The following is a 41,132-nucleotide window of genomic DNA, read 5'->3' as shown; positions in this document are numbered from 1 at the left end:
CCGCTCACTTCCGCCGAGGTCGCACGAAGTGTCGCTCCCGCGCCCTCGGAACGACGCTTTGTGACACCTCGGCGACCGGCACCCGGGGGTGTCGCGGCCGCGGGGCGGACGGGAGGCGCGGTGCCGGACGCAGGGCGTGCCTCCCGTCCGTCGGCTGCCGAGGTCGCTCGACGTGCCGCTCACTTCCGCCGAGGTCGCACGAAGTGTCGCTCCCGCGCCCTCGGAACGACACTTTGTGACACCTCGGCGACCGGCACCCGGGGGTGTCGGGGCCGCGGGGCGGACGGGAGGCGCGGTGCCGGACGCGGGGCGTGCCTCCCGTCCGTCGAGCGGTCACGACAACCCGCTCACCTCCGCCGAGCGGTCACGAAGCGTCGGTCCCGCGCGCTCAGAGCGACGGTTCGTGACCCCTCGGCGACTCGCACCCGGGGGTGTCGCGGCCGCGGGGCGGGCGGGAGGCTCGGTGCCGGACGCGGGGCGTGCCTCCCGTCCGTCGAGCGGTCGCGACACCCCGCTCACCTCCGCCGAGAGGTCACGAACTGTCGCTCCCGCGCGCGCGGAGCGACACTTCGTGACCACTCGGCACCGGACACCCGCGCGCGCCGGGACCCCCTGTCCGCATGCCGCGGCGCCCTCCGCAGCCACCGAGACCCCCGCGCGTAGCGTCCGCCCGGACGACCCACGAGGAGGAACCCCATGAAGGCAGTTGTCTGGCACGGCATCGGCGACATCCGGCTCGACGAGGTCCCGGAGCCCACCATCCAGGACCCGCACGACGCGATCGTGCACATCACCCGCTCGGCGATCTGCGGCACCGACCTCCACTTCGTCCGCGGCACGATGGCACCGATGGTCGAGGGCACGATCCTCGGCCACGAGGCGGTCGGCGTCGTCTCCCAGGTCGGCGACGCCGTCCGCGGGTTCAGCCCGGGCGACCGTGTCGTCATCAACTCGACCATCTCGTGCGGCGCCTGCCGGTACTGCCGCATGGGTCAGACCGCGCAGTGCGACGTGGCGAACCCGAACGGACCCCAGGCGGGCACGAGCTTCTTCGGCGGCCCGCAGTCGACCGGTCCCGTGGACGGCCTGCAGGCCGAGTACGTCCGGGTGCCGTGGGCGCAGAACACGATGCACCCGCTGCCCGAGAACGTCAGTGACGAGCAGGCGATCCTGCTCTCCGACATCTTCCCGACCGGCTGGTTCGGCGCCGAGCTCGCCGGGGTCCGCCGCGGTGACGTCGTCGTGGTGTTCGGCGCGGGGATCGTCGGCCAGTTCGCGGCCGCCTCGGCCTACAAGCAGGGCGCCGGACGCGTCATCGTCGTCGACGGGCACGAGACCCGGCTCGCCGCGGCCCTCGCGCAGCACTGCGAGGTCGTCGACTACAACGAGGAGGACCCGGTCCAGGCGATCCTGGACCTCACCAACGGCATCGGTGCGGACGCCGTCATCGACGCGGTCGGCGTGGACGCGGAGCGCCCGAAGCACGGCCCCGCGGCGGTGTCCGACGAACAGGCCGCCGCCTTCGACGCCGAGGTGCAGCAGGTCGCGCCCGACGCCTCGCCCGACGGGTTCGGCGAGCACCAGCAGTGGAAGCCGGGCGACGGGCCCTCCCAGGTCGCCCAGTGGGCAGTCGCCTCGGTCGCCAAGTACGGCCGGATCGGGATCATCGGCGTGTACGGGCCGACCGCGCAGTCGTACCCGATCGGCGAGGCGATGAACAAGAACCTCACGATCCGGATGGGCAACTGCGACCACCACTCGGTCACCCCGCCGCTCATCGACATGGTCGCGGCCGGGCAGTTCGACCCGACGGCGCTCATCACCGAACACGAGGGCATCGGCTCCGCCATCGAGGCCTACGAGGCCTTCGACCGCCGCGAACCCGGCTGGATCAAGGTCGAGCTGACGGAGCTGACCGCCTGACCGGGCCGCCTGACCGGGCCGGCGCTGCGCGTCACGCGGTGTCCGCCTGGAGGCCCGGTGCCGGTCCCACGGGCCGGCACCGGGCCTCCAGGCGGTCACGCCGCGACGGCCGGTGCGGCTTCTCCTGCACCGATGCGGTTCTCCGCGGAGTTCCCCACACGTCGGCCCCACGGTCGTCCGAGGCGGGGACGGTGGGCCAGGATGGGACGCATGACCGACCAGCGGATCGCCGTCGTCGTCCTCGCCGCCGGGCAGGGCACACGCATGAAGTCCTCGCTCCCCAAGGTGCTGCACCGGCTCGCCGGCCTGCCCTTGATCGCCCACGTGCTCCGGACCGCAGAGTCACTGTCCCCGGACCACGTCGTCGTGGTCGTCCGGCACGAACGTGACCGAGTCGCCGCCGAGATCACCGAGCGTGCGCCCGACGCCCTCGTCGTCGACCAGGACGACGTCCCGGGTACCGGACGTGCGGTGGAGGTCGCAGTGGACGCGCTGCCGGCCGACTTCGACGGTGTCGTCGTGGTGCTCTCCGGCGACGTGCCGCTGCTCGACGCGCCGAGCCTCCACACCCTCGTGACCGCGCACGGCGACGGCGGACACGGCGCCACGTTCGTCAGCGCCATCGCTCCCGACCCGACCGGGCTCGGGCGCATCGTGCGCGACGCCGACGGGGCGTTCGCCGGGGTCGTCGAGCACAAGGACGCCACACCGGAGCAGCTGCAGATCACCGAGGCCAACGCCGGCATCTACGCGTTCGACGTCACCCACCTCCGTGCGGTCCTGCCCTCGCTGACCACCGAGAACGCCCAGGGCGAGAAGTACATCACCGACGTCCCGGCCCTCGTCGCCGCCCGCGGTGGTCGGGTCGACGTCGTCACGCTGACCGATCCGTGGCTCGTCGTCGGCATCAACGACCGCGCGCAGCTGTCCGAAGCGGCCCGAGAGCTCAACGCCCGGATCGTCCGTCGTCACCAGCTGGCCGGCGTCACCGTGCAGGACCCTGCTTCGACCTGGATCGACCTCGACGTCACGATCGAACGCGACGCCGAACTGCTGCCCGACACGCAGCTGATCGGCGCGACGGCGATCGCCAGCGGTGCCGTCGTCGGGCCGGGCACGACCCTGCGCGACACCGAGGTCGGCGCCGGCGCCACCGTGAACCGCGTCGACGCGACCCTGGCGGTCATCGGCGACGGCGCCTCGGTCGGACCCTTCGCCTACCTGCGTCCGGGCACCATCCTGGGCGAGCGCGGCAAGATCGGCACCTTCGTCGAGACCAAGAACGCCGTGATCGGCCGCGGCAGCAAGGTCCCGCACCTGTCGTACATCGGCGACACCGAGGTCGGCGAGGACTCCAACATCGGTGCGAACACCATCACCGCGAACTACGACGGCGTCCACAAGCACCGCACCGTCATCGGCTCCGACGTCCGGACCGGATCGCACAACGTGTTCGTCGCCCCGGTTAGGATTGGCGACGGGGCGTACACCGGTGCAGGCACGACAGTCCGCAAGGACGTGCCGGCCGGGTCGCTCGCGATCAGCTACGCCCCACAGCGCAACTCCGAGGGATGGGTCGAGGAGAACCGACCCGGTACCCCGGCGGCCGAGGCAGCTCGGCGCGCGCGAGGCGAATGACACCTTCGACGGTCCCCGTGGCCGTCAGCGGTGGGCCCCGACCGGAGCCCAGGACATCGGCCCCGGCGGGTCAGATCGACCCCTTCACGGGGTCAGGGAGTGAGCACCACACGTGTCCGGAATCAAGACAACCGGCCAGAAGCGACTCGTCCTGGTCGCAGGGCGAGCGCACCCGGAACTGTCGAAGGCGATCGCGGAAGAGCTCGGTGTCGACCTCGTCCCGACCGACGCCCGGACCTTCGCCAACGGTGAGCTCTACGCCCGCTTCGACGAGTCGGTGCGCGGGTGCGACGCCTTCGTCATCCAGTCGCACACCGCCCCGATCAACGAGTGGCTCATGGAGCAGCTCATCATGGTCGACGCCCTGAAGCGCGCCTCGGCCAAGCGCATCACCGTCGTCGCCCCGTTCTACCCGTACGCCCGGCAGGACAAGAAGGGCCGCGGCCGCGAGCCGATCTCGGCCCGCCTGGTCGCCGACCTGTTCAAGGCCGCCGGCGCCCACCGCATCATGAGCGTCGACCTGCACGCCCCGCAGATCCAGGGCTTCTTCGACGGCCCGGTCGACCACCTGTTCGCGATGCCGGTGCTCCTCGAGCGCTTCCGCGAGATGCTCGACCCCGCGACCCTGACCGTCGTGTCGCCCGACATGGGCCGCGTGCGCGTGGCCGACATCTGGTCCGAGAAGCTCGGAGCGCCGCTGGCGATCATCCACAAGCGCCGCGACCCGCTCGTCCCGAACCAGGTCTCGGTGCACGAGATCGTCGGTGACGTCGCCGGCCGCTGGTGCCTGCTCGTCGACGACCTCATCGACACCGGTCGCACGATCGCCAAGGCAGCCGAAGCGCTCAAGGCCAGCGGCGCCAAGGGCGTCGTCGTCGCCGCCACCCACGCGGTGTTCTCCGACCCGGCGACCGAGCTGCTGCAGAGCGAGTTCATCGACCGCGTCGTCGTCACGGACACCCTGCCGGTACCGCACGAGAAGCGCTGGGACAAGCTCGAGGTCCTGCCGATCGCTCCGCTCATCGCCCGCGCCATCCACGAGGTGTTCGACGACGGTTCGGTGACGTCGATGTTCGACGGCGCCGCCTGAGTCCTCGGACGCCAGCGTGGCCCTGACTCCGCGAGACGCTCTCGCCGCCCGGCTCCGGGCGGGCGGGAGCGTCTTCGCCGAGGACGAAGCCGACCTGCTGCTCGCTGCCGGTGACGGCGACCCGACGCGCCTCCGCGGGCTGCTGCAGCGCCGTCTGGCGGGGGAACCACTCGAGTACGTCCTCGGCTGGGCGGCCTTCGACGGACACCGGGTGCGCGTGACCCCTGGTGTCTTCGTGCCGCGGGCACGGACCCGGGTCGTCGTCATCGAGGCCGCTCGACGCCTGCACCGCTACGACCGGGTCGTCGACCTGTGCTGCGGTGCCGGAGCGATCGGGATGGCGCTGCTCGAACGGATCGGCGCGCTCGACCTCGTCGCGGCCGACATCGACCCGGACGCCACCGAGGTCGCGGCCGAGAACCTCGGGGACCGGGGGATCGTCGTCACCGGCGACCTGTTCGCGCCGCTGCCGACCCGGTTCCGCGGGCAGGTCGACGTCCTCACCGTGAACGCCCCCTACGTGCCGACGGACGCCATCGGCTCGATGCCGACCGAGGCCCGCGACCACGAGCACCAGGTGGCCCTCGACGGCGGCGCGGACGGCCTGGACGTGCACCGGCGGATCGCTGCCGGAGCGGCCGAGTGGCTCCGGCCCGGCGGTGCCGTCGTCATCGAGGTCTCGGGCGTCCAGGCGCCGGTGTCGGCCGGGCTCTTCCGCGCTGCCGGGTTCACGGCGGATCTCGCTCGCGACGACGAGGTCGACGGCACCTGCGTCGTCGCCACGCTCCCCGCCTGACGCTTGCCCGCCGGACGCCGGACGCCGGACGCCGGACGCCGGACGCCTGACGCTTCCCCGCCGGACGCCTGCCCCCTGCCCGCCCGACCCCTGCGAGCCGAGACCCGGCCGCCGGAGCCCCGTCGTTCGCCCCAGACGCGGCGGAGTCGCCGAGACGCGGCGGAGTTGCCGAGACGCCGGGGAGTCGCTGAGACACCGCAGAACTCGGCGGCGTCCGACCACTTCGGCGGCGCCGAGTGCAGACGGGGGCGTCTCGCCGGTGGGACGGACCCGTGGGCGGTGACCCGCGCCTCCCGTCAGGACGCGGAGATGGTGACCCCGTGCCAGCCAGTCGCTCCGTTCGGTGCGGGCGGACGCTGCACGTTCGTCTGCACCTCGCCGTCGGCGCTGACCGCGCGGACCTGCACCTCGTGCTGCCCCGCGACGGCCGTCCACCGGTACACCCACTGCCGCCACGTGTCAGCCGAGACCGAGTCGGCGAGCTCGGCGTCCTGCCATCCGGCGGAGCCGACCTTCACCTGCACGGCCTTCACGCCGACGTGCGGCTGCCAGGCGACGCCCGCGATCGGGACACGGTCGCCGACCTTGACCGAGGTGCCGTCGCCGGGGGTGTCGATCCGCGACTCGAGTTTCACCGGGCCGCGCTCGGACCAGCCGCGCGGTGTCCAGTAGCCCTGCGCCTTCGCGAACCGGGTGACCTCGAGCTCGGTCACCCACTTCGTCGCGGAGACGTACCCGAACAGCCCCGGGACGACCAGCCGCGCCGGGAACCCGTGTTCGGCGGGCAACGGCGAGCCGTTCATGCCGACCGCCACGAGCGCCTGCGTGCCCTCGTCCTGCAGCACGTCGAGGGGGGTGCCGGCGGTGAACCCGTCGATGCTCCGCGAGAGGACCATGTCCGCGCCGGACTTCGGCCGGGCGCGGGCGAGGAGCGTCCGGATCGGGTAGCCGAGCCAGAGCGCGTTGCCGATGAGGTTGCCGCCGACCTCGTTCGAGACGCAGCTCAGCGTCGCCATGTGCTCTTCGAGGGGGAGGGCCAGCAGCTCCGCCCAGGTGATCTCGACGGTCTCCTCGACCTCGCCGTGGATCTTCAGCGACCAGTCGGCGGGGTCGATCGACGGCACGCGCAGAGCCGTGTCGATCCGGTAGAAGTCGGCGTTGGGGGTGACGTAGGGCGTGATGCCCGTCACGTCCAGGCTCGCACCGGCCGGCACCGGCGGCGCGGTGGTCGCCGGCGTCGGCAGTCGCACGGCCCGGCGGACCGCGGCTGCGGCCTGCAGGGACGCCGACCCCAGCCGGGAGGCACTGCCCACCACCGCCGCGACCGCTGCGGCGGTCACTGCCCACCCGATGAACGAGCGGCGCTGCACGCCGCCAGCGCGCTCGGCGTCGGCGGTGGGCACCGCGCGGGCGTCCTCCCACCGGCGGAGGCGCTGCAGCAGGAGCCGGAGCACGATGATCGACGCGGCCACACCGAGCACCGTCGGGGCGCCGTCGAAGGTGCCGCTGCCGGAACGGGTGGTGACGGCGAGCAGCGCGAGCACCCCACCGGCGGCGAACACCAGCGCGCCCCACGGCGGCCGGCGACGTTCGAGGATGCCGGCACCGGCTGTGATGACCACGAGCAGGACCGTCATGAGTGCGAACAGCGCGACCTTGTCGCCGGTGCCGAACAGCGACACCATGAGGTCCTTCGCGCCTCGGGGTGCGAGGTCGATGACCGCGGAGCCGACGGCCACGAGCGGACTGCCGGCGCCGCCGAGCAGCAGCGCACCGAGCTCCGCGACGGCGAGGAACGCGAGCATGGCGATCACCCCGACGAGCGCGGCGGCCCAGCGACGGTGCGGGAGGAGGCGCGGGTCAGGCTCGGTCACCCACGGATGGTAAGTCAGCGCCGCTGGGAACGGGCGGTCCGCTGCGCGGAACGGGTTGGGGGAGCGTTCATCCCCGGTCGTGCCGGTGGACGCCGTCGTCGTGGCAGGATCGTCACCGTGCCGAGGCGACCGATCCGTGTTCCGGGTCCTGGTCGTGCCCGCGGGGACCGGCAGCGCTGGTCGCCGTACCGCCGACTCCTCGCGCTGCGGTGGGCGATCGTCGGGCTCTGGGCCGCCCTGGTGACGGCACGGATCCTCGTCGTGAACGCCGATCCGGACGCCGACCTGACCGCGTTCGGCATCGCCGAAGTCGCCGCCGTCGTCATCGGGGTGACGGTCATCGTGATCGCCGTCCTCCGTGCCCGGTCCATCAGCCGACGACGAGCGGACGACCTGCTCGCCACGGCCGTCCGTCGGGTCGACCCGACCGTCTGGCTCGTCCCGGCCTCGGCGACTCCGGAGCTCCGCGGGACGCTGGAAGCGGTGCGCCCCGAGGTGCCGCTCGCACGGCACGTGACCTGGGCGTTCGGTGCGACCGAAGCGTCGCTGTGGGAACTCGACGAACGTCGGGCCACCCGGTTGCTCGTCATCCGGTGGAGCCGCGTGGTGCACGTGGGCGTCGAGGACGTCCTGGTGCCCGGGGCCGGACGACGGACCGCGCCCGCGATCGTCGTGCACTACGTGCGGCCTGACGACACCACCGCGGTCGCGACGTTCTTCGTGCGTGCGGCGCCCGGTTCGGACCGCCTGCTCGGCCGCGGCGACCGGCTGGACGAACTCCTGGCCCGGTTGGCCCGCGAGCGCATCGTCGCCTGAGACAGACGACCCGACCGCACGCCGCACGCGACCCCCGCCCCGCGATCCGCACCCCGCGGCCCGCACGCCGCACGCAACCCCCGCCCCGCGATCCGCACCCCGCGGCCGCAGTACGGACCGAGGGCCCCGTCGACGACGAGGCCCTCGGCTCGGAACGATCGGGATCAGTGCGTCGACGGCTCCTGCTCGACCTCGGGACGCCCCTCGTCGGACCACAGCGTGTGGAACGTGCCGTCCTTGTCCATGCGCTGGTAGGTGTGCGCTCCGAAGAAGTCGCGCTGCCCCTGGATCAGGGCGGCGGGCAGTCGCTCGGACGCCAGCGAGTCGAAGTACGACAGCGCCGACGAGAACCCGGGCGCCGGGATCCCCGACGCAGCAGCGATCCCGACGATGCGACGCCAGGCTGCTTCACCCTCGGCGACGGCGTTCGCGAAGTACGGGTCGACGAGCAGCGACGCGAGCTCCGGGTCCTTGTCGTACGCCTCGACGATGCGGTTGAGGAACTGGGCGCGGATGATGCAGCCACCGCGCCAGATCTTCGCCATGTCGCCGAGCGCGATGTCCCAGTCGTACTCCTTGGCCCCGGCGATGATGAGGTCGAAGCCCTGCGCGTACGCGACGACCTTCGAGGCGTAGAGCGCGGCCCGGACGTCGTCGGCGAAGGTGTCCGGCACCTCGGCGATGTCGGGGCGCTTCGTGACGGACTTCCGGACCGCTTCGCGCTGCGTCGGCTTCGACGACACCGCACGGGCGAACACCGCTTCGCCGATGCCGGAGACCGGGATGCCCAGGCCGACGGCGTTCTGCACGGTCCAGACGCCGGTGCCCTTCGAGCCCGCTTCGTCGCGGATCAGGTCGACGAGGGGCTTGCCGGTGTCGGCGTCCTGCTGCTTGAGGACCTCGCCGGTGATCTCGATCAGGTAGGACTCGAGGTCGCCCTTGTTCCACTCGTCGAACACCTGCACGAGCTGGTCGACGCTGTAGCCACCGACGCGGCGGAGCAGGTCGTACGACTCGGCGATGAGCTGCATGTCGGCGTACTCGATGCCGTTGTGGACCATCTTCACGAAGTGGCCGGCACCGTCGGTACCGACGTGCGTGACACAGGGCTCGCCCTCGGCCACGGCGGCGATCGACTTCAGGATCGGCCCGAGGGTCTCCCATGCCTCGTCCGAGCCACCGGGCATGATCGACGGCCCGTGCAGGGCGCCCTCTTCGCCACCGGAGATGCCGGTCCCGACGAAGTTGAGGCCCTTCTCCTTGAGGTCGTGCTCGCGACGGATGGTGTCGTGGAAGTTGGCGTTGCCGCCGTCGACGATGATGTCGCCTTCCTCGAACCGGTCGGCGAGCTGCGAGATCACCGCGTCGGTGCCCTTGCCGGCCTGGACCATGATGATCGCCGTCCGCGGCTTCGACAGGGACGCCACGAACCCGTCGATGTCCTCGGACGCGATGAAGCCCATGTCGCCGTGCTCGTTCATGAGCTCTTCAGTGCGGGCGTAGGTGCGGTTGTAGACCGCGACGGTGTTGCCCTCACGCGACGCGAGGTTCCGCGCCAGGTTCGAGCCCATCACCGCGAGGCCGATGACCCCGATGTTCGCCTTGTCGTTGTTCTCTGCCACGTCGACTCCTTCGTGTCTGGACGGCCACCGCCAATCTATGCAGCCGCCCGTGTGACCACCCAGGTCTTCCGCATCCTGTGGACCACGAGGCCCCCGGTTCGTACTGTGGAGGAATGGCCGATGCGACCGTCCTCCCGCCCGTGCTCGTGATGGGGGTCTCCGGATCCGGCAAGTCGACGGTGGGTGAAGCGCTGACGCGTGCCCTCGTCGAACGGGGACAGGCAGCCGAGTTCGTCGACGCTGACGGACTGCACCCGCAGGCGAACAAGGACAAGATGCACGCTGGCGTCCCCCTGACGGACGAGGACCGGCGCTCGTGGCTCGACGCCTGCTCGGCACGGATCGCCGAGGTGCAGCGGTCCGGCTCCCGGTGCGTGATGGCGAACTCCGCGCTGAAGCGCGCCTACCGCGACCGTCTGCGTGAGGACGCCCCCGACCTGTTCATCGCGTTCCTCGACGGCTCGCGCGAACTCATCGCCGAGCGGCAGAGCCACCGGCACCACGAGTACATGCCGAACTCGCTGCTCGACTCGCAGTTCGAGACGCTCGAGCGTCCCGGGTCCGACGAGGCATCGGCGGCGGTCCCGATCCGCGGATCGGTGGACGAGACCGTCGCGGCCATCCTCGCGATCGTGCCCTGAGCCTCCAGACCGGAACCGAGCCCGCCGTGAACCAGACCCTGCTCTGACCCGCACCCCGCCCGTGGACCACGAAGCACTCGCCGAGGTCGCCAGGACGCTCCTCCGCAGCGCCCCGGCCGACTTCGTCGCGGACCGCACCACCCGACAGCGTGCGCTCCGCGGGGAGGACCGCGAGCTGGCCGCCGCCGTCGGCGCGCTCCGCAAACCCGCGCCGGCCGCCTGGGTCGTCGACCTGCTCGCCCACGACGAGACGCAAGGCAGCGCCCTCGACGACGCCGTCGCCCTCGGGCCGTCCCTCCGCGCCGCGCAGGAGCACGCCGACCCGCACGAGATCGCGACGCTCCGGAAGCAGCGGACCCAGGTGGTCGAGGCGCTCGCCGCAGCGGGCGCCGACCTCGCCGAACAGGCCGGACACGTCGTCACGAGCGCGGTGCTCGACCAGGTCCGCGCCACGATCGAGGCGGGCATGGCGGACCCGCACGCCGGTGCCGCGATCCGTTCCGGCCTGCTCGTCCGTCCGCTCGAGGGCGTCGGCTTCGACCCGGTCGACCTCGACGACACGCTCGCCGTCCCGGATGCGGTGCCGGACGCCTGGTCCGGCAGCGACGCGCCTCCCATCCCGATCACAGCCGGGAGGCGCGGTGCGCGTCGGTCCCGCAACTCCCGTCCCGCAGACCCCGACGAGCGCGACCATGTCGACACCGGGACGGACGAGGCGGGGGCGGGACGGGCCTCCCGTCCGGCTGACCGTGACCCGGCGGCCGATCGTCGCGCCGCACGGGAGGCCGAACGCCGGGCCCGCCAGGTCTCCCGCGACGCCGATGCCGCGCTGGACGACGCCGAGTCGGCCCTGGAGGACGTCGAGGAACGACGGACCGACCTCGACCGCCGCCGCCGCGACCTCGAGCGCCAGCTGGACGCGCTCGAGGGGGAGCGGACCGACCTCGACGTCGAGGCCGAGCGGCTGGGTCACGAGCGTGCCGACGCCGAGCGGGCGAGCGACCGTGCGCGGGAGGACCTCGTCGCGGCCCGCCGTCGGCGCCACGAGCTCGACTGACGTCGTCCACCAGCCTCGCCCCTCATCCACTCGGATGAAAGCCGATCCAGCGGCTCGCACCGCCCGTGCCGGCCGCCCTACGCTCGGCGCCATGCCCTTCTCCCTCCGCCGGCTCCGGCACGCCGCAGCGCCCGCTGCCGCGGTCGCGTACCTCGTGTCCTGGGTCCTCGTCGAGGCGGGACGACCCGACGTCGACGGCATCCTGGTGGTGGTCCTCTTCGCCGTAGCGATCGGCCTGGCGAACTGGATGCCGTCGCTGAGCCTCGGGCTGGTCGTCGCGGTCCCGCTGCTGCAGGCCCTGCGCCTCCTCGTCCGGCCGGGCAGCACGACCTGGCCCGAGTACATCGCCATCGCGATCGTCGTCGGCTTCGTCGGTGCCGGCCGTTCCGGAGCGCTCCGCTGGTCGGCCGTCCCGGTACTCGGGCTCGCCAGCGCAGCGGCGGCTTGGGCGATGGCCGTCCCGAGCTCCGCGGAACAGGACGTGTGGGCGTCATGGTCGGGGTCACGCTCCGGCACGCGCTCTGACCTCGCCTTCCTGGCGCTCGCGATCGCCGGCGCGAGCGGGATCGCCTGGGCGGTCGGCGTCGCGGTCGGTGCGGCCTGGCGGGTCGGTCTGGCCCGGGTGCGCGTCGTCGAGGCCGAGCGGGAGACCGAGGCGACGACCGCCGAGCTCGTCGCAGAGCAGGAGCGTGCGCGGATCGCGCGGGACGTCCACGACTCCCTCGCGCACTCGCTCGCCGTGGTCGTGTCGCAGGCGCAGGGGGCCGCTGCCATCACCGGCGCCGACGGGCTCGCGGCTGCTGCCCTGCGGGACATCGCCGAGGTCAGCCGCACGGCGCTCGGCGACGTCCGGTCGCTCGTCGAGCGGATCCAGGGCTCCGGCCAGGAGGCTCGCCACGGCCTGGCAGACGTCCCGCACCTGATGGAGGACATGCGGGAACTCGGGATGGACGCCGATCTCGAGCAGCACGGGAAGGTCGGGACCCTCGGCACGGCGACCGCGGGTTCGGTGCACCGCATCGTGCAGGAGAGCCTCACGAACGTGCTGAAGCACCAGGGCAGGACGGCATCGGTCCGCGTGGTGTTCGACTGGCGAGGTCCGGGACTCGGCATCGTCGTCAGCTCCCGCGGAGACGCGCCGCTCGTCACCCTCGACGGACCCGGCTCCGGGGTCGCCGGGATGCGGGAGCGCGCCCGGCTGTCCGGCGGTTGGCTCCGCGCTGGAGTTGGTGACCAGCCGCACGAACACGTCGTGACCGCCTGGGTGCCGACCCGACCGACCGGCGCGGACGACCAGACCGTCGAGACAGTCGGAGCGGCTCGATGAGCCCGATCCGCGTCGCGGTCGTGGACGACCAGCGCCTGTTCGCGTCGGGCATGCAGATGCTCGTCGACGCCCAGGAGGACATGACCTGCGTCGGCATCGCCGCTGACGGAGCCGAGGCGCTCACGCTCTGCGCCGACACAGATCCCGACGTCCTGCTCCTCGACCTCCGGATGCCGGTGCTCAACGGCATCGCGACCCTGGCCCGGCTCGCCGCGCTGGGCGGTGACCGGCCGAGGGTGATCGCCCTCACGACCATCCGTCGGGACGACGCCGTCCTCGCGGCACTCCGCGGCGGGGCTGCGGCGTTCCTCACCAAGGACGCCCGCCCCGAGGTCGTCACGAGCACCATCCGGGACGTGCACGAGGGCCGCCCCGCGCCGACCGAGACCGAGGCGCTCGACCTGCTCCGCGCCGAGGGGACCCTCGTCGAGACCGACCGGAGCGACGAGGTGCTGGACGCGTTGACGGCTCGGGAACGCGAGGTCTTCCTCCTGGTCGCGAAGGGCCTCAGCAACGCTGAGATCGCGACGTCGGTGTTCCTCAGCGAGGCCACCGTGAAGACCCACATCCGCTCGGTCCTGCAGAAACTCGGGCTCCGCAACCGCATCCAGGTCGTCATCACCGCACACGAACGCGGCCTCGTCCGCGCCTAGGGGGAACCATGCGCATCACCACCCGGGTCGCCAAGACCGGCACCCTCGTCCTCGTCGCCGCCGGCCTGGGCGGTGCCGTCCTCCACGGCCTGCCGGAACCCGCCGACCACGCCGTGGAGCCGACCACGACGAAGGACGTCGCGTCGTGGGCCATGCCGCTCGACGGCTGGGTCGCTCCGGGCGGTCACGAGCAGGACTACGTCGAGATGCTCGTGGAGTTGCCGTGCTTGCGAGCAGCCGGACTCGACGTCCCAGCACTGCCGTGGGCCACGGTCGACGGGCTGCACGCGGCCGATGACGCGATGGACTCCACCGCCCGGGCGAACCCGTCACCCGCGCTGGCCACCACCCGCCCGCTCACGGCCGAGCAGGCGGAGTCCCGCGGGTACCACGGTCCTTCGACCGCTGGCGCGAACCGCGACGGCTGGGAACGGTGGGCGTACGCACCGGGGTTCAACGATGCCTTCGCCGCTCTCCCGGCCGGTGCGTCCGAACGCTGCCTGGAACGTACGCGCCGGTCACTCGGCACCGGTGGCGGTGGGCAGGAGGCGTCCGAGACGGCGCAGCGTCTCACGTTCCTGGCGTCGGTCGCCGCCCGGCAGGACCCGACCGTGGCGAGGGCCGCGACCGCCTGGCGGACGTGCATGGCACCGAGCGGTCTGACGGACCTCCCCTCCGGGCCCGAGGGCATGCCGACCGGGTCGATGCGGGTGCTCAAGGTCGACGGTGACCAGGTGTCGCCGCTCTCGGACGAGGTGGGCGCCGCCGAGGTCGCGGTTGCCGAGCGGGACGTCCGCTGCCAGCGCTCGTCGGGGTACCGTCAGGCCCTGTACGACGCCGAGTGGTCGCGCCTCCTGCACGTCACGGCGCGCGATGCGGCCGTCCTGGCGGCGACGGAGCCCGACCAGGCGACCCTCGCCGCCCGGCTCGACCGTGTCGTCGAGCGGCTCGCGCCGGACGCGCCGACGGACGTCGACTGACACCGCGAGCGACGGAAGACGACGAAGGGGAGGCCCCGCGCACGACCCGCGCCGGGCCTCCCGTCCGTCGTGCGCCCGATCCACCGCGCGTGCGACACGCCCGGGCCGGTACTGGTAGGCTTTCCCACGACTTCGGCGAGGGCCGCGTACGCGCGGCCGTGATCGACGCAGTGGGAGACCCGGCCAGACTCTGGGACCGTTCCTCACGCGTGCACGCGTTCGAGTTGCAACACCACAGACCCCCGATGCCGGCACTCCGGCGTCGTCCCCGACACCAGGAGGCATCATGGCTGACTACACCAAGCTCGCGGCGGAAGTCCGCACCAAGTTCGGCAAGGGTGCGGCGCGCAAGCTCCGCGCTGCCGACAAGATCCCCGCCGTCGTCTACGGCCACGGCACCGAGCCGAAGCACATCAGCCTGCCGGGCCACGAGACCATGCTGCTCGTCCGTACCGCCAACGCGGTCGTCGACCTCGACATCGAGGGTGCGGCCCAGCTCGCCCTCGTCAAGGACGTCCAGCGTGACCCGGTGCGCCAGATCATCGAGCACATCGACCTCGTCGTCCTCCGCCGTGGCGAGAAGGTCACCGTCGACGTCCCCGTGGTCGTCGAGGGCGAGTCCTTCTCCGGCACCATCCACGTGCAGGACCTCAACACCGTCTCGCTGCTCGTGCTGGCGACGGACATCCCCGAGCACGTCGTCGTCGACGTCGAGGGCCTCGAGGACGGCAAGCAGATCGTCGCCTCCGAGCTGACCCTCCCCGAGGGCGCCGAGCTCGAGACCGACCCGGAGGCACTCGTCGTGCAGATCGTCACCCCGCGTGGCACCGCTGACGACGAGGCCGCTGACGAGGCCTCCGCCGAGGCCGGCGCCGAAGCCGGTGCCGAGGGCGGCTCCGCCCCGGTCGACTCCGAGTAAGCAACACCCCGAAGAGGCATCTGGTCGACGCTGATGGCAGATCGTTCGTTCGTCGTGGTCGGGCTCGGGAACCCCGGGCCCGACTACTCGGGCAACCGCCACAACGTCGGCCAGATGGTCCTCGACGAACTGGCCGCCCGCATGGGTGCCACGTTCAAGAAGCACAAGACCCCGAACCAGGTCGCCGAGGGGCGCCTGGTGCCGGGTGGCCCGAAGCTCGTCCTCGCGAAGCCCGGGTCGTTCATGAACACCTCCGGGGGACCGGTCTCGGCCGTCCTCGGGTTCTACTCCGCGTCGCCGGAGGACCTGATCCTGGTCCACGACGAGCTCGACCTGCCGTTCGACACCGTGCGCCTCAAGGGCAACGGCGGGCACGGCGGGCACAACGGCATCCGCGACGTCATCAAGGCGACGAACACGAACGAGTTCGCCCGGGTGCGGGTCGGTATCGGCCGCCCGCCCGGCCGCCAGGACCCGGCCGACTACGTGCTGCGGGACTTCGCCGCAGCCGAGAAGAAGCTCCTGCCGAACCTGCTGGCCGACGCCGCCGACGCAGTCGAGGCGATCGTGACCGATGGCCTGCTCGCCGCGCAGCAGCGTTTCCACGCGCCCGCCTGACCGCAGGTCCTGACACGGGACCGGACGGGAGGCCCGTTGCGGCCCCGCCACGCGCCTCCTGTTCGCCCGTCGCGCACCGGGCAACCGCTGTCGGGGGCCGCCGGTACCATCGTGTGAGTGACGATCTCGGGCCTCATCCCTGCGCTCTCGCGCGCCTCCTCCTTCGATCGTGCGCTCCGTGCCGCTCCTCGTGACGCCGACTTCTCGGTCGTCGACGGGCTCCGCGTACCGCTGTTCGCCGCGCTCCTGGCCGCCCGGACCGGCCCGCAGTGCGCCTTCGTCATCACCGCCACCGGCCGTGAAGCCGAGGCGGTCCGTGACGCCCTGAGCTGCACGATCCCGGACGCCGACGTGCTCGAGTTCCCGGCGTGGGAGACCCTGCCGCACGAGCGCCTCAGCCCGAGCCCGCAGACGGTCGGCACCCGCATCGCCACACTCCGCGCGCTGCAGCGGTGGCGGGACACCCCGGCCGACGAGCGCCGCACGACCGTCGTCGTGGCCAGCGTCCGTGCCGCCCTGCAGCCGATCGCCGACAACCTCACCGAGCTCGCCCCGGTCGTGCTGCACACCGGGTCACGCGGCAACGACCTCAGCCGGCTCGCCTCCCAGCTCGTCGACCTGGCCTACGCCCGCGTCGACCTGGTCACCCGTCGTGGCGAGTTCGCCGTCCGCGGTGGCATCCTCGACGTCTTCCCGCCGACCGCCGACCACCCGGTCCGCGTCGACTTCTTCGGCGACGAGATCGACGGCGTCAAGGCGTTCTCTGTCGCCGACCAGCGTTCGACGGAGGACGACCTGGGCTCGGTCGAGCTGACGGCCTCCCGCGAACTGCTCCTCAGCGACGATGTCCGGCAGCGGGCGCGCGAGATGCTGCACGAGTTCCCGAACCTGTCCCAGATGCTGGCCAAGGTCGCCGAGGGGATCCCGGTCGAGGGCATGGAGTCCCTCGCACCCGCACTCGTCCGGAAGCTCGTCCCGGTCACCGACTACCTGCCCGAGGCAGCGACGATCGCGGTGTTCTCGCCCGAGCGGGTCAGCGGTCGCGCGCACAGCCTGGCCGAGACCAACCAGGAGTTCCTGCAGGCCGCCTGGAGCGCCGCGGTCGCCGGAGCGCAGGCGCCGATCGACCTCGACGCCGGCAACTTCAAGACGGTGCAGCAGCTCAAGAACACCCGCGGGCAGCGCACGTGGTGGACGGTGTCGCCGTTCGACTCCGGTGCCGACGAGCCGATCACCGACTCCGACGCCGTGGCCGAGGCGGGGGAGTACATCCGCGTGCCGGGCGAGTCGATCCCGAGCTTCGCGGGCAGCGCCGACGGAGCGGTCGCCCACGTCAAGGAGCTCACCGCCGACCAGTGGGCCGTCGTGGTGACCGCGCAGGGCCAGGGGCTCGTCGAGCGAGCGGTGCAGGTGCTGGCCGACGCCGGGGTGGCCGCGCGCGCCGGGGCGTTGGACGGGCCTCCCGAACCGGGTGTCGCCATCGTCACGACCGCCAGCGTCGAGCACGGGTTCGCCGTCGCCGACCCGCGCATCGCGCTCTTCAGCGAGGCCGAGTTCTACGGCCGGAGCGTCCAGCAGGGCGCCCGGACGGTCAAGAAGCTGGCGAGCCGCCGGAAGAACGTCGTCGACCCGCTGCAGCTCAAGCCGGGCGACGTCGTCGTGCACGCGACCCACGGCATCGGCAAGTTCGTCGAGCTCGTCAGTCGCGAGGTCTCGAGCGGCGGCCGGAACGCCGTGAAGCAGCAGCGTGAGTACCTGGTGCTCGAGTACGCGCCGTCGAAGCGGAACTACCCGGGCGACAAGCTGTCCGTGCCGACCGACCAGCTCGACCAGCTGTCGCGGTACGTCGGTGGCGAGAACCCGACCCTGTCGAAGATGGGCGGCTCGGACTGGTCCGCGGCGAAGTCCAAGGCGCGCAAGGCCGTCCGCGACATCGCCGTCGACCTGGTGAAGCTGTACTCGGCGCGGATGGCGTCGAAGGGGCATGCGTTCGGCCCGGACACCCCGTGGCAGCGCGAGCTGGAAGAGGCGTTCCCGTTCGCGGAGACCGCCGACCAGCTGACCACCATCGACGAGATCAAGCGCGACATGGAGAGCCCGATCCCGATGGACCGGCTGCTCTCCGGCGACGTCGGCTACGGCAAGACCGAGGTCGCGATCCGTGCGGCGTTCAAGGCCGTGCAGGACGGCAAGCAGGTCGCGGTCCTCGTGCCGACCACACTGCTGGTCCGTCAGCACATGGAGACGTTCCAGGAGCGGTTCGCCGGGTTCCCGGTGAACCTCCGCGCCCTCAGCCGGTTCCAGACCGAGAAGGAGTCGAAGGAGACGCTCGCGGGCCTCGCCGACGGCACGGTCGACATCGTCATCGGCACGCACCGGATCCTGTCGCAGAACGTGCAGTTCAAGGACGTCGGACTCGTCATCATCGACGAGGAGCAGCGGTTCGGCGTCGAGCACAAGGACCAGCTGAAGAAGCTCAAGACCAACGTCGACGTCCTGGCGATGTCCGCGACGCCGATCCCGCGCTCGCTCGAGATGGCGGTCACCGGCATCCGCGAGATGTCGACCCTGGCGACCCCGCCGGAGGACCGGCACCCGATCCTCACCTTCGTCGGGCCGCAGTCCGACCTGCAGGTGGCCGCGGCGATCAAGCGCGAGATGCTCCGCGAGGGGCAGGTGTTCTACGTGCACAACCGCGTCAAGGACATCCAGTCGGTCGCCTCGCACCTGGCCGAGATCGTGCCGGACGCCCGCATCGGCGTCGCGCACGGGCAGATGGCGGAGGGCACGCTCGAGCAGGTCATGGTCGACTTCTGGGAGCGTCGGTTCGACGTCCTGGTGTCGACGACGATCATCGAGACCGGCCTGGACATCGCGAACGCGAACACGCTGATCATCGACAAGGCCGACAAGTACGGGCTGTCGCAGCTGCACCAGCTGCGCGGCCGGGTCGGTCGTGGCCGGGAGCGCGGCTACGCGTACTTCCTCTACGACGCCGAGAAGCCGTTGTCCGAGACCGCGCAGGACCGCCTCGAGACGATCGCCGCGAACAACGAACTGGGCGCCGGCATGCAGGTCGCGATGAAGGACCTCGAGATCCGCGGCGCGGGCAACCTGCTCGGTGGCGAGCAGTCCGGCCACATCGCGGGCGTCGGCTTCGACCTGTACCTCCGCATGATCGGTGAGGCGGTGTCGCAGTTCCGCGGTGACGTCGCCGAGGGGCAGACCGAACTCCGGCTCGAGATCCCCGTCGACGCGCACATCCCGGACGACTACGTCGAGTCCGAGCGGCTGCGCCTCGAGGCGTACCAGAAGCTCTCCGCCGCCTCGGCCCCGGCCGCGCAGGCCGAGGCGATCGACATGGTCCTCGACGAGCTCACCGACCGCTACGGCACCCCGCCGCAGGCGGTCCTCACCCTCATCGAGGTCTCCCGTCTCCGCCGGATGGCGCAGCAGGTCGGCCTGTCCGACGTCGTCGTGATGGGGTCGAACCTCCGGGTCGCCGGCAAGGAACTGGCCGATTCGGCGCAGGTCCGGCTGAAGCGGATGTTCCCGGGGGCGCGCTGGTTCCCGCAGCAGGACGCGGCGAGCATCCCGGTGCCGAAGCCGCACGGCGAGACCCTGCCCGACGACGCGCTCATCGGCTGGGTGGAGACCATCCTCACCGCCGTCTACGGCGCTCCGGCGCGCGAAGAGGCGTCGACGGTCTGACCGGCGACCCGACGTGATCGTCGCTCGCACCTGACGGACGGGAGGCCCGTGGCGGATCCGCCACGGGCCTCCCGTCCGTCAGGTGGTCGCTACTCGGTCGCCTCGGCTTCGGAGAGCTCGCGACGCTGCCGGTAGCGGCGGGCGCGGACCGACACGACGACCGCGGAGGCGACCATCGCCATGCCGGAGCCGACGAGCACGGCGAGGACGCCCTCGTCGACGATCTCCTCGTTCGCGGCGAACGCCAGCTCGTTCATGAGCAGCGACACGGTGAACCCGATGCCGCCGAGCACTCCGACGGTCATCACCGAACCGAACGACAGGGTCGACCGACCGGGTCCGCGGAACAGTCGACCCGCGATCGTGCCGAACAGGGTGATGCCGATGACCTTGCCGACCGGCAGCGCGAGGACGACGCCCCAGAACGTCGGCGAGAGCTCAGCGATCCCGACCGCGGGGATGACGACCGCGGCGGAGACGAAGGCGAAGACCGGCAGGACGATGGCGTTCGAGTACGGCTCGACCTGCTCGTGGAGCGTGCCGCCCGGACGGCGGGGGAGCACCAGGCCGAGCGCGACACCGGCGATCGTCGCGTGCACCCCCGAGTGGTACACGAGCCACCACGTGACCAGGCCGATGACGACCATCGCGACGATGAGGAACGGCTGCGCCCGGCTGCCGGGGCGCAGCCGTCGGCCGAGGACCGCGAAGACCACGAGCAGGACCGCGGCGCCGCCGAGCGCCAGGAAGTCGGTGCCGTGCGCGAAGACCACCGCGATGATGACGATCGCGATGAGGTCGTCGAGGACGGCCAGGGCCAGCAGGAACACCCGGATCGTGGAGGGCAGGCCGCGACCGAACATCGCCAGGACTCCGAGTGCGAACGCGATGTCCGTCGCCGTCGGGATCGGCCAGCCGTGCGTGTACGGGGTGCCGGAGGTGACGAGCAGGTAGACCAGCGCTGGGACGAGCACACCGCCGACCGCTGCGATGGCGGGGACCACGGCGGTCTTGGGGTTCGCGAGTTCGCCGGCGACGAGTTCGTGCTTCAGCTCCACCGCGACGAGCAGGAAGAACACCGCCAGCAGGCCGTCGCTCACCCAGTGCGCGATCGACAGGTCCAGCCCGAGCGCTCCCCACGGGGTGTGCCAGTCGAGGCCACGCTCGAGGCCCGGGCCGAGCGCGGTGTTCGCGATGACCAGGCCGAGGACGGCGGCGGACAGCAGCGCGATGGCGCTGAACCGAGGGGAACGGACGAAGGAGGGCATGCGACTCCGGAGGCGATTCGGGAACGGGGAACGGATCGTCGACCAGACTTCCCGACACGCCTCGACCATCGTACCGGCTGCGGCTGCGGCTGCGGCTGCGGCTGCGGCCGCTGTCCGATCGGCGTCCGACGGGTGCGACCGGCGCCGACGGGTCCGATCGATGCGGAGCCGGCGGTGGCAGCATGGCGGCATGACCTCCGTTGACGAACTCGTCGCCGTCGTGGACCGCCTGCTCGACCCCGAGCACGGATGCGTCTGGAACCGCGAGCAGACCCATGCGAGCCTCGCCCGCTACGCCGTCGAGGAGACCTACGAACTGGTCGACGCCATCGACGGCGACGACACCGACGAACTGCGCGAAGAACTCGGCGACGTGCTGTACCAGGTGGTGTTGCACGCCGGGATCGCCGCGCACCAGGGGCGGTTCGACCTGGACGACGTCGCCGACGGTGTCCGCGAGAAGATGCAGCGCCGCCACCCGCACGTCTTCGGGGACGAGGAAGCGCACACCGTCGAGGACGTCGTCCGGGTCTGGCGTGCCGCGAAGGCCGCCGAGAAGGCGGGGCGCAGCAGCGTGTACGCCGGCGTGCCGCGGGCGATGCCGCCGCTCGAGCGTGCGGTGAAGCTGTTCGAACGACTGGAGGAGCGTGGGGACCTGCACGCGGCGGTCGCCTCGGTCGCGGACGGCAGCGTCGTGGAGCAGGTCGGGGTGGACGTCGGGACCGCTGGTCTGGCCGTGGACGAGGCGGTCCAGCAGCCGTTCGGCAGCCGTGTCGACGTCGCCTGGGGAGCGGGGATGCTCGCCGAGGTGGCGGTGGTGCACGAGCAGGGGATCGACCCGGTAGCCAGCCTGCGCGCGGCGGTGACGCTGCTGGAGGCGGCAGCTCGCCAGGCGGAGCTGGACCCGGCGGCGGAGCTGGACCCGGCGGCGGCACCGGACCCGGCGGCGGCACCGGACCCGGCGGCGGCACCGGACCTCGCAGCGGAGCGGCTGCACGGAGACGAAGAGCGGGCGTCCTCCTAACCCGAAAAAGGAGGACGCCCGCGAGCGGGAGAAGACGCCACCAGGGAGCAACGTCGTCAGGGGATCCCGCTCGAACCGCGTGGGCGTTTGCAGCACTTGCCCTCGCTGACGACCGATGCGTGGATCAGGCACCCACCGGCCGAGGTTCTGGATGAAGCATATCAGCGGACACCAACGGTCTGCAACCAGCCCCGGTGCTCTGCGAGAATCGACGACATGGCGACGACCGTGACGGCCCCCCGGGGCATGCGAGACCACCTCCCGGCCGACAAGGCGCGGCGCGAGCACGTGCTCGGCGTCATCCGGGGCGTCTACGCACGCCACGGGTTCGACGAGATCGAGACCCCCGTGCTCGAGGACGCCGCGCGCCTGCACTCCGGACTCGGCGGCGACAACGAGAAGCTCGCGTTCGCGGTCATGAAGCGCGGCCTGAGCGCGGAGGACCTGCACCGGGCCGAGGCGCCCCTCGAGCTCGCCGACCTCGGCCTCCGGTTCGACCTGACCGTCCCGCTCGCCCGCTTCTACGCGTCCCACCGCGCCGAGCTGCCCACCGTCTTCCGCGCCGTGCAGATCGCGCCGGTCTGGCGTGCCGAGCGACCGCAGAAGGGCCGCTACCGCCAGTTCGTGCAGTGCGACATCGACATCCTCGGCGAGCCCGGGCAGCTGGCCGAGATCGAACTGATCCGTGCGACCACGGCAGCGCTCGACGCCCTGGGCATCGCCGGCACGTCGATCCGCATCAACGACCGCCGGATCCTGCTCGCGCTCCTCGCCTCGTGGGGGATCGCCGAGCAGACGGCCGCCGACCGCGCGCTCATCACGGTCGACAAGCTCGACAAGATCGGACCGGACGGCGTCGCGAAGGAGCTGGGCGAGACGCTGGAGATAGACGGCGCCGGGCTCGCCGACACGATCCGCGCGCTCGAGTCCGCCGACTGGGACAGCGTCCGCGGCGCCGCGTGGCTGGACGCCGAGGCCTTCGCGGACCTCGAGCGACTGCGGGCCGCGCTGCCGGGCGTCGACCTGCGCTTCGACCCGACGCTCGTGCGCGGCATGGGGTACTACACCGGGACGATCTTCGAGGTCGCCCACCCGGACTTCGGCTACAGCCTGGGCGGCGGCGGGCGCTACGACGGCATGATCGGCCGCTTCCTCGGCCAGGACGTGCCGGCGGTCGGGTTCTCGCTCGGGTTCGAGCGGCTCGTCGACCTGGTCACGTTGCCGGACGCCGACGCGGACGACGCCGTCGTGCTCGTGTACGACAAGTACATCGACCCGGTGCGCCTCGCCGCCCTCAAGACCGAAGCCCTCGGGTCGCACCACCGGGTGCGCCTCGAGAAGCGCACGAAGAACATGAAGAACCTGCTCGCCGGCCTGGTGGAGCAGGGCTTCGGGTCGTTCGCGACGGTGGACTCCGACACGACGACGCTCGACGGCGTCGTGTTCCGGCCGCTCGCCTGATCGACGCCCACCGGTCATCCACAGGCCGCCGTCGGCAATGACCGGCGTCGCTAGGATCGACCGTGAACCACAACAACCCAACGACAGGGAGTACCCAGTGGCAGTGATCGATGCCGTAGGCGCACGCGAAGTCCTCGATTCCCGAGGCAACCCGACGGTCGAGGTCGAGGTCCTCCTGGATGACGGCGTCGTCTCGCGCGCGCTCGTTCCCTCCGGTGCCTCCACCGGCGCCTTCGAAGCGTACGAACTGCGTGACGGCGACGACTCGCGCTACGGCGGCAAGGGCGTCCTCAAGGCCGTCGAGGCCGTGCTCGACGAGATCGGCCCGGCGCTCGAGGGCTTCGACGCCACCGACCAGCGCCTCGTCGACGCCGCGCTCATCGAGCTCGACGGCACCGAGAACAAGTCCCGCCTCGGCGCGAACGCGATCCTCGGCGCCTCGCTCGCCGTCGCCCGTGCCGCGGCCGACTCGGTCGACCTGCCGCTGTTCCGCTACCTCGGTGGCCCGAACGCGCACACGCTGCCGGTCCCGCTCATGAACGTCGTCAACGGCGGTGCCCACGCGGACACCAACGTCGACATCCAGGAGTTCTTCCTGGTGCCCTACGGCGCCGAGTCCTTCTCGGAAGCGCTCCGCTGGGGCGTCGAGACCTACCACGCGCTCAAGGGCGAGCTGAAGAAGCAGGGTCTGGCGACCGGCCTCGGCGACGAGGGCGGCTTCGCTCCGGAGCTCGCCTCGAACCGTGCAGCGCTCGACTTCCTGCTCGCCGCCATCGAGAAGGCCGGCTTCACCCCGGGCAAGGACATCGCGCTGGGCCTCGACGTCGCCAGCACCGAGTTCTTCCACGACGGCAAGTACGCGTTCGAGGGCAAGCAGCTCTCCAGCCAGGAGTTCACCCAGTACTTCGTCGACCTGGCGCGCGACTACCCGCTCGCCACGATCGAGGACCCGCTGGCCGAGGACGACTGGGAGGGCTGGACCCACCTGACCGCCGAGCTCGGCTCGAAGCTGCAGATCGTCGGCGACGACCTCTACGTCACGAACCCGAAGCGCCTGCAGCGCGGCATCGACGAGAAGGCCGGCAACTCGATCCTGGTCAAGGTGAACCAGATCGGCACGCTGACCGAGACCCTCGACGCGGTCTCGCTCGCCCAGCGCCACGGCATGACGGCGATCCTCTCCCACCGCTCCGGTGAGACCGAGGACACCACCATCGCCGACATCGCGGTCGCGGTCGACGGCGGCCAGATCAAGACCGGTGCGCCGGCCCGCTCGGACCGTGTCGCGAAGTACAACCAGCTCCTCCGCATCGAGGAAGAGCTCGGCGACGCCGCGGTCTACGCCGGCCGCTCGGCGTTCCCGCGATCGGCCTCGCTGTAACCAGCACCCTCGGAACGCCGTCCTCCCCACTGGGGAGGGCGGCGTTCTGCCGTGTCCACGGGCCGAGGCGTACCCGGGGAGGTGCGGCGGGCCTCCCGGCCGAGACGCCCCCGTCTGCGGATGGCGCCGCGCTCCGGGTGAGACGCCGCGGATCCCGGCGGCGTCTTGCGAACTTCGCGGCGTCTCGCGGACTTCGCGCCGTCAGGCCTGGAGGCCCGTGGCGCGCCTCCAGGCCGGCTTGCCGTCCCTGAGAGGGTCCGGCACACGCGCGTGCCGCAGGTGGCGGACCCCCGGCGCCGCGTTATCGTCGAGACGTGCCCAGCCAGAAGCCCCGTGTCCGCCGCGTCCCCGTGGCGATGCCCGAGGGAGCCGCCGCGGAGCAGCCCTGGTACCGTTCGCTGCACTTCTCCGGCTTCAGCCTGCTGATGCTCGCCATCATCGTGCTCTTCGTCGTGGTCCTGGCGCCCTCGCTCCGCACCCTGGTGCAGCAGCAGGAGCAGATCACCGGCATGCAGCGACAGGTGGCCGCGCAGAAGGCCGACGTGGCGCAGAAGAAGCACGACCTGGCCCGCTGGGACGACCCCGCCTACATCGAGGCGCAGGCCCGCGACCGGCTGCTCTACGTGTACCCCGGCGAGGAGAGCTACCTCGTGATGGGTGCCGAGAAGGGCACCACGGCGACGCCGGCGCCCACCACGGACTCCGGCACGCCGGTCAGCTCGAGCGTGCAGACCCCGAAGGTGGACTGGGTGCAGTCGATGCTGTCCTCGGTGCTGCAGGCGGGCCTGTCCGACGAGACCCGCAGCGAACTCGAGCGCAGCGGCAGCACGGACAGCGGCTCGTCATCGAAGTAGGGCCGACGCCGGGATTCCGGTAGGCTCACGTCCCCGTGACGACCCCTCCGTTCGACCCGCCGACCGCCCACGACGTCCGGGTGGTGTCCGCTCAGCTCGGACGCCCCGCTCGTGACGTCATCGGCATCGCGGCGCGCTGCGTCTGCGGCAACCCGACGGTCGTGTCCACGAAGCCCCGACTGGGCAACGGCACCCCGTTCCCGACGCTGTACTACCTGTGCCACCCCGCTGCCACCGCGGCGGTCAGCACCCTCGAGGCGAACCAGGTCATGCCCGAACTGGCCGCCCTCCTCGAGGACCCCGACACCGCTGAGCAGTACCGCCGCGCACACCAGGCGTACCTCGACGACCGCGAGTCGATCGAGCACGTCGAGGAGATCGTGGGCATCAGCGCGGGCGGCATGCCCACCCGCGTCAAGTGCCTGCATGCGCTCGTCGGTCACGCCCTCGCCGCCGGCCCCGGAGTCAACCCCATCGGCGACCTCGCGCTGGAGCGCGCGGACTGGTCGCCCTCCCGGTGTGAATGCCGGGCATATGATGAGGATGCAGACGCCGGAGTCGGGGCGGGTGGCGGCGAGAACTGACCAGCCTCCCAGCAGCTCACCCCACCCCAAGGAGAACACGAACCGTGCCCAAGATCCTCGTCGTCGGCGGCGGTTACGCCGGCTTCTACACCGCCTGGAAGCTCGAGAAGCACCTTCGCAAGGGCGAAGCCGACGTCGTGATGGTGGACCCGCTGCCGTACATGACGTACCAGCCGTTCCTGCCCGAGGTCGCCGCCGGCTCCATCGAGCCGCGTCACGCCGTGGTCTCGCACCGCCGTCACCTCAAGTCGACGCGCGTCGTCACCGCGAAGGTCACCAAGGTCGACCACGCGAACCGCACCGCGACGATCACCCCCGAGCTCGGCGAGCCGTGGGAAGAGTCCTACGACCAGATCGTCATGACGGCCGGCGCCGTGTCCCGCACGTTCCCGATCCCGGGCGTCGCGGACGAGGCCATCGGCCTGAAGACCATCGAAGAGGCCGCCGCGATCCGCGACAAGATCCTCACCAACTTCGCCAAGGCCGCCAACATGCCGGCCGGCCCCGAGCGGCAGCGTCTGCTCACGGTCGTCGTCGTGGGCGGTGGCTTCGCCGGCATCGAGGTGTTCGCCGAGCTCCGCTCCTTCGTGTCCGACCTGCTCAGCAGCTACCCGCAGATCGCCTTCGAGGACACGCACTTCCACCTGGTCGAGGCCATGGGCCGCATCATGCCCGAGGTCTCGCTCGAGACCTCGCACTGGGTGCTCAAGAACCTCGCAGAGCGCGGAGCCACGGTGCACCTCGAGACGCAGCTGGCCTCGGCCGTGGGTGGCGTCTGCCAGCTCAAGGCCAAGGACGAGTCGATCGAGGTCATCGAGTCCGACCTGATCATCTGGACCGCCGGCGTCATGGCGAACCCGATGGTCAAGGGCACCGACTTCCCGCTCGAGCCCCGCGGCCGCATCACCGTGCAGCCCGACCTGCGCATCGTAGACGAGGACACCGTCGTCACCGACGCCTGGGCCTGCGGTGACGTCGCGGCGGTCCCGGACCTCACCGGCGGTGGCGTCGGCGGCATGTGCGTCCCGAACGCCCAGCACGCGGTCCGTCAGGCCAAGCAGCTCGCCAAGAACCTCGTCGCCACCATCCGCGGCGAAGCGACGGTCGACTACAAGCACGAGAACCTCGGCGCCGTCGCGGGCCTCGGTCTCGGCATCGGTGTGTTCCAGTCCGGCAAGTTCGCCATGAAGGGCTTCCTGGCCTGGGGCGCCCACCGCGGCTACCACGGTCTGGCCATGCCGTCGTGGGAGCGCAAGATCCGCGTCGTCGGCGACTGGGTCGGCAACTTCTTCCTCGGCCGCGACATCGCGTCCCTCGACGACCGCGAGACCCCGCGCGCCGCGTTCGAGGCCTGGGCCTCCCGCCCGAAGCCCGCCGTCGAGGCCGCTCCGGAAGCGGAGTCCCCGGCCTCCGGCCAGCCTGCCGGCGCCGCCGGTCCCGCCTACGCGACGCCCGCCGAGGACGTCTCGAAGGAAGCCGCGCCCGTCGGCGCCGGTGAGTCGGCGAAGACCGAGTAAGCAGTCCGAGCGGAGCGCTCGAGCACGTCCGGGAGCGGGCGGTCACCCCTTGGGTGGCCGCCCGCTCCCGCGTCGGTAGGCTGATCGGGCCCGACCGGCCGCGGTCGTGCGCCCCCGTGGCCCAATCGGTAGAGGCACGCGACTTAAAATCGCTGAGTTGTGGGTTCGAGTCCCACCGGGGGTACGAGAACCGGACGGGCACCCGGACTCGTTACGCTGACCCTGTGGTCGGGATCGGGAGTGCGCTGACGAACCTCCGGGACGCCCTCCGGCGCCCCGAGGCCCACGTCGAGGTCATCGACGGCGAGACCGTCCCGATCGGCATGCTCCTCGGCACGCTCGGCGCCCTGCTGCTGGATGCTGGCAGCTCGGTCACCGACGTCCGCTCGGCCCTCGAGAAGACCCGCGACGCCGCCGGGGTGGACGGCCTGGCGATCGGCGTCCTGCCGGCGCTGGTGATCGTCAGCGAGGCGGCCACCGGTGCCGCCACCATCGTGAACGCCGAGGGCATCGAACTGTCGTTCCGGCAGTCCGCGCGGGCGAACCGCCTGGTCCTCGGACTCGAACGGGGCACGATCGCCCTGGCCGAGATCCCCGCACGGGTCCGCAGCATCCGGCAGGGCACCCGTCCGCCGGCGCCGCTGCCCTGGGTGCTCGGCAACGCGCTGACGTCGGCCGGCCTGGCGGTCGTGTTCCGCTGCCCGTGGTGGGCGGTGCTCGTCGCGCTGGCGGTCGGCGCCCTCGTCGGTGTGATCGGCCTGCTGCTCCGGCGCTTCCGGGAGGCCATCGCCGTCGTCCCGTTCCTCGCGGCGTTCTGTGCGACCGCGGTCGTCGGGCTCGTGGCCGCGGGCACCGGGTTCGACCACGTCCCCCTCTACGCCGTCTGCGCCCCGGTCGCGGTGTTCGTGCCGGGAGCGCTCATCACCAACGCCCTGCTCGAGCTCACCGCGGCCGACATCGTCACGGGGTCGGCGCGACTGATGCAGGGCCTGATCATGCTCGGCTTCATGGCGGCGGGCATCGCGGCCGGCAGCGCCGTCACGGGTCTGCACGTCGACCCGACCTCGGCGGCCCTGGTCGGTGAGGTCGCCGGCATCGGCACGGACCGCGCCGGGTGGGAGGCGGTGCCACCACTGTGGGCCTCGTGGGTCGCCGTCGTGGTCCTGGCGACCGGCATCAGCCTGGTCTTCGGCTCGGGCTGGCGGCTCACCGCAGCCTCGGTCGTCGTGATGGTCACCGCCTATGCGGTCGTCTCGTGGCTGACCCCGTTCAGCGGCAGCGTCGTCGCGACCGGGCTGGCCGCCGCACTGCTCTTCGTCGCCACGCGCGTACTGGAGCGGATCGTGCCCGTCATCCCGGCGACGGTGTCCTTCCGTCCGGCGTTCCTGCTGCTCGTCCCGGGCACGGTCGGGCTCGTCGCGCTCTCGACCTTCGATGCCGGGGCCCTCGCGACGCCGCTCGCGACGTTCATCAGCCTCTGCGTCGGCACGAAGATCGGCGGCCTCCTGCCCGGCCTCTTCGCCCGCTCGGCCCCGACGCACTGACGCCCCCGACGCACTGACGTACTGACGCACTGACGCATAGACACGTTGACGCGCTGAACGGCGAACGCATCGGCGTGCTGACGCACTGACGACCGGGCCGGGACCCGGCCGACGGCGGTCCGGCGCAATCGGGCCCCCTCCGGTCGTCGAACACGGATCGGTGACGGTGCCGACGACGGACGGGAGGCCCGGTCGGGTCGCTGGACACGCCTCGGTGACGGTGCCGACGACGGACGGGAGGCCCGTGGCGGGGCTGCGTCGAGCCTCCCGGCCGACTGGACCGCCCGGACCACCGCCCGCACCGGACCCGGATCAGGACCGGACGGCGGCCCCGTCGAACCGGAGCCACGCCCAGGCAGCAGCTGCCGCGACCAGGACCACGCCGACACCGGTCGCCATCGCGGCGACCGGGACGTGCGTGCCGGCCGCACCGGAGTAGACCGCGGCGGCGAGACCGACACCCACCGCCGCGAGGGCCGCGTACCGGGGCCTGGAAACCGAGGCGAGTGCGGCGCCCGCCGTCCCGCGGAGGGGCAGCAGCGTGACGACCAGCGAGCCGAGGCCACCGACGCAGAGGGTGCTGGCGAACTCGGAGACGAGCGATCCGGCGAAGCCGACGGACGGGGTGACGCTGTGCAGGACCCATCCGACGACCGCGAGGACGAGCAGCGCGACCGATCGCCAGGTGGCGCTCCGCGCGCAGGCGGCGACGCTCCGGCCGAGGTGCAGGGCGGCGGTGTCGAGGTCGGTCCGGGCCACCGGCACCAGCAGGACCCCGACGACGAGGGCGGGGGAGAGGTCGGCGGCACGGGTCAGCCCGCTCGCCAGGACCGCGGCGAGGAGCAGGCCGGGGGAGAGCCGGTAGGTGACGGTGTGGCGGTCCTCGCCCGCGGTCCAGCGGGTGGCGAGGACGACGCCGGCGCTGAGCACCGCGACGCCGGCGACGACGCCGATCGCGAGACGGACGTAGCGGGCCTCGAGGGCGATGCCGGTGCCGAGGAGGGCGAGCAGACCGGCGACGGCGATCCCGATCGTGACGGTGACCCAGCTCGCCACGGCGTCGTCACCGCGGCGGCGTTCCGAGCGGGTGCGGTTCCGGCCGGTGAAGCGGGCGGCACCGAAGGGGATCCGTCCGCGCAGGGCACCGGCGAGGACCCGCCCCGGGCCGGCGACGAGCAGGAGGAACGCGGCGGCGACCCCGCCGGCGATGGTGAGGGTGCGCCACGAGAACGCGGACTGGATGGTGGGGACGGCGTGGTCGTACCCGGTCGCGACGGTCCAGTCGCCAGCGGGACCCGTCCAGTCGGGGCCGCCGGCGTGGCTGCTCGGGCCTCCACCGGGCAGTGCACTGCCGGGGGTCCCGTCGCCGCTGGTGCCCGTGCCGGTGCCGTCCGTCGGTCCGGTGCCGCCGGTCGGGCCGGTGCCGGACCCGCTGGTCGGGCCGGTGGTGCCGTCGGCGCTGCCGGGTCCGCTGCCGTGCGTCCCACCGCCGTGCGTCCCGCCACCGGGGGTGCCGCTGCTGGCTCCGCTGCCAGGGGTCGCCCCCGGCGTGCTGGTCGGCGGAGCCGAGGAGGCGTCGCCGGCGACCCGGAAGGTGGTGGCGGTCGCGGCCGCCGAGGTGTTGCCCGCTTCGTCCTGCGCGACCGCCCGGACCTCGTGCGTCCCGGCGCGGAGGCTGTCGGCGCCTCGGCAGGACCACGTCCCGTCCGCAGCGACCGACGCCCGGCACACCGCGGTCGAGTCGACGTACGCGGTGACGACCGTCTGTGGTTCGGCGGTCCCCGCGATGCGCACGCGCTGAGGACCGACGGCGCCGGATCCGGCCGGCGCGGTGATCCGAGGCGCAGCGGGCGCGGTCCGGTCGACGACGAGGGTCCTCGCGGCGGAGGCGGTGCTCCGGAGGTCCGACCGGTACCCGGTGGCGGTGCTCGCGGTCTGGGTGGCGCTGACACTGACGGTGCCGTCGGCCGGGGCACCCGCCCCGGATCCCCATCGGGCCGTCCACGTGCCGGCAGCGGTGACGACCGCGGTGAGCACCGAGGTGGAACCGGACCGGCTGACGGTCACGGTGGCTCCGGGCTGGCCCGTCCCGGTGACCGTCCCCGTGGTGGGTCGTCGGGCGTCGATGGTCGGCGGCACGATGACGTCCGACGGAGCGGCGTCGGCACTCGGCAGGGCGGAGGCCGTCGTGTCGAGGACGGTGAAGACCTGCGCGGGGCCGGAGCGCACCGTCCCGACGCAGGACCACGAGCCGGCGGTGCTCGTGAGGGCACGGCAGACCGAGGCCGAGGGGACGGCGGGTTCGGCGACCCGCACCTGGTGCCCGGGGGTCGCCCGTCCGGAGAAGCGGGCGAGGGCGGTGGTGATGTCCCCCGGGTCGACGATCGTCGGCGCGGTCGGGGTACCGCCGGAGGGCGGGGTGGGGGAGGTCGTCGGGGCGGGGCTCGCGGCGTCCTCAGCGCCGGGGGCGGGGGCCGGGACGGGGTTCGAGAAGACGGGGGCGGGCTTCGCGGCGTCGCTGGTGCCCGGGTCGGAGCCGTCTTCGGCGGAGGCGCCGCTGCCCGTGGTGCCTGAGCCCGTGGTGGCGCCGCTGCCCGTGGTCGTCTCGGCTCCGGGGAGCGTGGTGGCGAGGGCGGGGACGGACGCCAGGGGCAGGAGCGTCAGGCCGAGGGTCGCGACGAGCAGGCGTGCCGCGGTCCTCCGGGGTCGTCGACGACGGGCGTCACCCCTGACGTCCTGGTGCTGCACGTTGTCCCCGGCCGTGTCCATCCTGTCCATCCCACGCGATCCGGGCGCTCCGGTCAACACCCCGCGCGGAGGAAGGCCCCGCTTCCGCGCCTCCGTGGCCGTTCCGGGTCGTTGTCCGGGTCCGTTCCGGATGCGCCCCGCGAACCGGGTGTGCATCACTCGGGAATCGGCCGTGAAGATCGGTCCTCGGCGAGGGCGCTCAGAGGCGCTCGGTAGGATCGATCCGGACCGCTGAGGTCCCACCCAGCGGGCTGCGGAGGTCCGCATGCAACTGCGGCCCGACGCGCAAAGGAGTACGCCCGAATGGACACCGGAGTCGTCACGACACTCATCGTGATCGGCGTTGTGGTCGTCGTCCTCGTGGTGATCGGGATCTGGTTCTGGTCGAGCCAGAAGTCCCTCACCGCGCTGCAGCACCGCGTCGACACCGCCTGGGCCGAGATCGCTGCCCACCTGCAGGAACGCGCCGAACTCATCCCCACCATCGTGGACACCGTGCAGGGTCATGCCGCGCACGAGAAGTCGGCGATCACGGCCGTGACCGACGCCCGCGCCGAGACCCTGGCCGCGCGCGACGCCGTCGCCGCCTCGGCTGCCGAAGGACACATGCAGAAGGCGTTGAAGGGCGTGTTCCGCATCGCCGAGGGGTACCCGCAGCTGCAGTCCAGCCAGTCGTTCCTCGAGCTCCAGTCGCGGTTGGTGTCCACCGAGGACAAGATCCAGTCCGCCCGCCGGCACTACAACGGCGGCGTCCGCGAGCTCAACACGAAGGTGCAGTCGTTCCCGGCCTCGAGCATCGCGAAGCGTCGCGGTGTCGCCCAGGCGCCGTTCTTCGAGACCGCCGAACCGGCTGCGATCGCCGAACCGCCGCGGGTGCAGTTCTAGCGATCCGCCCCGCGGTCAGCTGGTCGGCAGTCACCCGATCGGTGGTCACCCGATCGGCACCACTCCGAGCGCCGCGGCCAGGGCACTCGCCGCGGTCCCTCGGTCGGTGACCTCGACCCCGTCGAGCCCCTGCCAGGCGGCCGTCCGGCGGAGCAGCAGTGCCAACCGCTCGACGTCGATCCACGCCCCGGGTTCGTGCCAGGCCGTCCGCACATGCAGCACACCGCGCTGCCGGTCGCTCTTCAGGTCGATCCGGCCGACCAGGGCGTCGTCCTGCAGCACCGGCAGCACGTAGTAGCCGAACACCCGTTTCGGCGCTGGTGTGTAGATCTCGATCCGGTAGTGGAAGCCGAACAGCCGCTCGGCCCGGGGACGGAACCACACCACGGGGTCGAAGGGACTGAGCACCGCGTCGACCTCGACGCGGCGGGGCACCCGCGCGTCGACGTGCATCCACGCACGGTCACGCCAGCCCTGCACCGTGACGGGGACCAGTTCGCCGGCGTCCTGCAGCTCGGCGATCGCGGCAGCGGTGTCGTCGGAGCGCAGCCGGTGGTGGTCGGCCAGATCCGCGCGGGTGCCGACACCGACGGCACGGGCCGAACGGCGGACGAGCTCCCGCACGGCGTCGGCCCGGTCGGGGGCGGCCTCGAAGTACCCCGACGGCAACACCTGGTCCGGCAGCGCGTAGACCCGCTCGAACCCGGCGCGTCCGGCACTGACGACCTCGCCCCAGCGGAAGAGCTGTTCGAGTCCGTGCTTCACGTCGCTCCAGCCCCACCACGGACCCCGTCGGACGTTCGACTCGTGTTCGACGGCGCTCGCGGGCATCGGCCCCTCGGCGGCGAGCAGGGTCAGCAGCTCGGCCCGGACCCGAGCGGTCCGCTCCACCCCGGCGATGCGCAGCGGGTTCGTGGTGTCGCGCTGTCGGTACGCGTCCATCCGCCACCGGAACAGCCGCAGGTCGTCGCGGGGGACGAAGGCGGCCTCGTGCGCCCAGTACTCGATCCACGGGCTGCGCTGCGTCAGCGTCAACCGGTCGAGGGCGCCCTTGTCGTAGGGGCCCAGTCGAGCGAAGAGCGGCAGGTAGTGGCTGCGCTCGAAGACGTTCACCGAGTCGATCTGCAGCACCCCGAGTCGGGCGAGACCGGCCGACACCGCCCGGGTCGGCGCGAGGGCGGTCGAACCGGTCGACGGCGCCCGGCCGAACCCCTGCGCGGCCAGGGCGACCCGGCGGGCCTCGTCGGCGGAGAGCGTGGTCCTGACCATGACGGGAACGCTACCGAGGCCCGCCGACGCCCGGATCAGCCCCGTGTCGGACGTCGTGCATGCCGCGACCGGCACCTCCCCGGTTCCGCGTGGATACAGTGGCGGAATGGCATGGGGAAAGAAGACTCATCCCGACCCCGTGGTCGAGGACTCGGTACCGCTCGGCATGCGCATCGCGGGGGCGTTCTCGTGGCGCGTGCTCGTCGTCGCGGGCGTCATCGCCCTCTTCATCTGGCTGATGACGATCTTCAGCGAGATCCTCGTCCCCTTCCTCATCGGCGTCGTGATCTCCGCGCTGCTCGTGCCGATCTCGAACCGGCTGCAGCGCTGGCACGTCCCGAAGTGGCTCGCGGTGATCATCAGCCTGCTCGGTGGGCTCGCCGCGGTAGCCGCCCTGGTGTGGCTCGTGATCGACCAGATCATCGCCTCGTACCCGTCCCTCCGCGACCGCACGGTGTCCCAGTACGGCAACGTCCGACAGTTCGTGCTCAACTCCGGATTCGGGATCTCACAGAAAGACGTCAACCAGTGGCTCGATGAAGCCACGAAGTGGGTGCAGGACCACTCGGGCACGATCCTGTCCGGCGTCGCGAGCGCCGGGTCGAGCGCCACGCACGTCTTCGAGGCGCTGTTCATCATCCTGTTCACCACGATCTTCCTGCTCATCGACGGCAAGAACGTCTGGCGCTGGACGGTCCGGCTGTTCCCGCGCAAGGCCCGGGCGACGGTCGACGGTGCGGGCGTCGCCGGCTGGATCACCCTGACGAGCTTCATCCGGGTGCAGATCTTCGTCGCGTTCGTCGACGCGGTCGGCATCGGCCTCGGCGCCTTCATCGTCGGGCTGTTCTTCGGCGGCATGCCCCTGGTGATCCCGATCGCCGCGATCGTGTTCCTCGGCGCGTTCATCCCGGTCGTCGGCGCGATCGTCACGGGCTTCCTGGCCGTCTTCGTCGCGCTCATCTTCAACGGGCCGCTCGCCGCCGTGCTGGTGCTCGGCGTCGTCCTGCTCGTCCAGCAGATCGAGGGCCACATCCTGCAGCCGCTCGTGATGGGCAACGCGGTCAAGGTGCACCCGCTGGCCGTCGTGCTCGGCGTGACCGCAGCCTCCGGTCTCGCCGGCATCTCCGGTGCGTTCTTCGCCGTCCCGCTCATCGCCACCCTGAACGCCATGGTCACGACCATCGCGAGCGGGCGCTGGCGGGGGCTCGACTCCGACCACGTCCTCGAGGCCACCCCGAAGCGCGGCCAACACGGGCGCATCCAGCTGCGGCGACGGCGGCACCAGGTCGGCGACGACGTCCCGGCGCCGGGCTCCGACGACGGTCCGGCCGCCGAGCCGGGCACCGCCAGCACCAACTGAGCGTCACGTGACAGCCGGACGCTCCGCGACCGACGATGATGGGACCGTGACCGACACGACTGCATCGCCGATCCCCACGCTCGCCGACATCGAAGCGGCGCGCGAGACGATCGCCGGCGTCGCCCGGGTCACGCCGATGGAGACGTCGAAGTTCCTCGAGGGGCTGCTCGGCTCCCCGGTGCACCTGAAGTGCGAGAACCTGCAGCGCACCGGCGCGTACAAGGTCCGCGGCGCCTACAACCGGCTGTCGACCCTGTCGGAGGCCGAACGGGAGGCCGGGGTCGTCGCCGCCAGCGCCGGCAACCACGCCCAGGGGGTCGCCTTCGCCGCCCGTGAGCTCGGCATCCCCGCCACGATCTTCACCCCGGTCGGAGTCGCCCTGCCGAAGCTGCAGGCCACCCGTCGGTACGGCGCCGACGTGGTGCTCCGTGGCCACTCCGTCGAAGAGGCGCTGTCCGCCGCGAAGGAGTTCGCGGCCCGCACCGGAGCCGTCTTCATCCCGCCGTTCGACCACCCCGCCGTGATCGCCGGCCAGGGCACGCTCGGGTTCGAGATCCTCGACCAGGTGCCCGACGTCGACACGGTCGTCGTCCCGATCGGCGGTGGCGGGGTCATCTCCGGCATCGCGATCGCCGTCAAGGGCCTCGCCGAACGCCAGGGCCGGACCATCCGGGTCATCGGCGTGCAGGCCGAGAACGCCGCCGCCTACCCGTCGTCCATCGCCGCGGGGGAGCCGCTGACGATCACGACCTCGCCGACGATCTCGGACGGCATCGCGGTCGCGCGTCCGGGCGACATGAACTTCCCGATCATCCGGGACCTCGTCGACGAGGTCGTCACCGTCTCGGACGACGACACCGCCCGGGCCCTGCTCGTGCTGCTCGAGCGTGCCAAGCTCGTGGTCGAGGCAGCGGGCGCGGTCGGCGTCGCCGCGATCATGTCCGGCGCCGTGCACGACACCGGGCGGACCGTGGTGTTGCTCAGCGGCGGGAACATCGACCCGCTCATGATGGAGCGCATCATCACCCGCGGGCTCGTCGCCGCGTCGCGCTACATCGGCATCCGGATCATGCTGCCGGACCGTCCCGGGCAGCTCGCCCGCGTGTCCCAGATCATCTCGGACGCCGGCGCGAACGTCGTGGAGGTCCTGCACACCCGGCACGGCCAGGGGCTCGTCATCAACGAGGTCGGACTCGACCTGTCCATCGAGGCGCGCGGCCCCGACCACGCCGACGAGGTGATGGCCCGCCTGCAGGAGGCCGGGTTCCGTCCGGAGCAGCTCATCAACTGACGGGCCCTCCGCGCGCGGTCCCGGGACACCCGGAACGTCCTGGAGGCCCGCCACGGCTCCGACGTTCGGCGCGCGTCGGGCGCACCACGCGCCTCCCGGTCGGCCGTGTCAGTGCAGCGCACGGATCCGCGCGCCGGGCGTCAGCGAGCCGTGAGGAGTGCCCCGCACGGGTGCTGCCGGGGTGAGGCTCGTCGGCATGACCTTGACCGCCATCCTCCCGTCGCTCCGTGCCTCGATCCCCGACCCGCTCGACCCGTCGGCCTGGCCGGCGCACACCGAGCCCACGACTGACGACGTGCGCATCAGTGCCGTGTCGATGGCCCGGTTGGCCGACGTCGCCGGTACCCCGTGCGTGCACACGGCGGAAGAGGCACCGCCCCGCTACCGCTCGCGGGACTGGACACCGCGCGGGATGAGCGTCGCGGTCGCCGCCGTGACCGGGGTGCGGCGGACGGACGGCGGCCTGGTGCTGGAACTCGACGCGGTGCTGCCGGCGTGCGCGGTGCTCGACGAGGCGCGGCTGATCGGACGACGGACCACGGCGCCCCGGGCGACGGCGGTCGTGCGTGATCCGCTGGCGGACGGTGAGGGTGCGGATGCCGCGGTGCTCGTCGTGCCGGCCGATGTGGCGGTCGGGGACCTGGTGTGCTTCCCGTGCGGGCGGGCGCTGACCCACCGGGAGGTCGTGGTGGCCCGCCAGGAGGTCGTGGCCGGCACCGGGGTCGCGGCGGCGGTGTCGACAGTGTCGCCCGTCGTCTCCGCTCCGGTCTCCACTGCGGTCTCCGCTCCGGTCTCCGCCTGGTCGTCGCGATGACGGCCGTCGAGGGCGTCCGGACCCGGATCGTCGACGGCCCACATCGCTGGGGTCGACTCGACGTCCGACCGGTCGGCCGCACGATGTGGGAGACCCGGACGCTCGTCGTCTACCCGCCCGGCACCGACCGACACGAACGGCTGCTGCTGCGCCTCGCGCACGCGTGGCCGCTGGCGGGCGTCGTGGTGGCGGGAGCGGCCACGGTCGCCTGGACCTCGGCGCCCGTCCTCGGTGCACTCGTCGGGTTCGCCCTGTACGCGCTCGGGTTCCTCGTGCTGCGGTCGATGACGCGGCGGCTGCGTCCGCTCGTTCGGTCGCTCACGGTGACGACGTTCCACGGCAGCGGCCGACCCGAGGTGCACGGCCAGGTGCACCTGTTCGCGGTGTCCCTCGACGCGTTGTCGGCGTTCGAGGACGCGCTGCGTGCGGGCAGGGTGGACGCGGTCGCGTTCGAGGCGGCCTGGGGTCACGTCTGGAACGCCCTGCCCGCGCGGTGAGCGACGGACTGTGAGCCCCGCGCTCCCGCCGTGGTGCCGACTGTTGCGCCCGCCGCGCGTTCGCTGCCGACTCTCGGACCCGCCGTGCGTGCGGTGCCGACCATCGCACCCGCCGCACGTGCGCTGCCGACTGGTCAGGTTCCGTCGGTCTGCAGAGCTCGGACCGACAGAACGTGACCAGTCGGCGGCCTGTCCCCGGTGCGTCGTGACCGCTCGGTGCAGGGCAGGGCCGGTCCGGCTTGGCCCCGCGGTCTGGACGGGAGCCGCGTGCCGACCTGGCGGACGCTGGTCGAGCCTCCAGACAGTCGCCGGTCACCGGTCCCTGGTCCCTGCTCCCTGGTCCCCAGTCCCCGGGCGCCGACCGGCGGGGGACTCGCCGAGCCGGGCTGCCGACTGGTCACGTCCCGTCGATCTGGAGCGCGGAGAGCGACACATCGTGACCAGTCGGCGGAGGTGAGCGGGGTGTCGTGACCACTCGCGCGGGCGCACACGACCCCGAACGCGCAACAACCCGGCGTGGGCGAGGCGCCGCACGCCGGGCTGGATGTGAGGCCCTACGGCTCGTGCCTACGGCTCGTAGCGCTCGACGTTCGTCACCTGGACGGCGATCTCCTTGCCGTTCGGCGCCGTGTAGGTCGTCGAGTCGCCGGCGCGCAGGCCGACGATCGCGGCACCCACCGGGCTGACCGGGCTGTACACGGTGAGGTCCGAGCCCTCGGCGACGATCTCGCGGTTGCCGACCAGGAACGTCGACGCGTCCCCGGCGATCGTGGCGGTGACGACGGTGCCGGGCTCGACGGTGCCGTCGAACTGCGCCTCCGTGACGGTGGCGTGCTTGAGGAGCTCGGTGAGGGCGCGGATGCGGGCCTCGATCTTGCCCTGCTCGTCCTTGGCGGCGTGGTAGCCACCGTTCTCCTTGAGGTCGCCCTCTTCACGGGCAGCCTCGATGCGGCTCGCGATCTCGATGCGGGCCGGGCCGGAGAGCTGTTCGAGCTCGGCGGTGAGACGGTCGAACGCCTCCTGGGTCAGCCAGGTGCCCTGCGTGTCGTTGCTCATGTCGTTTCCCTTCGGCCGTGGCGGTCGGGACCGGTCACAGCGTGTGGCGCAAAAGAATCGAGACCGGCCGGCGGCCGGTCTCGATCCGTGATTCCGAGCAGTCTAGGGAACCCAGCACGAGTGGATCAACCCGGTGACGGCCCGGGTCGTCGTGTTGACCTGCGTGGAGATCGACCGGTCACGCTGCTCCTCGGCCGGCAGCGTCACGACCCGCCAGCCGACGATCGTGTACGACTTGTCGAGCGCCTGCACCGCGCACTGCACGCTGGTGCCCGGGTCGACGGCGACCTGGGTGTGCACGACGACGCTGTGGTCGGACAGGACCTCGTACCCGACGTCGTCGGTGTCGAGCCCGTGCGTGGTCTGACCGGGGCCCGCCCAGATCACCCAGACGGCGAACACCACCGCGATGGCGACGGCGATCACGACGGCCAGCAGCTTGCCGCGGCGCCGGGTGTCCGCACTGCGTCCGTACCGGTCGTCGAGTGACGTCCGGCCGTCGAGGACGGTGGACGTGCCGCGTGCGGTTCCGCCTGCTGGGGCGTGGTGCTGATCGGACAGTTCGGGGCTCCCGGGGTGATTATCCTGATCCCAGGGTAGTTCACGCTCGCCGTGCGCCACCCGCGACCGCAAGTCCGTGAGCTGTGAAGGATCGCCGTGCCCCATCGTCTGCTGGCCGTGCACGCCCACCCCGACGACGAGTCGAGCAAGGGAGCGGCCACGGCGGCGAAGTACGTGGCCGACGGCGCCCAGGTCCTGGTCGTCTCGTGCACCGGTGGTGAAGCGGGGGACATCCTCAACGAGCAGCTCTCCGACACCGCCAAGGCCCGGGCGCACCGGGACATGGCGGGGTTCCGACGCACCGAGATGGCCGCCGCGCAGGCAGCCCTCGGCATCGACCACATCTGGCTCGGTTACCACGACTCCGGTCTGCCCGACGCCGAGAAGGGCGAGACCGTCCGTCCGGGCACCTTCTCGACAGTCCCGCTCGAGTACAGTACCGAGGCACTGGTCCGCGTGATCCGTCGCTTCCGTCCGCACGTCCTGGTCACCTACGACGAGAACGGCGGCTACCCGCACCCCGACCACATCCGGACGCACGAGGTCTCGGTCGCCGCCTGGCACGCCGCCGCCGACCCCGAGCAGTACCCGGAAGCCGGCCCGGCCTGGTCCGTCGCGAAGCTGTACTACGAGCGCACGATGAACCCGCGTCGGTTCTCCGCCTTCCACGACGCCCTGCGCGAGCGCGAGCCGGAGAACCCCCTGCTCGAGCAGCTCGGCGAGTGGGTGGCCCGGTTCGCGGACCGGCCGGACCTCGCCACGTCCCACGTCGACGTGCACGAGTACTTCGACGCCCGTGACGACGCCCTCCGTGCGCACGCCAGCCAGGTGCCGCCGGACAGCCCGTTCTTCTACTGGCCGAACGACCTGCTCGCCGAGGTCTGGCCCACCGAGGACTACCAGCTCGTCGAGTCCCGGGTCCCCACCGAGCTCCCCGAGTCCGACCTGTTCGCAGGCATCCCATCCGAAGAGGACGCGCACGCGTGAGCACCATCGCTGCAGTACTGGCCGCCACCACCCCGAGCCCGAGCCCGAGCGGCGTCCCCGACGTCGACGTCACGCCTGGCGTCGCCGGCTTCGTCGCCATCGCCCTGGTCGCGATCGTGACGATCCTGCTCGTCGTCGACATGACCCGACGCATCCGCCGGACCCGCTACCGCGCCGAGATCCGCGAACGCCTCGAGGCCGAGGTGGCCGGCGACTCCGCCGACGGCCCGGTGACGGACGAACCGCGCCGCCGCGCCGACGAGGACGGCCGGTCGGACGTCGGCGACGACACCGAGCGCGGCTGACGCGACCGGGTGGTCGACCCGACCACACGACGGACGGGAGGCTCCCCACCAGCTGGTGGGG

The 41,132-nt window shown here is 72.1% G+C and carries 34 protein-coding genes and 1 tRNA gene; 28 read left to right on the top strand and 7 right to left on the bottom strand.

Annotated features, from left to right (window positions below):
• Positions 1–696 precede the first annotated feature (696 nt).
• The 4 genes from QCD68_RS08455 to QCD68_RS08440 all read left to right on the top strand — a co-directional run bounded on the left by QCD68_RS08455 (position 697) and on the right by QCD68_RS08440 (position 5,447).
• Entirely contained in the window at positions 697–1,923 is a 1,227-nt protein-coding gene (locus QCD68_RS08455; protein WP_301222693.1) for an alcohol dehydrogenase catalytic domain-containing protein, read from the top strand.
• 210 nt (positions 1,924–2,133) lie between these two features.
• Complete coding sequence (gene glmU, locus QCD68_RS08450; protein ID WP_301222692.1) at positions 2,134–3,561, top strand: bifunctional UDP-N-acetylglucosamine diphosphorylase/glucosamine-1-phosphate N-acetyltransferase GlmU; 1,428 nt, start codon at positions 2,134–2,136, stop codon at positions 3,559–3,561.
• Positions 3,562–3,673: 112 nt separating this feature from the next.
• Positions 3,674–4,651 carry a ribose-phosphate diphosphokinase gene (locus tag QCD68_RS08445; RefSeq protein ID WP_301222691.1) on the top strand — a complete coding sequence of 326 codons (978 nt, stop codon included), beginning with the start codon at positions 3,674–3,676 and terminating at the stop codon, positions 4,649–4,651.
• A 16-nt stretch (positions 4,652–4,667) separates the two neighbouring features.
• Positions 4,668–5,447 (top strand): putative protein N(5)-glutamine methyltransferase, encoded by a 780-nt coding sequence (locus tag QCD68_RS08440; RefSeq protein WP_301222690.1) that lies wholly within the window; start codon positions 4,668–4,670, stop codon positions 5,445–5,447.
• A 296-nt stretch (positions 5,448–5,743) separates the two neighbouring features.
• Here QCD68_RS08440 and QCD68_RS08435 read toward each other — a convergent pair whose 3' ends face one another.
• Positions 5,744–7,252 (bottom strand): molybdopterin-dependent oxidoreductase, encoded by a 1,509-nt coding sequence (locus QCD68_RS08435; protein ID WP_301222694.1) that lies wholly within the window; start codon positions 7,250–7,252, stop codon positions 5,744–5,746.
• A 186-nt stretch (positions 7,253–7,438) separates the two neighbouring features.
• On the opposite strand from QCD68_RS08435, the gene QCD68_RS08430 reads away from it, so the two are divergent.
• Complete coding sequence (locus tag QCD68_RS08430) at positions 7,439–8,137, top strand: hypothetical protein (protein WP_221849429.1); 699 nt, start codon at positions 7,439–7,441, stop codon at positions 8,135–8,137.
• 164 nt (positions 8,138–8,301) lie between these two features.
• Here QCD68_RS08430 and gndA read toward each other — a convergent pair whose 3' ends face one another.
• Positions 8,302–9,759, bottom strand: a complete 1,458-nt coding sequence (gndA, locus tag QCD68_RS08425; protein ID WP_301222689.1) for an NADP-dependent phosphogluconate dehydrogenase — start codon at positions 9,757–9,759, stop codon at positions 8,302–8,304.
• A gap of 113 nt (positions 9,760–9,872) precedes the next feature.
• Here gndA and QCD68_RS08420 point away from each other — a divergent pair, with 113 nt between their 5' ends.
• The 8 genes from QCD68_RS08420 to mfd all read left to right on the top strand — a co-directional run bounded on the left by QCD68_RS08420 (position 9,873) and on the right by mfd (position 19,665).
• Positions 9,873–10,400 (top strand): gluconokinase, encoded by a 528-nt coding sequence (locus tag QCD68_RS08420; protein ID WP_301222688.1) that lies wholly within the window; start codon positions 9,873–9,875, stop codon positions 10,398–10,400.
• A 61-nt stretch (positions 10,401–10,461) separates the two neighbouring features.
• Positions 10,462–11,457 (top strand): hypothetical protein, encoded by a 996-nt coding sequence (locus QCD68_RS08415; RefSeq protein ID WP_301222687.1) that lies wholly within the window; start codon positions 10,462–10,464, stop codon positions 11,455–11,457.
• A gap of 91 nt (positions 11,458–11,548) precedes the next feature.
• Entirely contained in the window at positions 11,549–12,784 is a 1,236-nt protein-coding gene (locus tag QCD68_RS08410) for a sensor histidine kinase (RefSeq protein ID WP_301222686.1), read from the top strand.
• A complete protein-coding gene (locus QCD68_RS08405) occupies positions 12,781–13,437 on the top strand; it encodes a response regulator transcription factor (protein WP_111076432.1) in 657 nt (218 codons plus the stop codon). Before QCD68_RS08410 ends, QCD68_RS08405 begins: the two co-directional genes overlap by 4 nt.
• 8 nt (positions 13,438–13,445) lie before the next feature.
• Positions 13,446–14,417 carry a hypothetical protein gene (locus QCD68_RS08400; protein ID WP_301222685.1) on the top strand — a complete coding sequence of 324 codons (972 nt, stop codon included), beginning with the start codon at positions 13,446–13,448 and terminating at the stop codon, positions 14,415–14,417.
• A gap of 286 nt (positions 14,418–14,703) precedes the next feature.
• Entirely contained in the window at positions 14,704–15,336 is a 633-nt protein-coding gene (locus QCD68_RS08395; RefSeq protein WP_111076430.1) for a 50S ribosomal protein L25/general stress protein Ctc, read from the top strand.
• A gap of 33 nt (positions 15,337–15,369) precedes the next feature.
• Complete coding sequence (gene pth, locus QCD68_RS08390) at positions 15,370–15,954, top strand: aminoacyl-tRNA hydrolase (RefSeq protein ID WP_111076429.1); 585 nt, start codon at positions 15,370–15,372, stop codon at positions 15,952–15,954.
• Between the two features lie 117 nt (positions 15,955–16,071).
• The gene (mfd, locus tag QCD68_RS08385) at positions 16,072–19,665 is read left to right on the top strand and encodes a transcription-repair coupling factor (RefSeq protein ID WP_301222684.1); all 3,594 of its coding nucleotides are present in this window, start codon (positions 16,072–16,074) and stop codon (positions 19,663–19,665) included.
• Between the two features lie 89 nt (positions 19,666–19,754).
• Here the strand turns inward: mfd and nhaA are convergent, their stop codons facing one another.
• Positions 19,755–20,933: a Na+/H+ antiporter NhaA gene (nhaA, locus tag QCD68_RS08380; RefSeq protein ID WP_301222683.1), complete on the bottom strand. Its 1,179-nt coding sequence runs from the start codon at positions 20,931–20,933 to the stop codon at positions 19,755–19,757.
• 190 nt (positions 20,934–21,123) lie between these two features.
• Here nhaA and QCD68_RS08375 point away from each other — a divergent pair, with 190 nt between their 5' ends.
• The 8 genes from QCD68_RS08375 (at position 21,124) to QCD68_RS08340 (ending at position 29,298) form a co-directional block, all read left to right on the top strand.
• Positions 21,124–21,957, top strand: a complete 834-nt coding sequence (locus QCD68_RS08375; protein WP_301222682.1) for a MazG family protein — start codon at positions 21,124–21,126, stop codon at positions 21,955–21,957.
• A gap of 216 nt (positions 21,958–22,173) precedes the next feature.
• Positions 22,174–23,418, top strand: coding sequence for a histidine--tRNA ligase (gene hisS / locus QCD68_RS08370; protein ID WP_301222681.1), 1,245 nt, complete (start codon positions 22,174–22,176; stop codon positions 23,416–23,418).
• A 97-nt stretch (positions 23,419–23,515) separates the two neighbouring features.
• Positions 23,516–24,799, top strand: a complete 1,284-nt coding sequence (gene eno / locus QCD68_RS08365; RefSeq protein ID WP_111076424.1) for a phosphopyruvate hydratase — start codon at positions 23,516–23,518, stop codon at positions 24,797–24,799.
• Positions 24,800–25,113: 314 nt separating this feature from the next.
• Positions 25,114–25,653, top strand: a complete 540-nt coding sequence (locus QCD68_RS08360; protein ID WP_253467582.1) for an FtsB family cell division protein — start codon at positions 25,114–25,116, stop codon at positions 25,651–25,653.
• A 35-nt stretch (positions 25,654–25,688) separates the two neighbouring features.
• A complete protein-coding gene (locus QCD68_RS08355; RefSeq protein ID WP_111076422.1) occupies positions 25,689–26,237 on the top strand; it encodes a DUF501 domain-containing protein in 549 nt (182 codons plus the stop codon).
• Between the two features lie 44 nt (positions 26,238–26,281).
• Positions 26,282–27,754, top strand: coding sequence for an NAD(P)/FAD-dependent oxidoreductase (locus tag QCD68_RS08350; protein ID WP_301222680.1), 1,473 nt, complete (start codon positions 26,282–26,284; stop codon positions 27,752–27,754).
• Between the two features lie 110 nt (positions 27,755–27,864).
• Positions 27,865–27,938 (top strand) — tRNA-Leu (locus QCD68_RS08345).
• Positions 27,939–27,978: 40 nt separating this feature from the next.
• Positions 27,979–29,298 (top strand): threonine/serine exporter family protein, encoded by a 1,320-nt coding sequence (locus QCD68_RS08340; RefSeq protein WP_301222679.1) that lies wholly within the window; start codon positions 27,979–27,981, stop codon positions 29,296–29,298.
• Positions 29,299–29,610: 312 nt separating this feature from the next.
• Here the strand turns inward: QCD68_RS08340 and QCD68_RS08335 are convergent, their stop codons facing one another.
• Positions 29,611–32,067, bottom strand: coding sequence for an Ig-like domain-containing protein (locus QCD68_RS08335; RefSeq protein ID WP_301222678.1), 2,457 nt, complete (start codon positions 32,065–32,067; stop codon positions 29,611–29,613).
• A 282-nt stretch (positions 32,068–32,349) separates the two neighbouring features.
• Here QCD68_RS08335 and QCD68_RS08330 point away from each other — a divergent pair, with 282 nt between their 5' ends.
• Entirely contained in the window at positions 32,350–32,931 is a 582-nt protein-coding gene (locus QCD68_RS08330; RefSeq protein WP_301222677.1) for a LemA family protein, read from the top strand.
• 45 nt (positions 32,932–32,976) lie between these two features.
• Here the strand turns inward: QCD68_RS08330 and QCD68_RS08325 are convergent, their stop codons facing one another.
• Positions 32,977–34,200: a winged helix-turn-helix domain-containing protein gene (locus QCD68_RS08325; protein ID WP_301222676.1), complete on the bottom strand. Its 1,224-nt coding sequence runs from the start codon at positions 34,198–34,200 to the stop codon at positions 32,977–32,979.
• Positions 34,201–34,306: 106 nt separating this feature from the next.
• Between QCD68_RS08325 and QCD68_RS08320 the strand changes: the two genes are divergently transcribed.
• The 4 genes from QCD68_RS08320 (at position 34,307) to QCD68_RS08305 (ending at position 38,162) form a co-directional block, all read left to right on the top strand.
• Positions 34,307–35,560, top strand: a complete 1,254-nt coding sequence (locus QCD68_RS08320; protein WP_253467593.1) for an AI-2E family transporter — start codon at positions 34,307–34,309, stop codon at positions 35,558–35,560.
• 46 nt (positions 35,561–35,606) lie between these two features.
• The gene (gene ilvA / locus QCD68_RS08315) at positions 35,607–36,851 is read left to right on the top strand and encodes a threonine ammonia-lyase (protein WP_301222675.1); all 1,245 of its coding nucleotides are present in this window, start codon (positions 35,607–35,609) and stop codon (positions 36,849–36,851) included.
• A 196-nt stretch (positions 36,852–37,047) separates the two neighbouring features.
• Positions 37,048–37,665 carry a hypothetical protein gene (locus QCD68_RS08310; protein WP_301222674.1) on the top strand — a complete coding sequence of 206 codons (618 nt, stop codon included), beginning with the start codon at positions 37,048–37,050 and terminating at the stop codon, positions 37,663–37,665.
• Positions 37,662–38,162 (top strand): DUF6611 family protein, encoded by a 501-nt coding sequence (locus QCD68_RS08305; protein ID WP_301222673.1) that lies wholly within the window; start codon positions 37,662–37,664, stop codon positions 38,160–38,162. The genes QCD68_RS08310 and QCD68_RS08305 overlap by 4 nt, the downstream gene beginning before the upstream one ends.
• Positions 38,163–38,729: 567 nt before the next feature.
• Here the strand turns inward: QCD68_RS08305 and greA are convergent.
• Together greA and QCD68_RS08295 are read right to left on the bottom strand one after the other, a co-directional pair.
• Complete coding sequence (gene greA, locus QCD68_RS08300; RefSeq protein ID WP_221849407.1) at positions 38,730–39,218, bottom strand: transcription elongation factor GreA; 489 nt, start codon at positions 39,216–39,218, stop codon at positions 38,730–38,732.
• Between the two features lie 102 nt (positions 39,219–39,320).
• Positions 39,321–39,644 carry a DUF4307 domain-containing protein gene (locus QCD68_RS08295; protein ID WP_181439381.1) on the bottom strand — a complete coding sequence of 108 codons (324 nt, stop codon included), beginning with the start codon at positions 39,642–39,644 and terminating at the stop codon, positions 39,321–39,323.
• A gap of 231 nt (positions 39,645–39,875) precedes the next feature.
• Here QCD68_RS08295 and mca point away from each other — a divergent pair, with 231 nt between their 5' ends.
• Both mca and QCD68_RS08285 read left to right on the top strand, forming a co-directional pair.
• On the top strand, positions 39,876–40,766 hold the full coding sequence (gene mca, locus QCD68_RS08290; protein WP_301222672.1) for a mycothiol conjugate amidase Mca: 891 nt from the start codon (positions 39,876–39,878) through the stop codon (positions 40,764–40,766).
• A complete protein-coding gene (locus QCD68_RS08285; RefSeq protein WP_253467605.1) occupies positions 40,763–41,071 on the top strand; it encodes a hypothetical protein in 309 nt (102 codons plus the stop codon). Before mca ends, QCD68_RS08285 begins: the two co-directional genes overlap by 4 nt.
• Positions 41,072–41,132 lie beyond the last annotated feature (61 nt).

It is taken from the genome of Curtobacterium sp. PsM8 (assembly GCF_030433875.1).
Lineage (GTDB): Bacteria > Actinomycetota > Actinomycetes > Actinomycetales > Microbacteriaceae > Curtobacterium.
This window is presented reverse-complemented; position numbering and strand designations above follow the sequence as displayed.

Coding starts and splice junctions, on each gene's coding strand:
- QCD68_RS08335 (WP_301222678.1), bottom strand. CDS start 32,067: ATGGACACGGCCGGGGACAACGTGCAGCACCAGGACGTCAGGGGTGAC.
- hisS (WP_301222681.1), top strand. CDS start 22,174: ATGGCGACGACCGTGACGGCCCCCCGGGGCATGCGAGACCACCTCCCG.
- QCD68_RS08305 (WP_301222673.1), top strand. CDS start 37,662: ATGACGGCCGTCGAGGGCGTCCGGACCCGGATCGTCGACGGCCCACAT.
- greA (WP_221849407.1), bottom strand. CDS start 39,218: ATGAGCAACGACACGCAGGGCACCTGGCTGACCCAGGAGGCGTTCGAC.
- QCD68_RS08420 (WP_301222688.1), top strand. CDS start 9,873: ATGGCCGATGCGACCGTCCTCCCGCCCGTGCTCGTGATGGGGGTCTCC.
- glmU (WP_301222692.1), top strand. CDS start 2,134: ATGACCGACCAGCGGATCGCCGTCGTCGTCCTCGCCGCCGGGCAGGGC.
- QCD68_RS08410 (WP_301222686.1), top strand. CDS start 11,549: ATGCCCTTCTCCCTCCGCCGGCTCCGGCACGCCGCAGCGCCCGCTGCC.
- QCD68_RS08405 (WP_111076432.1), top strand. CDS start 12,781: ATGAGCCCGATCCGCGTCGCGGTCGTGGACGACCAGCGCCTGTTCGCG.
- QCD68_RS08325 (WP_301222676.1), bottom strand. CDS start 34,200: ATGGTCAGGACCACGCTCTCCGCCGACGAGGCCCGCCGGGTCGCCCTG.
- QCD68_RS08330 (WP_301222677.1), top strand. CDS start 32,350: ATGGACACCGGAGTCGTCACGACACTCATCGTGATCGGCGTTGTGGTC.
- QCD68_RS08455 (WP_301222693.1), top strand. CDS start 697: ATGAAGGCAGTTGTCTGGCACGGCATCGGCGACATCCGGCTCGACGAG.
- QCD68_RS08310 (WP_301222674.1), top strand. CDS start 37,048: ATGACCTTGACCGCCATCCTCCCGTCGCTCCGTGCCTCGATCCCCGAC.
- QCD68_RS08320 (WP_253467593.1), top strand. CDS start 34,307: ATGGCATGGGGAAAGAAGACTCATCCCGACCCCGTGGTCGAGGACTCG.
- QCD68_RS08375 (WP_301222682.1), top strand. CDS start 21,124: ATGACCTCCGTTGACGAACTCGTCGCCGTCGTGGACCGCCTGCTCGAC.
- QCD68_RS08395 (WP_111076430.1), top strand. CDS start 14,704: ATGGCTGACTACACCAAGCTCGCGGCGGAAGTCCGCACCAAGTTCGGC.
- QCD68_RS08435 (WP_301222694.1), bottom strand. CDS start 7,252: ATGCTCGCGTTCCTCGCCGTCGCGGAGCTCGGTGCGCTGCTGCTCGGC.
- nhaA (WP_301222683.1), bottom strand. CDS start 20,933: ATGCCCTCCTTCGTCCGTTCCCCTCGGTTCAGCGCCATCGCGCTGCTG.
- QCD68_RS08400 (WP_301222685.1), top strand. CDS start 13,446: ATGCGCATCACCACCCGGGTCGCCAAGACCGGCACCCTCGTCCTCGTC.
- pth (WP_111076429.1), top strand. CDS start 15,370: ATGGCAGATCGTTCGTTCGTCGTGGTCGGGCTCGGGAACCCCGGGCCC.